A 52,439-nucleotide genomic window follows, 5' to 3' on the forward strand; every position below is an offset into this window, starting at 1 on the left:
CCGAGGACTCCGCGTCCTCTTCCAGCATCGCCCGATCTTGACGCCTTCGCCCGTGTCGCACCAATCAACACATTCGCGTTGCTGAGATCAGCTCACTGGACCAAACGGCCCATGCGATAACGGCGACGAAAACAGATAGGAACACCAAGCTCGCTATCTGCATCGCGCGCTCGACCACCGGATCCACCGGCCGAGCGTATCGGCGAGCCGCCCCACAAGTTCGAGGATCAGCGGTTGCGTCCGGCATTACGGGATGGGTCGGCCTTCCCGCCCACCATCGACCAGACCACCGCCGGGCCGCCAGCGTCCGTACGCGCCTTGCGGTAGTCGTGTCGTGGCGGTGCGCTCTCCGGAGGGTGGGTCGACGGTGAACGGGATGGCCGAAGGGCGGGCGGCGGCCCGGGATCTGCGTGCGCCAAGCACCAGCGAAAGCGGTGATCAACAGGGCCGACGCGCGGCGACCGATCTTGCCCGGACGGCAAACCGCCCACCGTGCGTTTCCGCAGGTGGGCGATGCTCGAAGTCCGGCGAGAGGCTTGACTGGCCAGCGGCGGGTCGAACCGCCGACCTTCCGGTTTTCAGTGCCACGGTGAGGCTCGGGTTTTCCGGCAACGGCCCGACGCTTCTTTGTGAGTTGGCTCCAGGACCTGCTGGGCGGCCAGACGATGCTCGGGAGCGGGCCGCGCTGCGGTGCTGGTTTGAGGCGCCGGGTGGTGCGTCGGAGTGGGCGAGAACGTCTTGCACGTCGCGCAGTGTGCACCGTCGTCAATGGCGGTGGCGACGCTGTGCCGCAGATTGTGCAGGCTGGCTGTTCGGCGGTCGGCAGCCGGGGCCAACCGGCGCAGACCATATCCGCCCACTACCGAGTCGATGGCCTGCGAGCGCTCGATCACGCGAGCCGGCCAGGATGTCACCGGGAGATCGATCGAGGCGGGCGTAGCGACTCAACACCATGCCAAATTCTGCCGACTTCTCCTTGCATGTCGTCCTGTCGGTGGAACGCGGGTAGCTTCACGGTGTCATTTGCCCCTGCGGCGTGCGGGCCTCGGGTTCGTGTGGCAGTATCGGGGGATAGTTCCCCACCGTCCTCCGGGACTGGTGGGGTTTTTTGGAGGCCTGGCGCTGTGGCCCTGCTTCAAACGGTCGTAGTGATCGACTACCAGAACGTGCATCTGACCGGCCACGAGCTGTTCTCCAAGCGTCACGGCCTCGCGAAGCACGAGGATCTGGTGCATCCCCTGCACTTCGTCAACCAACTTCTGCTGGCCCGCAACCAGAAGCAACATGCCCACCGGCCACATGCTGTGCTGAAGTCGGTGCTGGTTTACCGTGGCGAGCCGTCGCCCGAGCACAACCCAAACGGCTACCGCCGTAACCAGGCGCAGAAGGCTGAGTGGGAGCGCGACACGCGTGTACACGTGGATCTGCGGCCCCTGAAGTACCACTACGAGTACGACGCCAATGGTCGGGTAGCAACAAGGCCGGACGGGACCAGAATCCTGGCTCCGGGGGTACCACCTCAGGAGAAGGGCATCGACGTCCTATGTGCACTGGCAGTCGTCCGTGAGGCGCGGCGGACCGACGTTGATCTCGTAATCCTTGCGTCAAACGACACCGATCTGCGGCCGGCCCTCGATGAGGCGATCGAGATGAAGACCGCAGAAATAGAGACGTTCAGCTGGTTCGAGCCGACTCCGCGGGGCCGCGGACAGTTGCGTCCCACCATCGGCAGGATCTGGAACACCCGGCTTGGCAAGACCGAGTTCATAAATTGTCGGGATACCACTGACTACTCCTGATTGAAATTGTCAGGGTGCTAGACCCGATGTCTCGGCCAGGTGGTGAAGACGTTGAGAGATTCGAAGTCCTGTGGGCTGTCGGTGGCCCGTTGTTCGAGAAGCCAGCTGGCCACAGCACGGGCTGGACCGGCGAGCACGCAGGTGGTGACGGCGAGAGCAATTCGGGTGCGTGTTCGTTCGGCCCTTCCGCCAGGGTGTCGACGACTGCGGCGTAGCCGCCCGGTGGCCGGTCGCTAGGACCGGCCAGCCTTCCGAATTCTGGGGTGTGTGGCAATTCCGAACGCCTCGGGCACTCGTCGGCCGCCGCGACGCGTCGCGTCGCGTCGCGCACTACGCATAGCGGGGTACTTCCAGGCCGGACGAGCTGAGCAGCGCCTCGTGGCGCGTTGGCTCGGCTGTTGCTGTTGCCAGTGCCTGAGGCGTCGCGGTTGTTCATGGTCCGACCAAATGCGCGAGTCGGACGGCTGGGGACTTGCCTTCCGGAGCCCATGGGGAACGATCCGGCCGAGGGTGCGGCATGCGGTCTGGTGTGCTTGGAAGGGTATTGAGACCAACTGAGCCCACAGGATCATGCGTCCTGGCGAGTTGAGGCTGGAAAGCAAAACGCCCACCGGCGTTTCCGCTGGTGGGCGATGCTCAAAGCCCGGCGAGAGGCTTGAGTGGCCAGGGGCGGGGTCGAACCGCCGACCTTCCGATTTTCAGATCGTTGGCATGGGGAGCGCGCGGATGCTTTGGGATGCATCGCAGCAGGTGAGGCACGGTTTCCGCACCTCCGCGCACGAGTGTGCACTCGGATGCATCCCTCGGTAACGCAACCCTCGGCTGCAACCCTCACCGGGCGAGGATCCGGCCTCTTCCGGGTGGCGGAGGATGTTCAAAGTGGCGTGGCCGCCGGCCCGGACGGTCCAGGTCCTTGCCGGCGGCCACGCCTCCCGGGTCAACCCCGTGACTGGATCAAGGCGTAACCGTCCAGATCCAGACCGTTAGCGTGCCACGAGTAAGCGTTGCTTACTAGTGAAAACTCCTCGGGTTGCGAGCGCTCCCACGGGCGGATGGGGCGTTCCCTGAGCCGATCGCCACGCTCGAAATGGGCGCCGTCTGGGCGGCCGAAGACGTCGAGGCGTGGATCCGAGCGAACCGACCCGAACTGGCGCAGGAGCCCGAAGGGGAGCCGGACGCCGGCTGACTCAGCTGCCGGAGTCTGACTGTCTACGCCGGCCGTAGCGGCGGTTCAACGTCGCCCGGCTGAAGCCCGTTTCGTCGCACAACAGTTCGTCAGGAACGCCGGCCGCACGAGCAGTGATGATCCGCTCCCACGCCGTCTCGGTTGCTTTCCTGGACTCGGCGGCGGCCTTCACTGCCTCGTCGAGCAATCTGCGCTGCTCATCGGTCAGCTTGGTCACCGGCCTGGGCACGGCGGTCACGCTATCACCTCTGTCTCACTTGACACACGTTCCGTTACCGTCCTACGTTAGCGTCTCACCTGAGACGTTAATAGGTCGGGAGAGACATGGATCTGCCGCTGGAGTTACCCGCGCTGCTCGAACGCCGCGAGGCGCTGCTGGCCGGGCTGGCGATCACCACCCTGCTCCTGCTGTGGCTCGCCGGCCGCGTACGCCGGATCGCGAAGTCCGATCGCCCCGACGACACGGTCGCCAACATCGCGATGGTCATCGGCCTGGGCTGGTCCGCCGAAGCGGTATGGGAGATCACCGGCCCCGACAAGATGAACCTGCCGCTGCAGGTCCGCCTGCTGCTCTTCTTCGTCTTCGAGACGCTGCTAGCCCTCGCGATGATCCGCGCCAAGCGGGCCATGCGCACCATCGGCCACCCGGGCCGATCCGGCCGGACGGCCTGGATCGTCGCGGCGTGCATGGCGGCCGTCGGAGCGGCGGCCGGCACATCGTTCGGCGACAGCCTCGTGCGGTTCCTGATCCCCCTGCTCATCACGAACGCATGGTGGGACGGCCTGGTCGGCGACGGCACCCGACGCAAAGACTCCGCGACGAGCTGGCGGTGGACGCCGCGGCGGCTGCTGCTGTGGCTCGGCGCGATCGAGCCAGGCGAGCGCGACGTGGACAGCATCCACCGCGAGCGACTGACGCAGCAGATGACGCAGCTCGAGTTCCGCCGGCGGCATGGCAGCGACAAGCAGAAGGCCCGCGCGGCAACCAAGCTGGCACGGCTGAGCCTGACCGCGGACGACGACATCGTCGCGGTGGTGCGTCAGCGCGTCGACCGCGCGACCTGGTTCGAGCCGACGCAGCCGGCCACCGCTGAGGCGCCACTGAAGCGGTCGGTCAGCGCAGGTGCGGCTGCGTCGCTGCGGGCCCGCCGGGTGCGTCACCACCGCCTCGTCCGAACCCAGCGGGTGACGCACCCCGCGAAGGTGATCACCGCAGCTCGGGAGCCGGAGCCGGACCCGCGGACGACGCAGGAGATCGACGACGCGATCCGCGTCATGAAGGCCGGCGCGCCTGCGCTGGCGCAGCGGCGGATCGCGCATCTGCTGCGCGCCCCGGAGGCCCGGGTGCGACGCACCCTGCGGAGCGTCAACGGGCGGAAGCCGGACCTGGAGAGCGCTGCTCCTTGAAGGCGATTCGCCGTCTGGCCGCGCGCCCCGACGGGAGCCGGCCGGGGGCCCTCCGAACCCGTCCGCGCACCGCCCCCTCTACCAAGAGAGCACCAGCATGACTGATCTTGAGGAGCTGGCCCGCCTGCTCCACAAGCCGCGTCACTCCGTGCCGCGGATCGTGTACCGCTACCTGTCCGGTCGCCCGCTGAACGGCAAGCGCGGCTACCCCTACCTGAAACCCGGTCCGGGGCGGTGGCCCGGCTGGAAGCGGCAGGTTTACCGCGTCGGAGTGCCGACAGCCGCAACCGTGGCCGCTCTGAACCCCCGCGAGACGATCACCGTCGTAGGGGCTGGCGCGCTCGCGGTGGCCTGGCGCGGACATCAGCGGTTCGTGCGCCGCCGATTCACCGCCGAATACATCACCCCGACGCTGACCGCCATCCAAGGCCCGCTCGGCATGACGACCGGCATCCATCTGCACGTAGACCCCCAGCTGGGCAGCCTCACGCCGCGCCTGGCCCGGCCGCTGTCGCCAGCCGAGGAGGCCCTACGCCTGTGGTACGGGCAATGGGTCGAGCCGGTGCTGCGCTGGCTACCCGAGCGAGTGCTGCGAGCAGCCTGGGCCGCCCAGAGCGCCGTCCGGCCGGTGACCTCCCGGACGGAGGTGTTCCGCCGCCCGGGCGAGCAGCTGGGCCCACGGATCGAGCTGTCCATCGCCGCCCCGTACATCACCAAGGAGCAGCGGCAGCTCGTCTCCTCGATCATCGGCAGCAAGATCCCCGTCGCGGACCTGGTCGAGTCCTGGCATCAGGTCGGCCCGCGGGTCCGTGCCCGATGGACGATCCGGAAACGGCCGCCGGCCACCGTCGGCCTGGCCGAGGTCATGGCGCTCGTCGACCGGCTGAAGGAGTGGGAGTTCTACATCGGCCAGGGCGCCGGGGACCAGCCGGTGATCCTGTCGCTGAAGGACGACTCCCCGCACATCGCGGTCAGCGCCGGGACCGGCGCCGGAAAGTCCGTCCTCGCGCTCCTGATCGCGGTTCAGGTGCTCCGCCGCGGCGGCCGGGTGATCATCCTCGACCGGAAAGGCTCGCACCGGTGGGCCCTCGGCCTGCCCGGCGTGGACTACTGCACGAAGCCGGCCCAGATGCACGAGGCGCTGGTTCGCGCCGCAGCAGTCGCCAACGACCGCAACGACGCCGCCTTGTATGAGGAGGACAACTGGGACCCAGGCCCACGGGTGCTGGTGATCTGTGAGGAGCTGAACGCCACGATCGGGCAGCTCACGAACTATTGGGCGGAGACGCGGGAGAAAACCGACCCGAAGCGGTCGCCGGCCGTGTCGGCTCTGGGTGACCTGCTGTTCATGGGGCGCTCGGCGAAGTACAACGTGCTGGCCATCGCCCAGATGCTCACCGCGCGGGCGATCGGCGGGCCTGAGGCTCGGGAGAATTTCGGCGTGCGGTGCCTGGCGCGATACACGTCGAACGCCTGGAAGATGCTTGTGCCGGAGGCCTCGATGCCCCGGGCGTCACGCACGCTCGGCCGGTGGCAGGTAGTCATCGGCGGACAGGCCACCGAGGTTCAGGTGGCGTATCTGACGACCGCGCAAGCGCGTGCCCTGGCGAATGTCCCCGTGGGCCCTGATGAGGCCCTGAGTAGGAATGTCCCCGGGGACGGGGACATGCTGACGCTGCGGGACGCCGTCGACGAGGGGGTACTGCCGTGGAAGTACGAGGCGGCGAAGAAGCGGATGCAGCGGCGGGTCGGGGCCGTCCCGGCGCCCCGCGGTAGGCGGGGCGCCGCTGATCTGTACTCCCGTGCCGATCTGGTCCAGTGGGCGGTCTCCGGCCGGGTGCGTCAGGACGCGTGATGGCGGCGGGGGTGGCGCTGGCTTCGCTCGCGTGGATAGCGGGTCCAGGCGATGAAGCGGTCGTAGGCCTCCGCAACCGGCATCTCGGGGAGGTCACGAGCCGCTTCCTCCAGACTGGCACACAGGTACATCGCCAGCGACGCAATGTCCATACTCCGGATCAGGGCTTCCCGGGCGGGGTCGCACGGCCAAGGCCTCTCGCACACCAGGCAATCCCAGCTCGGCCGTCCGGCGATGTGGTCCACGGCTCAGCCGTCCCGCTTGGGCAGAAGCGCGTACGTCCGCTCCTCGCCCTCCACCGGGCGGACGAAGAACGACCGCCCCCCGTGGTGTTGCGGCCCCTCGGGCTCCACGCACACGCCGTGGATGGTCAGCCAGTCCACCCAGCCAGACATCGCGGAGGGCTCGGCGTAGGAGACCTCCAAAGCGAAGTTATACGGTCCTCCCGGCCAGAGGATGGTCACGCGCTCGCCGCGCAGCTTCTCCAGGTCTCTGGCCCGTCTCACCGCGCAGGCCGCGGTGAACGTGCGGCCTGGCCGCGGGTCAGCAGCGGCAGCTCCGGCCCCTGCAACGGCCGGTCCGGGCGCAGCACGGCGATCTGGCTGGTGGGTCCGCTCCAGGACGGTCGAGCGCGCCCGGCCGTCCCGGGACGGGCACGCTCGACCGTCGGGCGAGGCTGCATCCGGACCTGGTCGGCGAGCATCCGGACCGCGTAGCACGGCGAGGCGCCGAGGCCACACGTGCAGACCTTCTTCCAGGGCGCGAACCACCGCCGCCGCGGGCCGTGCTGGATGTGCCGTCGCATCGCTGCCTCCACCGTCGAGCGGGAGGCGGCGGCCAGGCTTGGGGGCTAAATGGGTGACCCGGCCGCCGCCGCTTGGACGGAGGTGACGGCCTGCACCGGTCCAGGGCACCGACCGCCACCTCCTGATCACGGAAGGTAGACGGCTTTAGGTGACCGGCTGATAGCAAAAAGCTATGTAGGGCTAATCCCCAGCCTGTGGGCCATCGCTGCCAGATCCTCAGCAACAGCACGGCGCTTTGCGCGTGTGATCATCGTGGAGACCGTGTCCCGGGTGATCGGGCTCAGGCGGAACGGCGCCGGCGCCGCCCGCTCGGCCTGCGACAGGGCGATCAACGCCTCCTTGTCGCGCTTGCCGCCGTGCGCCAGTGCGCGCCCTCGGTCCAGGTAGTAGCTCTGCCGCCGGTTGGCGATCGGGATGCTCTGCACGGGCACACCCTCGGCCAGCTCCAGCACCCGACCGTGCTCCCCGAGCTCGGCGAACAGGCTCATCTTCCACAGGTGCACGTTGAGCGGCCCGAAGAACGAGCCGAAGAAGCCGCGACCGTCCGGCGGCTCGCCCAGCGAAAGCGCCTCGGCCTCAGCGGCGGCCAAGTGCGCCCCAGCCTCGGAAGGCTTCCCCGCGGTGGCACCGGCCAGCGCGGCAGACAGGTGGATTTGGCCGAGCATCTGCCGGGCGTCCGGATCGCCAGCTGCTCGCTGCAGGCTGACGAGGGTGCGCTCGGAGACCCGCTTCGCTGCTGCGGTCGCTTCCACCGGCAGGGCCAAGATGTAGCCGAAGGACGCCATGCCGGACCACGCCGGATCGTTGAGTTCCTCTGCCGCATCGACGGCGAGCCGTGCTGCTGGTCGGGCCAGGTCTCGATAGCCGAGCGAGCGCAGGCAGGCCGAGGCGACATACGCGACCCGGACCAGCGCAGCCGGGTCGCTGGCCGCGTCACGCAGTAGGCCGGGCAGCATCGGGGCGAGCGTGAGATGGTCGCTCGCCTGCCGCAGGTCGAGCATCTGCTCGATCGCGGCCTCCAGCTCGGTGCCCGCGCGCCGCGGTGGGTCGACGTTGCCGACCTCCAGGTTGACCAGGGCGACGCGTACGGCGGCTACCGCTTCGGAGGCTCGTGCCCGGACCGGGTCTTCGGGGTCGCTGTTCTGGCCGAGCAGGTCAGCAACGGAGATGTCCAGCGCGGCGGCCAGCGCCACCTGCGTGCTGCGCCGCTCGACCGCCCGCACGCCGTTCTCGATCTGGCTGAGGTAACCCTGGCTGATGCCCACAAGCCCGGAAAGCGTGGCTTGAGACAGCTTGCGGCGACGGCGCCAGATACGGACGCGGCCACCGATGTGTTCGGTCATCGGGTGGCTCCCTGGTAGAGGTCAGGGCGGCGGCCGGCCTCTACTCCGGCCGCCACGTCGACCGTACCCGGAAACGACAAAAGCCGCCCCCACCCGAAAACGGGTGGGGGCGGCATCGTTCATCCGGACGGTAGTGCAACGGTAGAAGTGGACGGTACCGTCCGCGGGTCCTACGTCACGAGGAGTCGTCTTGACGCTACAGCCGCAGCCGTACCCGTACCCGGCCGGAAGCATCCTGGACCAGGAAGTCGCCCGACATGTGGCTGTGGGTTGGGCCGTTGAATCCCGCTCCGAAACCATGGCCGTCGTGGTCTCGGCGGCGAACGTCAACCACGTGCTGCACCTGCTGCTGACGCTGGTCTCGTGCGGATTGTGGGCGGTGGTCTGGCTGTTCATCGCTGCGACCAGCCGTACCCGGCGGGTCTCGCTGGTCCTGAACCCTGACGGGACCGTGACCCCGACGCAGTTCTAGCGCCGGCTGGTGAACGCCCGCTGCGCGGCGTCGGACACCCCGGCCGGCTTCCAGAGACCGAAGTGCACCGCGGCTGCGATCCCGAAGTTCACCGCCACGGTGATCGCCACCGGGACCAGCGCGAAGTCGACTCCGCTGTTCGCGGCCTGGAGCCACGCCTCGAGGAGGCTCTTGACCGCCGCGGCGAAAAGCAGCAGAAGCGCCTTTGCGCCGGCGCTGGTCGTCCTGGTCGTGACCAGGCCGACGACCAAGGGCAGCAGTACGGTGATGACGAGGCTGAGCAGGCCGGAGAGGCTGGACGGGTCGAAGCCGTAGACCGGCAGCGACGGGATGGTTTCGGGCATGGTGATCTCCTGTCGAGAGAACTGCTGGTGGGTGGAGGTGCCGAGGTGGTGGAGAGCAGCCCGTCACGGTTGGCCAAGGGGCAGCGTTTGGAGCTCGCCGCCGTCAGCGGCACCGGCCGCCGGTGGACGTTCGGGCCGCTGAAGGACCGCCCCCACGGGGACGCCGTCGCAGCGGTCCGAGCCGAGTCGACCGACCCGGTCGTGCTTGGACACGCCATGGGGACCGCGCTCGCCGCCAGCGAGCTGGATGAGGAACCGCGAGCGCAGGTTCTCGCCGGCCTGTACGAGTCGGCTGGCGCTGACCTCGATGTGGCGGCCGCGGTTTTGGCCTGGCAGCGCGAGCGCTATCGGATCCGAGGACACCGGTAGCGGCCCGGTCAGGTGATGAGGCCTTGCGGCCAGGCTGGGGGCGGCGGCGGATTCCCGTCGGCGATGTGTCGGCGGAGTTGGCCGATGTAGTCGCCCTGGATCCGCTGCGTTCGCTCCAGCTGGCCCACCCGGGTGCGCAGCACCCCGATGTCCTCCTGGTGCTGGTCGATCATCTTCTGCGCGTTGTCGGTCCGGTTGTTGCGCCGCAACGCCATGTACCCGAACCAGGCGCCGAGGCCTGCGCCGACCGCAGGGATGACCGTGACGATGATCGTGAGTTGGGTCGGCGTCATTTCCATGCCGGCCTGGTGTCAGGACCCGGTCGGGGCGTCGTCGCCCAAGTGCTTGCGCAGCGCGTCGATCTTCGCCTCGACGGTGGCGGTTGCTGCGGTGCCGGCTGCGGTGGCGGCCTGACGGACCTGGTCGGTCAGGGCGGCGACCTGGGCTGAGGTTAGGGCGCCGTTCGCGGTCGCGACGGCAGTTAGGGCCGTCTTCATGCCGGCCAGGGTCGCGGCGGTCTGCGCGTCTCGGGCGGTTTCGGCGGTGACGAACGCGCCGAGGTCGCGGACGGCCTCGTAGCTTTTCCGGGCGGCGTAGCCGATGGCGTCGCCCAGGCCCCACTGCTGGGTGGGCTTGCCGTTGGCGTCCTTCTGCAGGGTGACCTTCGCCGTGAGGATCTCCTGGACGGTGGGCATGTCGTCCCCTTCTGGTAGTAGTCCGATCCGCTGCAACCAGCGGGTCACGAGCTTCACCATGCGGGTTCCGGAGGCGTCCCGGAACTCGCTGATGTGGGTGTGGCTGAGGTGGCTGCGGTCGCCGGAGCTGCGCCGCTTCAGCCGGTCCCACCGGCGAACGACCTTGCCGTCCGGGGAGAAGATCACCTCGCGGATGTCGCGGGTGTCGGGGTCCCCGTCGGCGCACAGCTCGACTAGCCACATCGAGAAGTCTCGGAGCGTGTACCGGCCGCGCCGGGTGGTGACGTCGAACCATCCGACGTCCATCCCGGAGGCGTTGTTGTCGAGTCCGTTCCGGTCGCGGGAGGACTCGTCGACGGAGTACCGGTTGTCGCCGTTCCGGGCCCGGATCTGGTCCTTGCCGAGGTGGTAGCTATCGCCGCCGGCAGCGTGGGCGGTGTCGCCGACGATGCCGACCTCGGCCGGGTCCAGGTCGTTGTTGACGGTCTTCCCGGGGTGCATGTCGAGGTGCCGCAGCAGCAGGGTTCGTGCGGCGCGGTGCGGGGCCTTCGCGGTTGTCACGGCGCTCCTTTGCGTCGGGCTGGTGGCTGGCCGGCAGGGTCAGGAGGTCGGGTAGGCGCGCCATCCCACCGGGACGCTCGCCCAGGTCGCAGCCGCCGAGGCCGCATCCGTCACGAACAGGAACAGGGTGAAACCGGTCGCCGTGATGTTGATGGCGCGGCTGCCCCATCGGGCGGCGGAACCCGCCCCGGAGTTGATCTCGGTGAACACCTGCGGCAGCGTGCCGGTGAAGGTCTTACCGAACGCAACGGCGATGGTTGTGCTGGTCAGGCTCGTGAACGACACAATCTCGGTGCCGAACGCCTCGTCGTTGAGCCGGGCCGGGCTGAGCCGCATCCCGGTCTGCCAGTTCGTCATACCGGGCGCCTTTCTAGTGGGCTGCGACTGCCTGCTCGGCGACGTCTACGAAGGTGGCGGCCGGGTGGGTGGCGGTGTAGCCGTTCAGGCCGCGCGCGCTGACGGTGAACGTCTGCGTGCCAGAGCCGCTGATCTCGGAGACCATCACTACCTCGGCGCTGACGCGGACGGGGAGCGGGAAATCGGTCGGGTTGGTGCCGGTGTTGCCGGTCACCCAGTCGGAGGTGCCGCTGGCGGTGAAGCTGCCCGCGACGTCGGTGAACGTCGCGGTCAGAGCGGTTCCCTCGGCGATGACCCGCTGAGGGCCGTCGACCACCGCGATGTCCCACGGTCCCGCCGGGGCGCAGTTCAGGCTGATGGTCCGGATGCCTGGCCGGATCGTCTCGGTCGAGCCGATCATGAGCTGGTCGATCGGGTCCGGCGGGAGCCAGTCGGGCGGGTTCTCGATGGTCAGCCGGTCCAGGCCGTCCAGCGCGGCCCCCGCGGCGGCCAGGTCCGGCTTGCTGTTCCGGACCAGCTTCGGATAGTCGATTTCGATCCGCGGGTACCTGTACGCGTCCCAGGTGCCAAGGTGGAGGATCCAGCCGGCCGCGTCACGCAGCTGGGCATCGGTAGCGACCTCGCGGATCTCCGCGACGTCGTACCGGCCGACACCGTCCGGGTGGTCCTGTACCGAGAGGGGGCTGGTCTCGTCCACGGCCCGGGCCGAGCTACCCCCGGTCCTCGAGACCGTGACGTCGTTGACGACGTCGTCCGCGAGGTCTTCCGGCTCAAGGTGTGGGCTCTCCCCGCCCTGGCCGTAGGTCAGGGCGAGCCGAGCGGTCTGGTTGTAGGCGCTCACCCGGGTCCGGTACCGCAGGGCCAGGGAGGTGCGCATCTCGCCGAGCTGCCCACCATCGGCGTCGGCTGCGGTCACCAGGTTCTCCGCCAGTGTGGCGATCTGCTGAGGGCCCATCGCGACGGTGTCGCTCGCATTCCCGACGATCACGAGCGGGACGTCCTGCTCCGCGCACAGCCGCCGGATCCGGCGGCCGGCCAGCTCTCCGGCATGGCCGACCATGGCCGCGTTGAAGTTGTCCGCCAGGCTGACGCTGCTGCCGACCATGAAGTGACCGAAGACGCCGTCGGTCAGGTCGCCGTCGCCGCCGATGATCAGGGTGGTGGCGCGGCCGATAGACGTGCCGGCCCCGACGAACGTGCTGTCGAAGCCACCTTCGACCACGGTCAGGTCGGGGTTGATGGTGCGGCTGAAGATCGCCCAGTGCACATTCGCGCCGAGCTGCTCAACCTCGAAGCCCAGCATCTGCCGCTTGCCGCGGATGTCGAACCCGATCAGGCCGGAGGTCAGGACCACTGTGCCGTCGTTCGCCAGTCCCTGCAGCTGCAGCTGGCCGGAGACATTGGTGCGGAGCACCCAGCGGGTGATGCCGCCGGTCGAGACCTGGACGACCTCAGCGATCGGGGATCCGTTGAGGAACCCGGACGCGGGCACGTTGGCCAGGCAGCGGAAGCTGATGACCCCGGTCGAGGTGTAGCTCGGGATGCTGGCCTTGAGGGTCGCGCCGGCCTGTAGCTGGGGCAGCGCTACCGATCCGGGGAACGCCTGCTCGGCTGCGAACGACACCAGCCCGGCGGTGGCCGACATCGGCGGGCCGCCGATCCCGGAGCTGATCGACAGGGCCTCGGTCTCCTCCTCAGCAGGGTGGTAGCTGACGATCATCGGCAGGTTGGTGGCCTTGGTGGCCTCCCGGTACAGCGCGGACCGCAGCGGCGATTTAGGGCGGCTGAGGCGGCGCAGGATGCCCGATGCCTCCAAGGGCGCCCAGAGCTTCTTCCCGGATACGTTCCACCGGATCGGCCAGCGCGCCACCTCGCCGTGGAAACGGACGTCGAAGTCGCGGACCTCGGCGTCGCCGGCGGGCGTCCAGGTCCGGCCGGCGGAGTCAGCGAACGGAGCAGTGCCGACCGGCTGCGCGGTGAAGTCGGGGTTGGCGACGATCGTGCCGTCGAGCCCGGAGCGCATCTGGAAGGCGTGGACGCGGCCGATGAACGGGTCCAGCCCCAACGCGCCCGCACTGTCGTTCCCGACGCGGAGCTGAGCAGTGCCCGCGAAGAGGCTGGACGGCGTGCCGACCCAGCCGTTGCCGAGCAGCGTCCACGGCCCTGTGAGGGTGTCACCGACGTAGAAGTGCACGTGGTAGAAGCCGCCGAAGCTGGGTCGCAGCGTGACCCGCAGGCGTGTCCGGCCGTCGCCGGACACGGGCACCGGTGCCGAGCTCATGACGGTGATCGCGGAGGCGATGGTGCCGTCGGGCGACCACCGGAATATCGGCCGCCGCTGGTAGTTGATGTACCACGCCCAGGACCGCTGGTTCCCGGTCGTCAGGTACTTGTCGGCGATGCCGAAGCCGTTGGTGGTGTCCCAGACTTCCGGCTGGATGTCGGCGCGCAGGTCCAGGTCGCCGGTGATGTCCAGAGACGAGTGGTCAGGCGTCGCTGACCAGGCGCCCGCACCGGGCAGGTACAGGTGCGTGGTGTCCGGCACGGTGGCGCGCAGCTGGGTGTTCTTGCCGAGCTTGCCGTAGTAGGGCGACCTGGGGTTACGTGAGGTGTAGATGCCGGCCGGGTTCCTCAGAGTGAGCCGGCACGATCCAGCGTCTACCCGGCTGGCCTGGTTCTGCGCCAGCCGGGTGATCGTGAAGCCGTCCTCGGTCAGGATCGGCAGCGGCGTCCAGACACCTGCGATGAGTGCCTGCGCGGTGAGGTCAGCCACCATGGTTAGCCCTTCCCGAGGACGACCTGGACGTTGCCGCCGCGGCCCTGGATCGCGATCCGGAGAATCTCGATGAGGAGGTCTTCCAGGCGGCCACCGCCTGAGCGGAGTTCGAGCACGCTGCGCTGGTTGCCGAGCAGGGCGGCGAGCTTCGACAAGGGCATGACGGCCTCGTCTTCGCGGCCCTCGCCTACGACGGCCAGCCGGCCGCCTGGTGTGGCCGGCACGATGCCGCCTTTCGCCAGGTACGGGATGTCGGGTGTGCCGAAGGTGGTGCCGCCCCAGGACATGCCCAGGAAGGAGCCGCCTGGCAGGCTGAACTGCAGCCCGTTCCATTTCCCGATGATCCAGTTGATGGCGCCGCGGAAGGCGTTCTTCAGCCCGTCGAACAGGCCGCTCGTCTTTTTGCGGATCTTGCCTGGCATCGAACCGAACCAGTTGATCAGCGAGTTCGCCTTGTCGACCACCCAGTCCTTGGCCTTGCCGAACGCGCCCGACACTGCGGCCCACCACTTCGGGGCGTTCTTGCCGACCCACTTAATCGCCGTGGCTACCCCGCTGACGGCGGCGACCAGCAGACCGATCGTGAACGTGGAGTTCTCGACCACCGCGGAAATCGCGGTAAAGGCCGGGCCCACCAGCGGGCCCAGGCTCTGGATGAAGTCGAAGACCTGGCCGCCGTAGTCGATCAGCTTGCCGAAGAACTCCTCGACCTTGGCCGCGTTCGCCGGGTCCTGGAACCACTCCGCGACCTTGTGCAGCGTGTCGGCGAAGCCTTCCAGGGGGTCTTTCTTGTCCGCGCTGCCGAAGATCGCGCCCATGATCGACCCGATGATCGAGCCGACATCCTTACCGATCGCGAAGACCTGGTCGAGGAAATCGGCGGCGCGCTCGAAGAAGTTCTCCAACTCGCCGGACTCGTCGGCGGACTTGATCCAGGCGGAGAAGTCGTCGATCAGGCCGCCGATGTTCTCGCCTAGGCTGTCGATGAACGGCTCGGCCTTCTCGGCAAGCCGTGACCAGGCGTCCAGGAACGGCCCGGTGATCGAGGTACCGACCCGCTTGATCAGCCGGTCGACCGAGCCGAGACCTGTGGAGATCCGGCGGACGAAGTCCGGGTCCTTGGCCGTGTCCGCGGCGTTGTGGAACAGGCCGTTGAGGGTGTCGGCCAGGCCACCGAGGCGGGTGTGGAGAGTCGGCAGCCAGGCGCTGGCCAGCTCCTTGATCTTCCCGCCGACGCCGGCGAACAGCCGCTCCTGGACGTCCAGGCGCAGGTCGTCGAAGGCCGGCTTCAGGGACTTGATCGCGGCGACGGCCGCCATCGCAGACGGGGCCAGCTTGGTGATCTCGTCACCGGCGCCGCCACCGCCACCGCCGGCCGGCGGCTTCCGGGCTTCCTTCAGGGCGTGCTCAGCGTCCGCGACGCCCTCCAGGGCGTTCCGCTGCCGCTTGAGGGCCTCGTTGACGGCGTCGATGGCCTCCTGCTGGCGCTCCTCAGCGGCCTTGACCTCGTCGCTGCCCTTGATGCCCTTTTTCGCGGCCTCGTCGTGCTCTTTACCCAGGTCTTCGACCCGGTCGGTGCTGTCCTCGACGGCCTGCTGAGCCTGCCGCAGGGCCAGCTCGGCGCGCTGGATCTCCAGCGGGTCGTTGGAGCGCTTGCGGACGTCGGCCAGTTCGGCCTCAGCCTCCGCGACGGCCAGGGCCGCGGATTCCTGGTCCAGCTTCGCCCCGGCCAGCTCCCGGTTCAGATCTTGGAGGTTTTCCTTCGCGCGTTCCTCGGCCTTGGCCAAGTCGGCCGTAGCCTCAGCGGCCCGTTTCCGGGCCCGCGTCAGGTTCTCCTGGCTGGCCGTGACCTCTTCGTTGGCGTCGCGTACGCGCCGCTCGGCCTGGGCGATCTGCCAGGCCCGGTCGACCACCGCCCCGCCGGCGCTGCCGCCGGCGGTCTTCTTGAAGGCATCGCCGAGGCCCATGAAGCCGAGGCCCAGCACGCCGGTGACCGCGACGAGGCCACCGAGCAGCGCAGGAAGGCTGCCGAGCGCCCCGCCGAGCAGCCCGACCAGGGGTGCGGCACCGGCAGCTGCTGCGCCGATGCCGACCAGGGCGGGGATGAACGTCCAGATGTTCCCGGCGACATTGCCGATGCTGGACGCGAAGCCGGACACGGCCTGTCCGGCGGCGGCGAGGCCACCCCCGACCGCGGTGGACGCGGCCCGGCCAACAGCATCACCAGCGGCGACGAATCTGCCGCGGCTGTCGCGCAGCCGGCCGGACGCGTCCCGGACGAACTGCTCGCCGCCGGCCCGGCCGCCGCGGCCGAAAGCGGCGCCGATGCCCCGGCCGGAGCGCTCGGCGTCGCGTTCCATGTCCCGGCCGGCACGCCGGGTCTTGGCCTTGCCGTCGGCCAGGCCGCGGTCCAGGCCGCTGTTGTCGGTCTTCAGGTAGGCGACGAGCTCGCCGAGCTTGAGCGCCACCGCTCACCCTCCTATTCGGCCGGTTCAGGGTTGAGCGCGCGGTGCAGGCGGGACCGGGCGGAGAGCAGCCCGAGGATCCGCACCTCGAGCCACCGCCAGGACCGGGTCCGCATCAGGTCCCGGTCCTCGACGTCGATGCCGTACCGCTCGTGCAGATCGGCCTCGATCAGCGCCCAGTGCGTCAGGAGGTCTGCCCAGGTGCGCGTTTGCCCCGACCTCTGCGCTTTGACTTCGGGCGGGAACTCGTACCACTCGAAGAGCCCGGTGACGGGGTCACGTTCGCCGTGGCCGTACTGGTCTTCCGGGCTGCTGCCCTGCGGGAGGCCCGATTGTTCGGGCCGATCGCTTCCGGGCGGCCACCGGTCTCCCAGTAGAGGGCGGCGGCGTTCTCGCCGCCGATGATCCAGACGTAGCCGGTCTGCGCGCAGAACTGCACGTAAGGGTCCGGCACCTTGTCCTGGATCATCTGGTCGTAGACATGGCCGAGGATCCGCTGCTCGAACGTCAGGTCACCGGGCAGGACGGGCAGAGCGGCGATCCGAGAAGCCGCCTTCTCCGTGGCCTGGATCAGCTCCCGCTCGTCGCTGGCCCCGTCGACCTCGCCGGCGGACTGCGCGATGCGCCGCGCCCACAGGCCCAGTTCCGCTGACGGCAGCGGCAGGGTGTACTCCTTGCCCTTGACCGTCAGCGTGAGCCCAGGGTCGTAGTACGCGTCAAGATCACCGAAGGTCGGCATCGACGGCTACGCGTAGGTGTAGTTGTCGGCCGCGGTGTTCGCCGAAGCGCCGGCCGCGGTGGTCACGATCACGTCGTACGTGCCGGCCGCCTTCGCCGGCGCGAGGCAGGCGATCTGGCTGTCCGACTGCAGAGTGACCTGCGTGGCGGCCGTGCCGCCGAACGTGACGCCGGTGACGCCGGTGAACTTCCGGCCGATGATCGTGACGATGTTCCCGCCGGCGGTGCCGCCGCCGGTCGGGGTCAGCTTCGACACCACGGGCAGCGCCGACGCGTTCGGGTTGGTGATCGGGATCCGCTTGCCCTGCCCGGAGATGACCATGGTGACGACGTCACGGGCACCACCGTTGCCGCCGTCCGGCGACCACGTGACCAGGGCCCGTCCGTCGTAGGCCTCACCGACACCGGACCGGTCGTACCAGCGGACGTGGATCTCGCCGTTCAGCGCGTCCTCGGCCTGGGCCTTCCCGCGGAGGTACTCCTGCACCGCGTTGAAGGTGACACCGTCCGGGCCCGCTCGGTGGATGATCTTCAGTTCGAGCTTCCAGGAGGAGCCGGTGATGGTCTCCCGGGCGCCGCCCTCGTCGTCGTACGACTCGTCACCTTCACGGCGCTGGTCCCAGACGGTCTTCAGTTCCTCGATTCCGGGCAGGGACGACCAGACGGCCGAGGCCGGGGCGGCCATGTCGATGTCGACGGCGAACCGACGCGCGAGGCCGGTCACGGTTTCGGTGGGCTGCGTCATGAGGGTGCCTCCTGGGGCGCTAGACGGTGCGGTGCGCCGTGGGGCGCATGACGTGCAGGGCGTAGTTGTGGGAGATCTCCCACCGGCGGCTGCCGTCCTGACCCAGGACGGTGTCGGAACGGCGCTGCGAGTACACGACGTGGATCGGGCCGAGCTCCCAGTGCTCGCGGCTGTCGAGCAGCTCGAACACGGCGTCGCCCAGGTCGTCGACGACCCGGGGGTCCGGGGAGCCCCGGAAGCGGGCCTGGACCATCTGGACGAAGTCCTGCTCGCCGGGGTAGTCGTCGCCGATCCGGTACGTCGACAGGGTGATCAGCCGGTCCGGGGCCGGCGGGATGCCCCGGATCGCGATCGCGACCTCGTCGGCGGTGTACGGGCCGGTCGGTCGCCACACGCCGATGCCGGCGGTGTCGAGGGCTTCGGCCAGGCTGGTCAGCAGGGTGCTGGTGAAGCCGCTCACCGGAGCAGGTCCCGGGGCGGGCCGGCCACCAGCGCCAGCATGGTGGCAGCCTCGTCGGCCATTGGCGCTTCCAGGTACTTCGCCTGCTTACCGGCGTCGTGTTTCCAGGTCAGCTCTTCATGCTGCCGGACGGCGTACGGCCGGTCGAACGAGACGGCCACGGTGTCCAGGGACTCGTCCTTGGACACCTCACCGGAGCGTTCGAGGTCGCCTTCCTCGTGCGGGGCCAGCTCGGACGACACCTGGAGCAGGTGCTCAGCGGCGAGGACCGCACCGTCGAACGCGGCACCGGACAGGGCGACCTTGACCTGCTCGTCGTTCCATTCCAGCTCCACGACGGCTCCTATTCGAGGCTCAGTTCCCAGTGCTCGGGCAGCGGCTGGCCGTGGGCGTCCAGATAGGACACGGCCAGGACCAGCGCGGTCCGGCCGGTCGGCAGGGTTACCCGGGAGCCGGCCGGGACCACCGCGGTGGGTGGGGCGTAGACGGTGGTCGACGACAGCCGCTCGTCGCCTTCGGCATCGCCGGTCTGCACGGTCACCTTGCGGTTGGTGTCCTCGACCACGCACTGGCTGACCTGCACGGCGGCAGCGAAGAGGTCGCCGTACCCGCCGGCACCCTGGTACGCCTCGACGACGATCGTCCGGGGCTCGGGGATGCAGGCGTCGATGAACTCGGCCCAGTCCATCGATCACCAGTTCCAGGAGGCTTCGGTCGACGGGGATTGGCCGGTGAGGCCGGCGGCCTGCAGGATCGACCAGGCCTGGTCGACGAGCACCCCGGTCCGGGGGGCGGACGCCGGCGCGGCGGGCTTCTGCACCGACAGCTTCCCGAGGGTGAAGCCCTGCGGCGTGGTGGTGATCCCGAGGCCGGTCTTGTCGCCGCTGCCCAGGTTCCCGGCGACCTGCTCCACGGTGGCGTCCCGCAGCGCCGCGATCACCGCCGGGTCGGTCGGGTCGTAGACCGCGGTGAGGAGCGCCCGGTCGACGTCGCGGGACGCCCGGACGAGGAGCTGCTCGGCGTTGTCCGGGACCACCGGGATGACGCCGGCCAGGTCGGTCCGGGCGGCGTACGCGCCGGGCGGCGGCAGCGTCCCGTCGACGACCAGGAACGCCCCAAAGGCGACGTCGGTGACCGCCCCGGAGATGTCCCACCGGTACCGCCACACGCTCAGCTGGTTCGGCTGAAAGGTCGGCGCCCGGTAGATGCCGGTGGAGACGTGGGTGACCGCGGGGGTGTCCGTGGTGGCGTCCGGCCGGGTGATGGTCAGCACCGCGGTGGCGTCGGTCAGCTCCAGCGCGCTGTTGCGGACCTGGTGCTCGATGGTGACGCCGCGGCCGAGCTCGTAGGTGATCACAGCGCTCCCGTGGTCAAGACGTGCGGCCGGCTGGTGGTGAGTTCCACGCGGGCGCGGGTCACCGTGAGCAGTGCCGGGTTGGGTGAGGACGTGCCCGCGCTGGGGTCAACCTCGGCGAAGGAGGCCCGGCCCGGTCCCGGCAGGGTGCCCGCGGGTCGGGCCGTGAGGACGTCACCGCGGCGCAGGGCCACTGTGGAGCCGCTGGGCAGGGTCGAGGCGGAGGCGGCGGTCAGTCGGCCGCCAGCGGTGAACGTGGCGGCCGGGGCGGGTGCTGGCATGGCCGCGGCTGGCCCGGCTGTGAGGCGGCCACCGCCGGCGAACACCGCAGCCTCGCCGGCTGGCATGGTGCCGGCCGGGCCGACGTCGAGCAGCTCGTCGCTGCCGCCATCGACGGTGCCGATCAGCGGGGAGACGTAGTACAGCGCGTTGAACGCAGAGGCCGGGTAGATCAGCGACCCGCTGTTCCAACCGACTAGGCGGCCCTCGTCCAAGATGATGTTGCCTGACGGCGACGTCACCGGGAACAGTCCTGCGGCGTTCCGGAACACGTAGTGGCGGGTGTAGATCGACACGACGTAGTACGTGGCCGCGGCCAGCATGATCGGCTCGTCGAACAGGATGTCCTGGTAGCCGCCGGGGACGGGGGTGAAGGCCTTCGCCGCGAGGCGGGTCTCACCGATGGTCGTCCAGATCGCGACGACGTGCCCGTCGATCGCCGGCGGCTCGACGGTGTCCGGCACCCGCCACCGCACGCCGGGGCACGGACCGGCTTCGACCAGGCTGAACCGGCCGCCCATGTTGTACGTCTCGCCGGGGTCCTCGGCGTCCGTCAGGGCAGGCTCGTCGGGCCAGGCGAGCGCTTCGTACGCCACCGGGCTAGCCGACCGGGATGGTGAGGATGCCCTCGACGGGGGTGGCCAGGTCGTAGGCGCCGCCACCGCCGGTCTGGTCGGTGCCGAAGTCGAACACGCAGACCAGAGGCTGTGTGCTCGCGCTGCCCGGGGTCCGGTCGGAGACCACGAGGTAGCGCCATGGCCCGGCGGTGAATGGGGCAGCCCACAGGGTGGTGTCGCCCAGGTCGAGGACGACCACGGCGGTGCCGATGCACAGCCAGGTGACGCCGCCGTCGATCACCGTGGTCCCCACGACGGTAGGCCAGGTCGGCGCGGTGCCGCCGGTGGTGCCCGCGACGACCGCCCGGTACAGGTAGCCGTTGCCCGTGCTGGGGCGGCGGACCGCGCCGAGCGGAACCGCAGTCGCCGTGGCGTGGGTCGACGCCCACGAGTTCGCCACGGTCAGGGCGAAGCTGCCGGTGACCGTGGCGCCGCCGGCGGTGTACCCGCCGGCAGTGGATAGCTCATCGGTCAGGTCGGACACGTACTGGTGGGTGTTGATCCCGAGGGTGTGGGAGCTGCTGTGCAGCGTCACCTTCAGGGTGTCCGAGTTGAGGTCGGCTTCCTTGTTGAGCAGCGACAGCCACGCCTTGGCGTACAGCTGGGCCTGGACGTTCGGCATGGCAGCCCTCTCCGAGCCGTCGTTTCTGGGGTGTGCGGGGCCGGTGGCGGCCGGCCCGCGGTGCTACTGCTGCTCGGGGACCGCGGCGTACAGCGCGCGCAGCTCGTCGCGCGTCGCCGCCCGCACCTGCTCCGGATCGAGACCCGGCACGTTCGCGATGAACCAGGCCGCCCAGACCTCCTGCGAGGCGTTCCCGGGCGGCGGCTCCGGGAGCAGATCGTCGACGATCTCGTACCCGGCGGCCCGGCAGAACGCGATCTTGTCGACGTTGTCGGTGGTGGCGACACCGTTGCGGAACGTCAGTCCGCAGACGGTGCCCTGGTAGTGCGGATCAGGACAGATGATCTTCGCCATGCTGCTCCCCGGCCTGGGTCGTGCCGCGCGCCGTCAGGGGCCGAGGATGCCCCGGCCCCTGACGTACGGCGGTTCTTAGGTGATGGCGACGTACGGCACGAACTGCTTCGCCGTCGGCGTCGCGATCGTGGCCGGCGCCGTGGTCGTCAGGGTGGTGCCGGACGACTGCGACAGGTTCCGCTCGCCGGTCGCGATAGCCGGCGCGGCGATGGTGCCGAGCAGCGTCGGCGGGGTGGTGGCCGTGACCATGATCCCGACGTAGTAGATCCCGGTCCGCGGCACCGTGTACGCCGTGGCCAGCGGCAAGGTCTTGGTGGTGTTGGCCGCCCAGGCCGTGGACGTCTGGTCCGCGGTCTGACCGATCAGCGCGCCGGCCTCGTCGTACAGGGCAAACCAGTAGGCCGTGGGGGTGCCCGCGGCGGTGGCACCCGAGCGGACGGAGATGTTGGTGACGACGTCGCCCGCCCGGAGGTGGATCGGCACCGAGGTCATGACTCCGGTGGCGAGGGCGACCTGGCCGGTGTCGCCGGCCGAGTCGTACAGGCCGATCCGGGGCAGGTTGCGCCGCACGAAGGTGTCCGGGCTGGCCGGGTCCGACGCGTTGGCGTGCGCCAGGAGGTCGCGGACGTTGCGGCCGTAGCCGCCGAGCTGCTCGCTCATGCTCAGGACTCCTTCGGGCCGAGGAACTTCTCGGCCAGCTGGTCGCGGGTGAGGGCGTCGGCCGCGTCGGCGGTCATGCCGCCGGCCGGACTGGTCGCGTAGGCCAGCCAGTCGGCCTTGGACGCCGAGCGGGTCGGCATGTCGCCGGCCGGCGACGGCGCGAAGCCGAAGCTCAGCTCTCCGGCCGGCTCGATGGGGTTACCGGCGGCGTCGACCTCGGTCACGACGTAGCCGGGACGGCGCTGCGCGAACAGCACCGCCGACCGGCCCACCTGGACCTGGTGCTCGTCGGCCTTGGCTAGGCCATCGTCGTCGCGGGCGTCGTCGAAGGAGACGCGAGCGAGGCCGTCGGCGAACGACACGCTGCCGATGCGGCCGGTGAAGTCGGGCCGCGGCGAACGGATCTGGAAGAAACGGATCGTCATCGGGCTACCTCACTTGACCTTGATGTTGCGGAAGACGCCGCAGGAGCGGGTCGTCTTCAGCACCATGGTTGCCGGGCCCATCTCGACCTCGCCGGTCTTGACCGCCCCGGAGGTGGTGAAGTCGGGCTCCCAGGTCTGCATGAGCGGCTTGCCCGCGACGCTGGCCCCGTGGAGCGCGTCGAGGCCGAACCGGACCGCATACAGGTCGGTCAGGTTCGTGATGTTGCCGCCGCCGCCGACACCGTCGGGGTCGCGGGTTTCGACCGGGACGATGTACGAGGTCTGCCCGGTCATGTCGCTGTTGACGGTGCCGAGGTCAACCAGCGCGGCAGGACCGTAGTACTCGATCGTGCGGCCCATGTCGTCCTGGGTCCGGGTGTACATCCCGGCCAGCTTGCCGATCGCCTTGATCCGGTTCATGAGGAGCCGGTTGCCGAGCAACGCGCCGGGCTGACCGTTCAGCAGCGACAGGAACTCGTCGAGCAGGTCGGTCGCCAGGATGGCCAGCGTGGTGGTGTTGAGCGTGGCCGCGGACCAGTCCGCGTAGAAGGTCGACTGGTTCGGGAAGAACTCCGTCGCCGAGCCGGTGAGGGCGACGTCCAGGCCGTCGAAGCCGAGGACGTTGGAGGCGTGGTCGCCGTTGATCAACTGCTCGGCGAAGGTGTTCCGCACACCCTTGGTCAGTTCGCCGGTCTGGAAGGCCAGCTCGTCGGTCAGGCGCGCGCCCAGGTGCGCGAGCGCCCGGTCCAGGTTGAACGCCCCACCGAACGGATAGAGGGAGCTGGTGACCTGGGTGCGCTTCGCCTCAGCCGGCGTGTACTCGGTGTTGTAGGCACGGAACTGGCCGCCGCGGGTCTGGGTGAGCCGGCTGTACGTGTAGGACAGCGAGGCACCGCCGGTGCCCGGGGTGGCCACGTCGTCGAAGACGAACTGGTCGAGCAGCCAGCTGTTGCGGCGGGTCTCGTCGATCACGGCGTAATCGACGTCGGACGCTGCGTTCTTCTGTGCGTCCGCGAGTGTGATGGTCACGGATGTCTCCCGGTCGTGGATGTGCGCAAGGCGCACAGGTGTCGGGGTCAGGTGGTTCTGCGGGCGAACGCCTCGCGCAGGCTGGAGGGCCGGCCGGTGCCGCCGGTGCCGCCGCCGGAGTGGTCGGCGCCCTGCTTGCCAGCGCCGGCACCCTTGGTGTCGGCGGCCAGGCGCGGGTTGGCCTTCAGCGCCTTCTTCATCGCGGCGACGACCTGGTCGTCGTAGTCGGCCGCGTCAACGTCGAGGTCAGCGACCGTCTGCCGGAAGCTGGACGAGTCGATGACTGCCGCGGGGTCGACGCCGGCCTTGTCGGCGTTCTCCCGGACGGACAGCCGCAGGCTCTTGTCGCGCAGCCTTTCGGCGGCCTGGTCGGCCTTGGCGGCGGCGGCCTTGAGCTGTTCGGCCGGGTCTTCCTTGCCGTCGGGGGTGAGCCCGGCGGCCTTGAGGACCGCGGCGACCCGGTCGTCGGCCACCCTCTTCTCGGCCTTGGCCTTGGCCTCGGCCTGGCGCGCGGCCGCGATGGTGTTTTGGGCCCGTTCGGCGTCGAAGTCGCCTTCGATCTTCGGAGCCTTGCCGCCGGTGCTGGTGGTGTCGTCGTCCCCGGCCTTGCCGGAGTCGGTACCACCGCCGTTGTTGTGGCCCGGAGCGCCGCCGTCCCCGCCGATGCTGGGGTCCTCGCGCCGCCATCCCTTGCGGGGCACACGGACGGTTTGGATGCCGGAGAGCGGGCAAAGGGCGATGCTGCGGGCGGTGCGATGCAATGTGGACTCCTGGTTGTCGCGGCCCTTGGCCGTGGACGGGAGGGATGCGCCGCCCGGGCCTTGCCGGACGGCCGCCAGCGCAAAGCACCCCACGGCCCTGCTGGGCGTGGGGTGCTGGCTGGAGCGTGTGGTGGTCCGCTACGCGGCCGGGCTACGGCCCATGATCTCGTCGGCGCGGCGGTAGAACTCCTCGCGCGCCTCTGCCGGCGCGTCCAGGAGGACGTGATGCAGGTTGTAGTCCGAGCCTGGCTTCGGGTGCTCCTCCGGGTGGAAGCCGGCCCGGTCGGCCCACTTCGCTGTCCACTCGGCGTGCCAGGCGGTCAGCTCGTTCTGCCGGCGTACCTGCTCGGCGGAGGGGCGGATCGGCTTCGACCGGGGGCGGGGCATGGGCTGGTCTGGGAACGTCACAGCCACTTCACCCCCTGCCAGTCCGAGCCGAGCATGGCCTCCTTGCCGACCCAGGTCCCGCCGTCGATGGCCGAGGATCGTCCGCACTGGCTGATCTCGTACGCGGTGGGGTAGCGGTCGGAGCCGAACGGTTCGGTCTCGGCGCGCTCCAGGATAGCCGCGGCGAGCTCCAGCTGGGTCTCCAGCTTGTCGGCCCCGGCGTTCAGCCGGTCGGCGCGGTCGCCGGTCGCAGCGCGAGCCTGCGCGCGGATCAAGTCCATGCGTTCCCCGACGAGGTCGCGGACGAACCGCAGCCGGGCCAGGACGTCATCGGCGGACTCGTGGTCGGCGAAGCCGTAGCCCTGGGTTGCCCAGGTGTAGCCGCCGACGTCGATGTTCGCGTGGACCTCGATCCGGACGATGCCCTGCTGCCGATACCAGCGCTCCAGGTGGCCGTTGAAAGCCGTCGCGAAGCCCTTCCCGCGGGCCTTGGCGGTGAGCGCCAGGTACGCGTGGACGGCGACCAGGGCGCCGTCCTCGTCGCGGTAGAAGCCCCGCATGACCCTGCCGATCGGGTCGGCCCCCGGTTCGCCTTCGGGGTAGATCACGCCGTTGACTATCGGCCCGGAGATGTCCTCGTTGTGGCCGTAGTACGGGTGCGCCTCGGCGCTTTCGACCTCGACCCTGAGACCGGCGTAGTCCCCGCCGATCACCTTGCTGAAAGCCTCGCGGGCCACTTCGCGGTTCGCTGCGAGGCTCAGGTCCAGAGCGAGAATCCCGGGCAGATCGTCGACTGGTGCCGGGGGCGCGGTGGCACGGCGCCGCTGAGGCAGAGGCGGGCTCGCCGGCGGTGGAGCCGGAGCGGGTGCCGGCGCGGACGGAGCAGCTGGTGCTGGGCGGGCGGACGCCGGGATGTTCCCGGCGCCGATCTGCTCCCGGTAGGTCAGCCGCTTCAGCGCCGGGTTGGCGGCAAGGTGGTCCCGCATCTGGCTCTGCCAGAGCCGAACCTTCGCCTTCGCTGCTGCCTTGCCCTCGGGGGTGAGCGCGGCCAGCTCGCGTTCCTTGTACCGGCGGATGGTCCGCTCGATGGCGCGCTGCCGCTGCCGGGCCTCGTCACCCTGCTTGTCGGCGGTCGTTCCGCGGGGCGGCAGCTTCGTCACGCCGGGCAGGTATGTCCGCACGGAGTGGCGGCAGTTCGGGTGCTGGAAGCCGCGGCTGCGTGCGTCGTCGAGGGTGGTCAGGACGTGAACCGGCACCTGGGCGCCAGTGGCAGCGTGCGGCAGCAGCAGCACGCCAGCAGGGCCATCCGCGTCGATGCGCAGGACCCTGCCCTCGTACGGCCGGCACAAGAAGCACTCCTGGACCTCGTTGGAGACGATCACGAACGGCAGCCCGAGCCGGGTCTGACGGTCCACCTGGCCCTGCACGGCGGCGCGCTGGGTGACCGTCCGGACGCCCATCTCCACGTAGCTGGAGAGCCGCCACCGACGGCCCCGGACGTCGGTGAAGATTGTCAGGCCCTGGTCAACCAGCTTCTGGTACGCGTGCTGCGACGCCTGCCTGCGGGTCATGCCGCCGGCCACCGACACGGCGGTGGCCTCGGCGATGACCTTCCGGTAAGCGTCGACCACGTTGCGGACGACGTTGGAGTGCCGGGCGCCGACGTCCTGGACCAGGGCGACGGCGAGGTTCTCGATCACGCCTGCGCGGGGCAGCTGCTCCGCGATGATCCCGGCCGCCCGGACGGCGTCCGAGTCGCGGGGCAGGAACTGCGCCGGTACGTCTGCGGTGGCCGCGGCCTGGCCGCCGCGGTACGCCCGGGCCAGCGCGGCGCGGATGCCGTCGGCGAACGTCGCGAGGACTAGCTGCAGCACCTGGTCGACGGTGCGGCGCAGCGTCGACACGGCGCCGAGCCGGGTGACGGCCCAGTCGGGTGCGTCCTGGCCTTCGTCGAGCCGGCGGGTCACCTCGCGCAGGATCGCGCCTTCGGCGGCTCGGTACAGGTCGACGGTGGCGCGGCTGATCTCGGCGATCTGGTCGGGGGTGACCGACATCGGCTACTCCCGGGTCGTCCGATGGCATACCCGCAGGCGCAGCCTTTTAGGTGTTTAGGCGCATCGCGCAGCTGCCGTTCCCCGGCTATAGCTTACGGAGAGTTAACTCGTGGCGGGTTAATGCGCAGCTAGGCGGCTTGACGCGCCTTGAATAAGACGGCAACCAGTTCAGATGCGAACTTGCTGGTCAAAGGTGCCCGGCATCAACCGGCATCCACGTCCGGTACCGTTGTCCACGTCAGAGCATCAGTTACTCTACGTGACAATTGAGGAGGTGAAAGCTGGTGTCACGAGCCTTGATCAAAGAGATTGGTCGGACGGTCCGGCACGTCGTTAGCAGCAATGGCCGAACCGTCCGCCTCGCCTTGCTGATCGCCGTGGTCGGGATCTGCTGGCAGATGGTTCTCTAGCAAACCTACCTCCACCCGCGGCCCTCACGTCGAAACGATGTGGGGGCCGCACCCATCTCCCCTACCGAAGGTCTACGCGACCCGGCCGCTGTCTCCGCGCCGGTCTTCTGGCGGGTCGTTGCCGGCCATGCCACCGATCGTGATCGCCGGGTCAGCAGTTGCGCCGGCGGAGAGGTCGGCCTTGATCCGGGAGACCTCCTCCTTGACCTGGATGTCGTCCCAGTCGGGGTGGGCCATCCGGACCCTGGTGTCGACGGATGCGGCTTCGGCCGCGTGGAGCAGCTGGATCGTGCGGGCGACGACCTCGGGCGCTTCGGAGACGCTGTCGCCGAACTCCACGTTGATCTTCACCGGCTCCGGCCGGGCGGAGAACTTGACGGCTTCCACGGCCAGGAGCAGCTCGACGGCGTCAACGATCCCGGGCTTCCACGCCCCCTCGATGCGGTTCCCGCGGGTCGTGAAGCTTTGCCGCTCGCGGGCCTGGACCTCGGTGGCGGTCATCGCGACCTCGCCGTCGCTACCGAGGGTCTGCGCGGACAGGCCGGCGTGCCGCAGGGCGGTCTCCACGATGGCGTCCGCGGTGGCCTTGTGCTCCTCGTACCGGATCTGGAACTGCTGCGCCGTGATGACGCCGGCGCCTTCCTTCTGCATCGAGTTGACGCCGACGAACACCTCACGGTCCGCGTCGAAGGTGGCACCGGCACCGGGCCCGTTCGACTGGAGCATGTAGTCCGGGACGATGATCCGGGACCGGGCCAGGCGGATGTCCCGCATCCAGCCCGTCCACACGTCATCCAGGGCGTCGAACTGCTGCTCGTTGCCGTCGAAGTCTGACCTGCCCAGGTACTTCAGGGAGGCCTCGGTGCGCCACTGCCGCTGCGGGCCGGCGTTCGGGATCCGGACGACGTCGAGCCGGTCAAGGCCGGTCGCCTGGGCGCCTTCCGCGTCGACCAGATCGGCGAGGTGCGCCGCGGCGGCGTGCTCGCTGAGCGGCACCGTACGGCCGAGGGCGTGAGCGGTGCCCTCGTGCACGGCGTACTGGATCCGGCTGGCCGCCTCGGGGCCGCGGCCGACGACGTCGTGGTGCTCGAGCAGCCGGACGTGGACGTCGCCGTCGACGAGCAGCGTCGACCAGAACGTCACCTCGATCAACTTCCCCCACCGGATGACCGGCACGGCGCCGTCGGCGTGGACGGCGGCGAGGAACGCCCGGTCGGGGTACACGTCCTCGTCGAGGACCGGGCGGAGGTAGACGTCACCGAACGCGCTGTTGGCTTCAGCGGCGTGGAGCAGCATCTTGGCCAGGCCGTCCTCGACCAGCTGCTCCAACCGTGCCATGACGGCCTTGTCCTCGTGGTCGAGCTTGGGCGGCTCGGAGAACAGCAGGTTCGCCGACGTGGCGGCGAGGTCGGACGGCAGGGGGATGTGGAGGCGGCCGTCGCGGGTGCCAGCGGTCGGTGGTGCGCCCCAGAGCCAGCGGGAGAACGTGCCGAGGATGCCGCCGGCGTACTGGCCGGCGCGGACCCGCTGCGATGGGGGGAGGCTGCGGCCTGTGGCGTCGCGGTTGGAGTAGACGCGGCGGAGCTTCGCCGGTGAGCCGTCGTACCAGGCGTCCCAGTCGCGGTAGGCCTGGTAGGCGGGGGCGACTGCCGGGGGTGGCCAGGCGCCGTCGGTGGGGATCGGCACCAGACTCCTCCGTTCGTGTCGTGACTAACCATCCGCGTGGACGGTGGCATCTACCGTTTGTTTGTGACGTCTACTTGGCACATCGCCGGTCTTGTGCTGGAAGCGGACTGGGTCGAAGCGTGGGCGACAGCGGCAGGAGCCGTCGGCGCGGTCGGAGCCTTTACCTGGCAAGCACGCGCGCTAGCCCATGAACGCAAGACGCGGCGCGAGGAGGTACGGCGCCTCGCACAGGATCAAAAGGACATGCTTAGCGCTCAGGCCCGACTTGTCGTTCTAGACGACCCCCACGTAAGCGCCGGCGAAATTCGAGTGCCAGTTACGAACAACGTCATCGAGTACGGGACTTACCAGGTGGTCATTCGCAACTTCGGTGAGTTACCTGTATACAACCTCCATTCCTCCATTGTTTACATTCCCGAGGATGAGTCGGTAATGCATAAGGGGAAGGGCGCAGTGTGGTTGAAAATTCTTCCAGGCAAGGGCGAGTCGATTATTTCTTTCGACATCAAGGAAAATTTTCCGGATGTGAAGCTACCCGAGGGAACGTCGTGGAAAGATCTCGGGCGAAGGTTCTTAATCGATGTCACATTTGTTGATGTCCACGGCATGAATTGGCGCATTACTGAGGACAACAGCGTGCGTCCCGCCACCGAGTAGGCTTTCCGGGTTCAGGCGGCAAGGTCCAGGGCACCACGCACGAGCGGGCGCCAGAGGACCTCCGGGGTCTTGATCGCATACCGGCCGGCGTCCATCGAGTGGTCACCAGCCTTGACCGGCTTATCCTCGCCGAGGAGTGCGGCCTTCTCGTCCCAGACGTAGCCGCCGATCTCCTCGATCCAGCCGGCGCACGACTCGTGCACGTACAGCAGGCCCTCGGCCAGCAGCGACGCCACCAAGCGGATACCGTCCAGGACGCTGTTGTCGGCAGGGGTAGGCAGCAGGCCGTCCTGGAACAGCTGCGTGGTGAACGACGCCGCGGACGGGTCGACGCACACCCACTCCGGGCGCACGCCAAGGTGGTCCAGCCAAGCGCGGAGCCGGGCCGAATATGCGGCGTCGGTCAGGGACTGCTGCCGATTCTTCGAGTCCCACCGCCACTCCCGGGTGAGGTACATCTTCCCGTCGGCGCCGACGCCCAGGAGCAGCCCGACGAACGGGTTCACGGTGCCGTAGTCCACCCCGAGGGAGATCCAGCGGACGATGCCCGGCAGGGTCTTGACCACATGCCTGGTGGGGTCCCAGGACTCGTAAACCATGCCCTCGGCCATCACCCACAGGCCGAGGATGTTCCGCTTGTAGTAGAGCCCGGTGTACTGGCGCCGGTAGCGGTCCTTGACGGCCTTCGAGAGCACCGGGTTGTCGTCGAGCAGGAACTTCAGGACGTACCAGTCGCCGGCCAACTCGCCGCCCGGACGGGCCCGTTCGATGCCGTCGACCATGAGCCAGTGCCGCGGGTTGTCCGGGTTGGTGTTCCCGAAGATCTGCGACCCGTCCACAGAGCAGCGGCCCAGGAGCTGCTCATGGAACGGCTTCTGCATCAGCGACCACTCGTCCACGTAAGCGCCGCGGCACGTCATGCCGCGCAGGCGCTCCTCGGCCCGGGCGTCGTTGAAGGTGATGACCTCCACCTGCTGACCCAAGATCATCGCGGTCGATGCGCCCCGGGTGTACGAGGTGGCCTTGGCCAGCGGCCCGAACAGCGCCGGGTCGCGGAGCGGGTTGAAGATGTTCCGGACCGCGGTGTCGTACGTCTTCGCCGTGACCAGCAGGTCGCCGCTCTTCGGGGTCTTCGGGTCGGCGATGAACATCAGCCAGCGGAGCAGCCCGGATGCGGTCTTGCCCGATCGGATCGCGCCCTCGGCGAGGTTCACGAACAGGTTCGACTCGCAGACGTACTCGATCTGCTTCTCCGACAGGGGGAACTTCCGCAGGTCGATCACTTCGTTCGCATTCATATTGCACGCAGGTTGGACAATGGGAGCTGTGACCGAACGCGCTACTGCCCTGCTCGCAAACGTCTCTGTAAACGTCGTGGCAAACCTTCTGGCAGTTGCCTTCATCTACCTGTCGGGCGCCGCTATCGGGCTGTTTCCACGTGACCTTGAGGCGATCGTGTACACCTTGCTCCTTGTGGCCTTGATCGCTGGCTACGCCGTCACGTTTGCAGGCCTGTCCCAGCGGGTCCGTATACGTGGCTGGCTGTTGTGCGCGGTGTTCATCATCTTCAGCGCCTACTTCGCGCTCGTAGGACTCACCGGCATTTCTGCGAACGGCACTTGGCAGAGGTGGGTCTCTGGCACAGTTGCCATCATTTGCCTCACGTTCAGTGCCTTGATGGTTCGGCTTGAGCTACGCGAGCACGCTCGGCAGAAGCAGGCCAGTCGGATCAAGGGCCTCCACTGGATCGAGCTGCCATGAGCGCCGCGCGCAGGTCGGTGAGCATGGACTTCTCGTCCTCGTTGCCGGTGGCCTTGTCGTACTCGGCCAGCTTCAGCGCGGTGTCGGCGAGGGCTTTGATCGCGGTGGCGATGTCGCGCTTGTCGCGGAACGGCGGCTCTTCCACCGAGCGCTCGTTGTAGTCGTTCTCCTTGCCGCCGAAGTTGTAGACGACCGTAGGGGCGAACATCTGGCCCATCAGCCGGCCAGCGCTGTCCAGGGCGTCCAGCTGGAGCTGGGCGCGGCGCGCGGCGCCGTCGGCGACCTTGGCGGCGGTGGCGGCCGCGGTGCGGGTCCGCTCGAACGTCAGCGGCGGCTCGTGCTCGGCGGCGATGCGGGAGATGGTGCGCCCGGATCGGCCGAGCTGGGTGGCGATGGCGTTGCGGCTGAGGCCCTGGGCGTGGAGTTCGGCGACGCGGCGGCGGTCTTCGGCGGTGACCGGTGGGTGTCCTTTCGCCATCGTGCACCGCCAGCTGGGTCGCGCGGCGCCGGCCTTGCCGGTCCGCTGCCGGCGCCGCCTTGCGACCCGGAATTGTTAAGAAACTTTCTTGTTGCGTCTTGCTTCGCGGACGGCCTCGCGCTCCTCGTCGCTCATGCTCTTCAGGCGGACGCTCTCTCGGGACAGGCCGGTCCAGCTGATGACGTCCTTCTGCGGTACGCCGGCCGCGGCTGCGGCCTGGATCTCGGGGGTGAGCCGGGCGTCCAACTCGGCGAGCTGAGCTTCGAGGCGCTGGCGGCGCTTGCCGAGGTCCTGGAGCTTGCTGGTGTCGTGTGCGCTCATGCACTCAGTCTAGGCCTAACGTTAGGCCATGCGCAAGGCTTACATGCTAGGAACATTGCTGCTCGTTAGGCCTTGCGTTAGGCCTAACGTTAGGCGTATGCTTGGTCTATCAGCAGGGAGAACAAGCCAGGGGAGAACGAGATGCGCAGCACCGAGGCAGTCATCACGGAGATCGTCGAGGCCTACAACTGCCGGTGGGGCCAGTGGGTCCGGGTGGCCGAGATCGCCGCCAAGGTCGGCCTGACCCGCGAGGAGCTCGCGGCGGCGCTGGAGACGCTGATGGACGAGGACGAGACGTTCCGGGCGGAGCCGGAGCCGTTCGGCCACCGGGTCACCGCCGAGGACCGGGCGGTGGCGCCGGTGATCGGCGGGGAGGCTCGGCACCTGATCTGCTGGTACAGCTGAGGAGGGGCCCCGCGAGGGGCCCTCTCTCGCACCTGTCGTGAGAGCGCTCTCTCGCCCTCTCCTGGTGGCGCCGACAGGATTTGAACCTGCGACCTCTGGGTTATGAGCCCAGCGAGCTACCGAGCTGCTCCACGGCGCGCTGTGATGGTGCTGCCGGTCCGGGCGGGCCGCAGGTCCCGTGTCTACGGCCCCGCCCGGTACGGCCCCGCGCTCCGCTTCCCCACGGAGACGGCGACAGCCCGGGAGCTGGTGGGAGCTCAACCGGGCTGTGGGCAGAATCTGCCAGGGCCGAGTGTGAACAAAGATCTTGTCGGCGTCAAGCCATCTCTTCGCCTGGGCGCTTCAACCGTTCACGTTCAACCGTTCACGTTCAACCACCTGACCTTAAGCTCCCTCCCGGCGACCTTCGGGTGCTCCCCTAGCCAAGTCGACCATTCGTCCGAGTTCTCGAACCTGAGCGTCACCGTGTCGCCGGACGCGACGCCCTCCAAGATGGATTCCGAAGCGAAGTACGTAACCTCGAGCACATCCCACTCAAACGGCACGCGAAGGCTGCGCCGCCTCAATCGCCCAATCCGATATCTCGATGCCTTCAGCGTTGCACCGCCCAGGAATCCAGCTGCGCGGACCATCTTGGACAACTTGCCCGGACAGTCGGCGATGATCGCCGCCCATTCCTCCCCGTAGGCCTCCGCAACCATGGGGTCCCCGACGGACCACAGGCGCGCAGCGCGACGGACCATGCGCAGCGCGAGCCATGGGGAGATGTCGCAGATCTCGTTGACCAGGAGCCCGGTGACGACGGACAGGGCCACTGCGAGCCATACCCCGGTCACAGGAGCCCGCCACCGAGGGCTGGCCGGAGCGCTTGAGAGGTCGCCGGGCGGCGTTCAGCGAGAAGGGCCTGGGCACGGGTCGCGCCTTCGCCGGTCAGCCTGTAGTAGCGGCGTCGCGGCTTGATAGGCGCCGACGGGTCTGGTTCGGCCGGCAGGTCTTCCCACCGCGCGGTGATCCATCCCATGCTGGTCAGACGCTCAAGGATCTTGTAGACCGTGGGTCCGCCGCGCTTGCTGGTTTTGATGATGGCCCAGCCGTGGAGTTCGTCGCCCCCGGCGGCTATGAACGTCGCGAGGACGTCCAGAAGCGGCGCCGTGATGCGCCCTGGCTGTTCGGTCATGGCCTGAGTGTACTAGGTGAAACAAATCTAGGTGAAATAGCGCTCGTAGCTCATGCCGCCCTGGGCCGACCACGTCCCGCGTGCCGCTTCGCAGCGTCGATCCGCGCCGCCTCGGGCAGCGGGTACCGCACCTGGGGCCGCCCTGCCCCGTCCCGGGTACGGACCGCCAGCAGGCCGTCCCGGGCGGCCCAGGACCGTACCGCGGCCGCGGTGACGCCGTGGCCGAGCTGCACGGCGATCTCGGCGGCGGTGCCCCAGCGCACACCGTCCACGACGATCAACGAGCCTCCAACGGGACGTGCGGACGGTCGCCGCCGCAAGTGGTCCAGCCGTGACGGTCGGCCCACTTCCCCCAGGTATCGCGGTGCAGGTCCTTGGAGCATCGTTCGCACGTCATGCGGTCATTCTCCCCTCGCGAGCCGGGCACGGAGGTCGGTGAGCTGCCAGATGTGTGCGACCCCGACCGCCCGGTCTGGCATCCCGCAGCCGCAGGCCTCGCCCGCGCACGGGCAGGACTCCGTGCACACCACCACCCGGTCCTCGGCCGGCCCGGACATCTGCAGGGCTAGCACCACGTTGTCGCAGCCGGGGCAGGCGACGCCGGGCCAGAGCTGGAGGTCGTCGCCGATGCCGGCGGCCTGGCGGACCAGGCGGTCCTGCTCGACCAGCCAGCGCGTCATCGTCTCGCAGGTGCTGGTTTGCAGGGCGGGCACCACGGCGCGGAGCTGCGCCAGCGGATCCGCGCGGGTGCGGTAGTCGTCGCCGAGAACAGCGCCGGCGATCCAGGCGAGGGTGTCGGCGGTGCGGCGGGCTCGCTCGAGCAACGGGTTCGCGACCCGGTCGACTTGCAGGACGATCGCGTCGAGGAGCGGGTTGGCCGGCAGGGCGCGGGGTGCCTGGCGTTCGGTCGCGGGGCGCCAGGCTTGGACGGTGCCGAGGTCGTCAGCGCCGCTGAGGGCGGCTTGGCGGGCGTGGCGGGCGTACTGGGTGAGGGTGGCTTGGGCGGCTTCGAGGGAGGCGAGCGCGGCCAGGGCGTGAAGGCGTGCGGGGTGCATCAGGGTTGGCCTCGCTTCTTGGACGGATCTTGGAGGCCTGGGACGAGGCTTCCGGCGATCAGCCAGCGGTTCGGTGGTGGGCAGGCGATGGGGTCGGCGTGGATGGTTTGGGTGCGGTGGGTGGTCCGGCAGTGCGGGCATGGGCGCGCTGCCGGACCGTGGTCGGTGTACCGAGGCGACGGCACTGGGTCAGCCGGCGGCGATCAAAACGGGGCGTCGTCGTCGAAGAAGTGGCTGGCGGCGATCTGGCGCTCGTGCTGCCGATGCCACTGCCGGATCTCCCAGGCGGACCGCAGCGGCCGTCGCCGTCGCTGCCGAGGTGTGGGCCGGCAGTCCGGGCAGTTGACCTGCCGAACGGCACCTTGGATTACGCCGTCGTCCTGGCACGTCCAGCAGCCGAAGTCGGGCTCTTCCGGGGCAGGTGTGGGGTCGTCGTCGTACCAGTCGTCGTCCGTCCAGTCGTGTTCTGCGCAGCAGTACGTCACCGGGCACCGGCCAGGTCGAACAGGCCGAGCTGCACGGGTTTGGGCGGCGGCGGGCAGACGTGTTGCCACAGGTCCGCGGCCACGTCCTGGCAGCGCCGCTCGACGTCGGCGTGCCACCTGAACTGGGCGTCGCGTTCGTCTCGGCTGGGCGGGTCCTGGCCGAGCAGGTAGCGCTGGTTGTGGGCCATCTGCGCGGTGGTGACCTGGAGCCGTTCCGCCAGCACCTCGTCAGCTGCGGCGATCAGGCCGGCCGGGAACGCTGCCCGGTCGGCGACGAGTCGCTCGACGGCGCGGGTGGGGATGACGAGTCGCTCGTGTCGGCCGCCGGTGTCGGTGTAGTCGATGACGATGATGCGGCTGCGGCGTACGTGGTATTGGCCGCGGTCGAGGCTGCCGCTGCGGCCGTCGTTGAGCGGGTGCTCGCCGGTCCAGATGGCGGCGATGGTGTAGGCGTGCTGGGCGAGGTATGGCCCGCATGCCCACACGACCTCCGGGGTGACGGTGCGGGCGGTGTTGAGGATGCCGCTGGCGTGGGCCCATTGCGGGCCGGAGCGCCGGCGCATCCATCCGGGCGTCGTTGTGGTCATCGGCGGCGGCCTCGCTGCTCGCGCCAGGTGGCCCAGCCGTGCCGGACCAGGGCGTACGGCAGCAGCAGCAACGCCATCGGCAGCGCGTTGGCGCACGGCTTGCTGGTGTCGTGGTAGTCCCGGTCCTCGGCCATCACCGGCAGCGGCGAGCTGGCGGCGGCCAGGGTCGGCTCATCGCGGTACGCGGCGTCCTGGTCCTCGTCCAGCTCGAGGTGGGCGGTCGACTCGATCGGATACAGGCGCTCAGGCATGGTCGGCCGCCTCGGTCTCGTCGGCGTACGTGCAGCCCGGCAGGTGGTGGCCGTTGTCGCAGCCGATCGGCTGGCACGGGTTCGGCATACCCGGCGTCATCAGGTCCTCGCCCGCGGCCTCGGCGAGGCGGCGGTCGATGGCCTCGGCCCACGCCACCGCCCACGCAGCCACCTGCACCAGCCGGCCACGCAGTACCTCCGGGTCTTCCTCGGCCATCGCCGCCCAGAACTGCTCGGCGAGGACGTCGAGCCACGTGAGCCGGTTCTGGCTGGCGGTGTGCTGGGCGTCGCGGCGCGCGTCGTCGGCCATGCCGGCCAGCAGGCGGCTGGTGCCATCGCGGTAGTTCAGCTCGCCGAGCCGGGCGTCCTGGGCCTCGCGTTCGTCGGCGATGTCGCAGAGGACGTCGTCGGTGGGGTGGATGACCTCGCCCTCGCGACGCACGGACAGCCGCACCGTGGCGGCCGGAACGAAGCCGCAGTGCGTGCATACCCCACCAGCGTTCTGGTACCCGCACTGCGTGCACGCCCAGTGGCCGCTCTCGCGCGCGACGTGAGGAACCGAGGAAGCCGCCAGCTCGCTGCCGTCGGGTGCGATGCCGAGTTGGGTTCCGATGTGGGGGCAGCCTTGGAGGTGGTAGCCGATGCCGCAGCCGGGCTGGCAGGGCTTTGCTGTGGGCTGTGACGCGACGGCGTGACCTGCTGGCGTGAGGTCGACGCGGGTGTCGGGGGTGATGTCGTCGTAGGGCTCGGCGAGGTAGCTCTCCATGTCGCGGCTGAGGGTGTCGCGGACGGTGTCGAGGTTGTCCAGGAGGCTCGCGGCTTTGGGCTGGTCGAGGTTGTAGGCGTGCACCGAGATGGCGTTGACGAGGGTGCGGGTGACGGCGGCGAGGTGGTCGTAGGCGAGGCAGTAGGCGCCGGCTCGGGCTTCGGCTCGTGCTGTGGTGAGGTGGGCCTTGTCGAGGTGTCCGCGGAGGCGCTGGCTTTCGTGGACGAGGCGGGTCTTCCAGAGGGTGGCGCCAGCTTCGGCTCGGTCGAGGGCGTGGGCGTGGTCGGCGGCCTTGATGCGGAGCTGGTCCGTGGTGGTGCGGAGGCCGTCGACCAGGGCGGGCAGCTCGGCGAAGTCGAGGGGGTTGGCGCCGAGGGTGCGGGCGATGCGCTCCAGCAGGCCGCCGAGGTAGCGGGCGTTGCGGAGGTGGCGGTCGGCGTCGGCCTGGGCGAGGTCGCGCTGGGTCTCGGCGGTGGCGAGCTGGTCCTGGGTGTCGAGGGCCTGGACGCTGGTGGGCCGGGTGTCGGGGTGCAGGCGGGGATCGCGCTGGCGGACCGGCTCCGGCGGGGTCCAGGTGTACTGGCGGGCCTCGGCGGCAAGGTCGAGGTAGCGGATGGGGAAGCTTTCCTCATCGCTGGTCATGGCGGGTCTCCTGGATCTCTCTGCGGATCTCTGCGGCTCTGCGGTGGGTGACGTACGGGAAGAGCTCGCCGAGGCGGACGTCGTCGTCCTGGGCGGGCTGGGGTCGGGTGTGGGCGAGGGCCCGGGCGACGGCCGTGGCGGCCGAGGCCCGGGCCCGGCGCTCGCCGGGGGTGAGGTGCCGGGTCATCCGGTGGTCTCCCGGCCTTGGAAGGCGCGGCGGGCGGCCTCACGGCGGGCGGTGGCGGCGGCGATGGCTTCCTCGGCTCGGCTGAGCCGGCGGCCGGGCACCGGGATGGGGAAGATGCCGCGCGGTGGGCCGCCGGCGGCCGGCTGATCGTTGGTGGCGACCAGGCGCAGCGGCGTGGCTGTCTCATCCGCGTGCGCGTGCGGTAGTGGGTCGCCCTGGTGGTCTTGGGCTGGCGTGGGTGGTTCGGACAGCGGCTTCTGCGGTGAGGTCCCCGGAGCCGGAGGCGACGGGGGTCGCAGGGGGTCTGGGGGCAGCGTGCCCCCAGAGGGAGGTTCCGGGGTGGTTCCTCGGGTGGTTCCTGGGTGGTTCATGGGTGGTTCGGGGGGCGCTGCGTCCACACGTGTGGAGTCAAGATGCGCACGTGTGGACGCAGAATCTTCACGTGTGTTTTCTGCGTCCACACGTGTGGACGCAGAGTGCGCACGCTCGGCGCGGTGACGGTCGCGGCGGGCCCGTTCCCGGTCCCGATTTGCGGTCTTTCTGCCCTCCACCGCGGCGGCGATCTCGGCGCGCTCGGCCTCGTCTCGGCACAGGGCGAGGTTGAGGTTCCACCGCGGTGTGCCGTGCCGGGTCGTGCCGTCCGGTACGAGGAGCCCGGCCTGTTCCAGGCGCCGCTCGGCGCGCTGGATGGTCCGCTCGTCGTACCCGGTGCGCCAGATGATCTCTTCGACGCCAGCGTGGGTGTCGATGCCGTTCTCGTCGGCCCGTTCGGCCCTGGCGACGAGAACGCCTCGGGCGGTGGTGTCCGGCTTCCCCGAGGGCATCCGCAGCATGGGCGCGATGTCGAACGCCCATTGCACGGCCTGGTAGCTCACCCTGTCTCCTGATCTGTGAGGTTCGGTGGGAGCTGGCCGGCCCCGGGGGAAGACGGGGCCGGCCAGCGGGTCATGCGGCTTGCTGACGGGCTCGGTACCGGGCCTTGCGGCGGCGGTTGTAGACGCGTTCGGCCTCACCGCAGTGCTGGCAGACCGGCTCGCCGTGGAGCCGGTGGTTCCGGGCGCCGGCGTCGCTGCTGCCGCGATATCCGCACGCCGGTGGCGTCTCGCGTGGCGGGCCGAGCGGAGCGACCGTCCACTCCGTGAGTTCTCGCCACGTTCGGTCGTCGGGCACGGCCGCGGCGAGCACGAAGGTGAGTCGCCACCAGTCGGCCGGGTCGGGCAGCTGTTCGGCCAGCCAGCGGGCGTTCGCGTCCGGGTCGGTGCTGCGTACGCGGCCGACCAGCTGGGCCGCGATCGTGGCCAGGCGCGCGGCCTGGTCGTCGTCGACGAGGTGCATCGGTCAGTCCTCCCGCTCGCCCAGGCGCCGCCGCTCTTCCGCCTGGGCCTCGTGCGCGGCTGCGGCGACGGCCGCGACCGCCACCGGGTCGTGGACGGCGTTCTTCTCGATCAGCGGGCAGCTCAGGCACACCCCGGGCGTCGCCGGGTCGGCACGGAACCGGTGCGCCACCAGCGGCCTGGACCGGCGGACGCGCGGGTCGCTGTAGGTCTCGGTCATGCCGACGCCCCCACCAGAACGGCCAGCTCAAACGTGGTGCAGCCGCAGCCGGACGCCGAGCACTTCGTACGGACACCCTTGGCGTTGATCTTGTGGACCCGTTCGACGTGGTCACACGTGCAGGCCTTGCGCGCCACCGGCGCCGGACCGGCCGGCCCTGGCCGAGGCTGCTCCGGAGCGACCGGCTCGGCGGCCAGCTCGTCGGGGGCATCCGGGAGGACCGCCTCCGGGTGCTCCCGGACCGCCCGTGCCAGCGGCGACAACGGCGCGGCCGGTTCCGCGTACTCGTCGTCGACGACCAGGCCCAGGCGCTCCGCTTGCTCCCGCTCGACGGCGCTGATCGGCCAGGCAGGTTGGGGCCGGGTGTAGTAGTCGACCCAGTGCAGGCTCCCCCGGTCCAGGACGGTCCGGGCCCGTGTCACCGCGACGTACGCCAGCATCAGCTCGTCCGCGTCGAGCAGCGCCCCGCCGGTCGCCCGGTCGGTCCGGGGCTCCCGGAAGTCGGAGGCGATCTTCACCGCATCCCATTCACGGCCCTTGGCCTTGTGCGCCGTCGAGATGACGACGTCGGCGCGGGACTCGTCGACCAGGCCCTCAGCGACCCCGACGATGACGTCCGGGCCGTGGTCGTCGATCAGCTTGACCAGGGTCTTGAGGTTTCCGGAGGCGTCGTCCTGGGTGGCGTGCTCGCGGACCTGGTCCCAGGTCTTGAAGGCGAGCAGCTCCGGGTGGGAGGTGCCGGAGCCGTCCATCAGTTCCTGGGCGGCCTCGGCGAGGCGGCGGATCTCGTCACTGCCGCCGACCAGCGCGGCTTTCCGGCCGGCGGCGGTGGTGTGGAGGATCTGCGCGATCGCGCCGGCGTTGGACCGGCACAGGATCGCGTCCGGCGCTGGCTCTGGGCAGATCATGGAGTGGAGCGGGTCGAAGCCACGCAGGCGCAGCGGCGCGTTCAGCAGGCCCAGCCACTTGTTGGCCTCGGCGGCGATCGCCGGTCCGAACCGGAAGCTCTGGCTGAGCGTGAGCCGCTGGTCGGCCTGGAACTTCGCCATGGCGTCGATCGCGCCGCGGAAGCCGTAGATGGCCTGGGCGGAGTCGCCGACCATGATCCGCTGGGCGTGGTCCTGGATGTGGAAGATGCTGGCCATGACCGGGCTGAGGTCCTGTGCCTCGTCGAGGAGGACGAAGTCGACCGGGATCCGGGGCCGGGACAGCTGGTAGAGCTTGAGGTAGACGTCGTGGGTGAACTTCAGCCGGCCGGACTTGCCCTGCAGGTCGTCCCAGGCCTTGCGCATGAACGGCACGAGGTAGCGGGCCAGCTCACGGTTGTCCGTGCGGCTGTACCCGTCGACCGGCACGGCGTGGTGGGCGTCCGGCTCCAGGTCGGCGGAGTTGAGGAAGCGGTTGACGCCTTCGAGGACGAGCCGTGCGAGCTTCGCGGGGGCGAGCGGGGCGAGCTTCGGGGCGATCTCGACGGGGCTGTTGAAGCCGAGGATCCCCGCGGCCTGGATGGCCGGCACCCGGGGGCCGTCGAGGCGGTTCTTGTACTGGCTGCCGACCGGCCCGAACGCCAGGCTGTGGGCGGTGCGGCAGGCGACGCTGACGGGGAAGCTCCGCTTGGCTTCCTGGGCCAGGGCGCGGTTGTAGGCGACGTAGAGGCCGCGGCGGCCGGGCTGGGCCTGGGCGGCCATCTTCAGGGTGGACGACTTGCCGCACCCGGCGCCTGCCTGGACCACGAGGGTCGGGCGGGCGGCCGAGGTGAAGGCGTCGATGACGAGTTGCTGCTCGTCGGTGGGCCGGTGCTTCATGCCGGGGCTCCGGTGGGCTCCAGCTGCTTGAGCCAGGAGTCGAGGCGCTCGCACACGGCCTGGACCTCGTCGTCGGTCAGCTCGTTGGTGCTGCCGACTTCGTGGCCCACGATGTTGCTGACGTACGCGAGCCGGGCGTCCCGGTCGTCGCCCATCTCGGCCTGGCCGAAGAGCGCCATCATGCGGCGCCGTGCCGGATCGTTGCCCGGATTCTTCGGCGGTGCCACCTGGGCCTGCTCGATCCGCCCCAGCAGTCGCTGCCGCTCGGCGTCGTGCTCGAAGCTCAGTCGGCGAGCGTCCAGCAGCCGGCGAAGCGTGCGCCGGTCGTCGTCGGTGATCTTCTGCTCGCCGTGCACCGCGACAACCGTCTGCCACGCCGTCTTGAGCTGCTCAATGTCCTCGGCGGACTGGATGCCCAGCTCCAGCGGCAGCGCGGCATCGGTCAGCGGGGCGTCGCTGCCAGCCTGCAGCGGGACCAGGGCGTTGTGCATGACGTTGGCCGGGTCGTACTGCAGGCGCTCGAAGATCAGCGCTTCGAGGGAGAAGTCGGTCAGGATCTCCCCGTGGCCCCGGAGCTTCTGTACGGAGTCGCCGGCCTTGGGCGGCACCACCGAGTCGTGCACGGTCCGCAGCTTGATCAGCTTGGCCTTGCCGTAGCCAAGCTCCTGGGTCATCCGGAGCCACACCCGGACGTCGGAGACGAGCCCTTTCTGGCCCTCGACGCGGTAGTCCCCGCGGCCGGTGACCGGACGCCCGTTCTCCAGGTAGATCGTTTCCTTGCCCCGGGACAGCAGGATGACGATGCCCGGGAAGGTCATCAGCTGGGTCATCATGCGCCGCCACCGCCCGGTGGCCTCGTTCCAGTAGTTCGAGCTGATGTCGATCTCGGCGTTGGGGTCCGCGGCCAAGGCCTCCCGGTTCTTCTTGCTGCCCTTGGCCCGGTTGTAGGCCCACTCGGAGAGCAGGTCCCACACGGCGCCGACCGTGTCCAGCACGAACACGTCTGGGCGGGGGTCGGTGCGCCGGTCGAGGTGTGCCTCTGCCTTGGCGTCCACCACCGACTGGTAGATCTGGGCCCAGGTGCCGTCGTGCTCGACGATCTCGTAGCGGACCGGCTGACCAGCGCTGGTCTTGATCAGGCCGTACTCGTCGGCGGTGACCTCGCCCAGCTGGAGCCAGAAGGTCCGGTTGATTTTGGGGCTGGCGGACAGTTCCGCTGCTTTCCAGGAGCGGCCAGCGCCTGTCTCGCCTTCGAGCAGGATCACCGGGTTGGTCATCTGACCGGTGGGCTTGCGGGTGCGGAGGGTCATCGGGGGTACTCGATTCGCTGGGTTTCGGTCTCGCGGGCGATCAGCCGGCGGCCGATGTGCGGGGTGTAGTCGGTGGGGACGTGCTCGATGGCGCCCAGGCGGTGGTGGCCGACCGGCTCGTCCTCGATGGGCAGGACGATCACGGTGGTGCTGTCGAGGGAGGCCCCCTCGTGCGTGTCCGTGACCAGGCCACGGAGCAGGCACCAGGCGATCCACAGGGCGGCCAGCAGGACGGCGAGGCCCCACGCGCCGTAGACGAGGGCGGCGAAGAGGCGGGCGTTATCCATGGCTGACCTGGTGGAGGACGAGCCGGCCGCCGACGCTGATGAAGATCTGCGGCGTCGGGTAGCTGCTGCTCGGCTCCGGGTCGGCGGCGACGGTGCCGGGCGGGCAGTCGCAGACGTCGCCCAGCAGGACTAGGCAGCAGGGCTTGACCGGCACGGTGACGACGCTGCGGTCGCCTCCGACGATCACTGGGCCACCTCGACGAGGACGGTGACCTTGGCTGGCCAGTGGCCGCGCGGGTCCTTGTTGAGGGCGTCCTTGCGGATGTAGATCGAGGACACCGGGACGGCCTCGTCCTGCGGGGAGGTGTAGACGACCTTGTTCTGGGTGACTTTCGTCTGGGTCAGCTCGACGGTGATCACTGCTGGCCCCTCTCGTGGTCGGGGGTGAAGGGCGGGAGGAGGTAGAGCTGCTCCAGGGGGTCGCTGCGCTGCGGCAGCTGGTCGGCGAGGTGCATCGGGTCGGAAGTGACCAGGTGCTGCACGGCGGTGTTGGCGTCCCGCAGCTCGTTGTTCCAGTTGCGCGAGGCGGCCAGCTCTTCGCGGAGCAGCTGGCTGTCGCTGTGCGCAGCGGCCGCAGCCCTGAGCACGGCCTTGGACCGGCGCCGGTAGACGACGGCCAGGCCGAGGAATAGGCCGCACAGCGCGTACGCGACCAGGGCGACGAGGACCAGGTTGATGACGGTCATGCCTGGCTCCGGCGCGCCTCGGCCAGCTCGTTGTTGAGCCGGTCCAGCTCGGCCTGCATGTCCGCGGTGCTGCGGCGCTTCAGCGGCGGCGGCTCGACGCTCGTGCGGACAACCACCCGCAGAGGGCCCTCCCTGTGCTCGGCCTTGTGATCGGCGGTCCGGTTCGTGCCACGCCCCTCGACCTTGGTCGCGGCGGTGACGCCCAGGGCAGCGGCGATCGCGTCGACGGCCGGGGTCATCTGCGGCCCGTGGGAGGGCAGGTAGCCGAAGCTGAGGTAGAGGTTGAGGGAGTTCGGCTTGGCGATGTCGCGGTCGTCGAAGCTGGCGATCCGGTCCGCGACCTCGCGGAGAGCGTCCGCCAGCTCGGCGTACGTTGGCTGAGGCACTAGGCTTCCTTTCGTCTGGCGGTCCCGGCGCTGGCGAGCGATGACGGGGCCGCTGGTCGTTTTCTGGAGCAGTTGGTGCGGGGCCGGTCGGCGGACAGAACGCAGCACCGACCGGCCCCGGGCTATGAGGCGATCCGGTCGGCGACGGCCGGCAGCGCGGCGATGTAGGCCTCGATCGCGGACTTGCGGACGTACACGAACGCGCCCTGCTTCACCGCCGGCAGCGCACCGGTCTTGGTGAGCTCGCGGAACGTCCGCTCCGAGATGTGGCCGAGGAGCTCCCGCGCTTCACGCGAGTTGAAGAGCCGCTCGGACCCGATCTCGTCTTTCATGTGCGCTGGGGTGTTCCCGCGTGTTTTCACGTGCATAGGAAGACGGTAGCGGATTCCTGCGCACGTGAACGCTCATACTTTCGGCTGATATTGGATCGGCCACGGAGGGGACCAAAATGGGGCTATGCACCCCCAGACACTCGTAAAGATCCACGAGCGCCCGGAGGCACCCCCGAACATGCATCCGCCCAGTGCGCGTGAACTCCCCATCGCGCTGGGATGGATTCCTGCGCAGCGGACATACCGTGCATCCGTGGCTACCGACCCCGCCGTGCGACTCGCCTCGTTCACCGCCTTCGTCAGGCGGGCGCTCGACCATGCCAAGACACAGCGGCAGTGGAGCGTCGAGGACGTCGCCGAAGCCGCCGGGATCAGCGCAAACACGATCTACACGTGGCGCTCCGGCAAGTCGAAGCAGTTCCCCCAGGGCGTAAACGTCGAGGCCTTCTGTGACGCCCTGGGAATCAAGCCCGGCGTGGCGTTCGACCTGCTGTGGCCAGGACGCGATGACCGGCCCACCGAGGCGATCCCGCTCGGCCCCGACGACGATCTGCTGATCCTCGCGCGCCGGCTCGCGGACCCGAACGTCCCTCCACAAGAGAAGTTCCTCATTAGAGAGACGATTCGCGGTTTGGCCGCTCGGGCAGCAGAAACGGCCGATGCGCCTACTGACGCCCCGAAGCGTCGCGACGCATCCTAGAGATCGCTTACGCACGTTGCGAAAAGATCAAACGTGTGTACGATCTGACGCCTAGTTATCGGCCGTTCACGGATAGCTAGGAGTTTCGGCCGGGGTCCAGACGGCCGAAGCACATACGACCTCCTTCAATCCCGCGCTGAGGAGATTCCGTACCGATGCTTCATACCCTGGAACAGCAGCACACTGGACCCGAGCACATGTCCCGCCGTAACACCGTGGCGTCGCTACTCGGTGGCCTGGCCGCCATCGTCTGGATCGCGCCCCTGACCCTGCACGACAACCTGTCCGAGAGCCTGTTCCGCGTCATTGTCGCCCTAACCGCATCGCTATCTGTATGCGCGGTACTCGCCGGCGTGGAGCTTCGCGTCAGGTCCCACCTCGCTTGGTTCCGCGCTGAGTTCGACGCCCGGGACCGCCGCCAGCACGAGGAACTCCGCCAGCTGGTCGTCAACGGCCACGCCGCCATCAGACATCAGCTCAACGAGACAGTGATACAGCTCGGCCAGCGCATGGACCAGGTCGGTGTCCGCACCACCCAGGAGTACTTCAACTCCTACGCCGACGCAGTAACCGACGTTGCTGGCGGGCCGTCCGTGGTCGACGGTACGAGCACCAGCCGGATCCTGCGCGGCCAGCCCGCCGACAAGGTGATCCCGTTGCCGCGGCACCGGCCGGCCCGATCCCACATCCGCTGATGGGCCGCCGTGCACCGAACGGGTCGTCGTCGATCTACCAGGGCGCCGACGGCCTCTGGCACACCTGGGTCCATGCCGGCACCAAGGCGAACGGGTCGCCGGACCGAAAGCACATCAAGCGGTCCACCGCTGGCGAGGTCAAGGTAGCTGCGGAAAGTCTCCGGGACCGGATCGCCCGCGGCCAGGTCGTCGCCGGCAAGCCCGAGACGGTCGAGCAATGGCTCCTGCACTGGCTTGAGCACATCATCGAGCCGAACCGTGCCTACAAGACCCACGCCGGCTACCGCAGCCTCATCACCGTGCACGTCATCCCCGCCATCGGGCAGTGGCGGCTGGACGGCACCCGCAACCGGCTGGAGCCCGAGTACGTCGAGGCCATGTACACCAAGATGAAGGCCTCGGTGTCCGAGGCCTACGTCGCCCAGTGTCACCGGGTCCTGAAGCGCGCGTTCAAGGCGGCCGTCCGGCGTGGCCGGGCATCGCGGAACGTCTGCGAAATGATCGACCCGCCGCAGTGGCGCAGGAAACGGATCGCCGCTCATGAACTGGACGCCGCGCAGGCGATCCTCAACGCCGCGATGACCGACCAGCGGCCGGCCCGGTGGCTGCTCGGCATTCTCCTCGGCCTGCGCCAGGGCGAGGCGCTCGGTCTGCGCTGGCATCGACTGCACCTGGCTGCCGACCCGCCCTACCTTGCCGTGGAGAAGCAGATCCAGCGGCACACCTGGAAGCACGGCTGCGCCGACCCGGCGGCGTGCGTCGAGGAGCTGCGCGACACCCACGACAAACCGCTGTGCCGGCGGACGCCCTGCCCGCCCCGGTACGAGCACGGCTGCGCCGGCGGTGCCTGCGGCAAGACGATGGGGTGGCGCTGCCCCGACCGCCGGCAGGTGGCCGGCTGCTCCCGGCACCAGCGGGCCTGCCCGGCACCGCACCGGGCGGGCTGCACCGACCATGCCCGCTGGTGTCCGCAGCGCGCAGGTGGCGGCCTGGTCGAGCAGGACGTGAAGTCGGAGTCGGGGGAGCGGGAGATCCCGTTGCCGGCGCCGCTGCCGGAGGTGCTGCTGCGGGCCAGGGAGCAGCAGATCCAGTGGCTCGGCAGCCGCGGCCTCGATTGGGATCCGCAGGGTCTGGTGTTCATGACCGACACCCTGCGGCCGATCGACCCGAAGCGCGACCACGAGGCGTGGGAGAGGCTGCTCGATCGGGCGGGGGTCAAGGACTCGCGGCTGCACGCGGCCCGGCACGACGCGGCGACGTACATGATCGCGGCGGGGGTGGACATCAGCGTGGTGCAGGCGATCTTGGGGCACGCGAACATCTCGACGACGCGGGGGTACGTCGATGTCGCCCGAGAGGTGAAGCGTCAGGCTGTCGAGAAGATCGCGGCGTCGCTACTCGACGGACAGCTGACGGCGCTCCTCGGGGGGCCAAAAGAGCCGTCACGGAAGGTGCTTTCATAGTCACTCTGACGCCTACCGCAACCCTGTAGTGCAACCACAAAGGCCCCCGGTCACCCGGGGGCCTTTGCTATTTCCGCTGGACAGCAAAACGCCCACCGTGCGTTTCCGCAGGTGGGCGATGCTCAAAGCCCGGCGAGAGGCTTGAGTGGCCAGGGGCGGGGTCGAACCGCCGACCTTCCGATTTTCAGTCCGCGAGTGTTGCTATCGGTTGGAGCCGACCGGTGCAGAGTGCACACAAACGCCGAGCTCAGCATGGACTCGGGTCTTCATTGCCTGTCGTCTGATGGCGTTGAGCATCGTCGCCTGTGTGAGCAACTCGTGAGCTGCCGGCCGAGGTAGACCAGAGTGATCGGCGGTACCGAGGCCCTGGCCTCGCCATGTCATCTCCGCCGGGAGAGTGGCGGCTGAGCTGTGATGCTGCCACGGTCGGCGTAGCCTCCAGACCAGCGTAGCGAAAAGTGTCGTACCTATGTTCGATGATGGTTGTTGCCAGACATCACCCGGTGTCCGGAAACGCCCCTTTTCGTTAGCTAGATGACGGCGACTCCACGTGATATTGAAGTAGCTTCACGTAATTTCGCTGTCGATCAACTTGGAGCTACACCGATGATGTTCCAGCTTCCGCCATTTGCGCGGGATAGTCGGGCCAACACCTTGAAGGTGTACGAGTTCGGGGGGGAGGTGGGCGATGTGCCGACTTGGATCGACTTGTGTGGTCCAGAGGAAGCTGTTAGGCAGATCGTGATGTCCTTCCCTCGCTCGGTTCGTCAGGTGGAGCTGCCGTCCAGTCGACGGCAGGACTGGACCCATCGCCTCCAGTTCATTTCGCCCATGCCTCCGGGATTCATGGGTCTGATTCGATTTCTGCAATCTTGGCTGACGCTAACCCAGACACCATATGTCGATTTCGCCATTGCTGGGGAGTGGTACAAGATTCCCGAGGACGGCGTTGATCCGTATCAATGGCGGAATACGGCGGCCGGCAATATGGTGAACCGCGGCAAGTATCGCGGTGATCCAAGCGCGGCAACCGAGCTCGGCGGGGCGCTTGCCGAGTTAATTAGTCGCCACCCGCTGTATGCTGCTGGCAGTTGCGTCGTTTCGGTTCCGGGCCACAAGGGTGACGGCAACAGCTTTGGCGAACAGGTTGCCGCCGTAGTGGCGGGATTTCGACAAATTCCGCTCATCCGGACGGGAAGTACGCTTGGTGCTAGAACATCTGCCAAGCAGTCGGGTTCGTCGTATCTCATGGGTACGATGGTGATGCCGTCAAGGATTAAAGGCACAGCCATCATCGTAGATGATGTTTATCAAAGCGGCGGGTCTATTCGCGCAACTGCATATGCGGCCCGCCATGCGGGCGCACAAATGGTTCTCGCTTTTGTCGGCGCACGAGCGATGAGGAATTGAGATGAACAGTCCGCGGTCACTTCCAGACGAATCGCTGACTCTAGCAGTTTCTGCGTTTGTTGATCCGCGGACGCCAGCACGTATCTTGGCCGTTCTTCGAGGTGAAGGCCGGGACGGGCTGAAAAAAAGGTTCTTGGCTCTTCAGAAATCGGACCGTGACGCCGTTATTGCCAAGGCCGAGGAACTATCGGGTAAGGGCATCTATGCCGTTATGTACGGGGACGAACGATACCCGAAACAACTAGGTTCCCTAGCCTCTTCAAGTCCTATCTTTTTCTGCTGGGGAAACGCTGACCTCTTCGCCGCTCCCAGCATTGGCATGTGCGGTTCGCGGAATGCTACCGAGGTAGGGCTCAAGGCTGCCGGCTTGTGCGGTGAAGAGGCGGCGGCCTTAGGGGTCGCCGTTGTGTCTGGGTACGCAAAGGGAGTGGATACGGAGACTCATTTGGCCGCGCTAAATAGCGGGGGCAAGACCGTCATTGTACTTCCTGAAGGTATAGACGGATTCAGGATTAAACGTGACTTCCCTAGGAACCTATTCCGCAAAGAGGATGTTCTAGTAGTGTCGCAGTTCGCACCGCGGCAGCCTTGGACGGCAGGAGCCGCCATGACGAGGAACAAGGTTATTTACGGCCTTGGATCTGCGTTAGTCGTGATCGAGGCGGGAGAGCGTGGCGGCACACTTGCGGCGGGGCAAGGTGCTCTCGCTAATGGGCGCTCGGTCTTGGTTCTAGATTTTGACGGATCAACGCCTGCGGGTAATCGAATCCTGCTCGACAAGGGCGGAATCCCAGTACCGAATCGTCGCAAATTGCGGGACGTTATTCGCGACCTTCCCCCGCCTCGCAACAGACCTTCAGCTAGCGAGCAGCTCGACTTGCTGGGTAAGTCATAGCTTGTCTGGCGTGACAACGGTGGTCGTACGCTTTCGAGGTCTGTGATCATCAGTCAGCGCAAGGCCGGCATCATGCTTGAGCTGGGCAAGAGGACTCCGCCGGTCGCTCGCGATCGTGCGCGAACGAGACCAGAAACTGAAACCACGCCCTCTTCGTCCCGAAAGAGGATCTTGAATCAGTACTGACCTGCTACTTCGGTCAACAGTGCAGGTCAAGCCGTCGGTGCACGTCGGTACACCGGGGCGGCTTGTGGCCTCGGTTGGCCCGCGTGCCCCAAGCCGTGCCCCAAGCCCCTCTGTGGGGTTTGCTGAGCATCGCCCGACGGGCCGGGCACCTCACGCCGGAAACGGGACCAATCGGCCATGGCCGAACGTACGCGAACGAAGCACAAACTGAGACGAAGCAACAAGATCACAACTCCCCCTGCGTAGTGGGGTCCCGCGAGCGGGGATGCAACAGCCGATCCACCGAAACTGTCGTACGGATGTTCTAGTGTGAACCCCATGCCGTCGCCGATCGCTGATCGCGGAGGAGTCGCAGACGTGACACTCTTTCGCGTGATGTTCATGCGCGGCGGCATGACGATGCTGGCCTATCCTGTATGGATGGTTGCTCGGAAGATCGTTTTCTATCGGTGGATGTCGGTAAACGGTCGCGCGCCGTTTGTGCCACACGAATCTGCCCAAAAAGTTGCTGACATGATCGCTTTGGACGACTACTCTGGTGTGCTTGAGGGCGACGACACCACAACGGCTCTTGAGGTCGTGAAGGTCGGCAGCGGGACAAACGCCAGCCACATCCGCCTTATGGCACTGCGCAACCCGGGCAATCGTCCTGCGCAGTGGGAGCTCGGGAATGGCTTGTCTTCACTCCAATTGCTCGACGATCAATATCCTGCCGACGTGACCAACGTAGCGATTTGGCCGAACGGTATCGCCGCGCAAGACCTGGCGAGAGATTCGCCGAGACTTGGTCGCCTCTCTCACTTCTTGCGGCACCGCGTCGCCGGGGCAGTGTCCTTCGAGCCACTCTTCAGGCCGGACATGTACGAGCGAATGATGAGGATGCGCGGCCGGCTGCGTTCCGTACACATCGCTATGACTAAGCCGGAATATCTCGACAAAGACCGAGGCGTCTTCGGTACCCTAGTGCCGGCCATTTGGGGTCCGAAGGCCCCCTCTATTAACATTCAATTGGGCGTCGGCAAGTATGGCCCAAAGGATCGTTACCTCGATGAGGAGACTGAGGAGACGATCTTCAATATTGCTGAACACGCAAGTGACTATGTTGACCGACTGATTGTTCGCGGACGAGATACTCAGACGAACAAGATCGAGAGAATTAGTCTCCTTAACGAGCGACTTCAAAAAGCAGTCGACATTCCCGAGGACGCTAAAGCGGCCGAGCTTCCGGCCGTTATGGAAGCATTCAAAGAAATAGAAATGGCATTCCGCGAGTTTGAAGTGCAGGGAGCGTTCGCTTCGGCGATTCAGGCACAAATGATGCACGGGTGACGGTTAGGAGGATGGCTTGCGAGTCGTGCAGTGGGTAGACCGGAACCTATGGGTGGTGCCGCCCGCGACCTTCTTGCTGGTGGAGGTCGTCCTTCTTATCTGGCTCAAGGTAGCGTCCAAGCCGTTCCTGCTCTCCTCGCTGACTCCCAGCCTCCGACAACCTGTATATGCATCGCTGACCGGAACCACTAGTGCCTTGCTCGGCTTCGTTATCGCGGCAGTAACAATCTTGGCGGCGTTCGGCCCCCGCGCCTTGAAGTCGGCAACGGCTCAGTCAGTAGAAAGGCGTGTCGCCGAAGCGCGTGGCCGGCTTGTGACCTCGCTGCTTGTTACTGCCATATTTCTGTTATTGATCCTTGTGGTGGCAACGCTTGGGATTGCAACGGATACAAGGAAGATCGGCAACCCGTTGGTCAATCTTCTTATTGTGGGCGGAGCTGCTGCGAGCCTACTGGGGTTTATCGTAAGTGGAGCTGGGCTAGCGTTGGCCGTACTAGAACGCAACCGAGGAACCGTCTGAAGAGTGCCGTATTTCCGAGTTGTCGCTGGTGCGCAACGACGAAGCCGATGCCCGCGAGATGCTGCAACGCATGCTCGATGCGGTACCACCGGAGCTGTCCAGCTGGGCGAGAATGTCCTCCACGCGTCCGCGCGAACGCCCAGGATAGTTGCGCCTTCTGCGGGTCCACCTTGGTTGCCGTTGGCGAGCCAGGGCGCGCCGTTACTGCTGGATCCGGCTACGTCGCCTCTAGCGCCAAGATCTCGGCGAGGTCCCCCATCGAGGTGACCACAGCGTCAGCGGTAGAGAAGGCGTCAACCTTCCATGATCGATTGGCGTAGCCGACAACGCGCACACCGGCCGCCCGGGCGGCCTCGATGTCCGTCAGCGAGTCGCCAACCAAGGTGCAGTTCGCATGCGGGGCGTCGAGGGACCGTACGGCGTCCAAGACTGGTCCGGGGTGCGGCTTCATCCTCGCCGGGTCCGCGTACGCCCTACCCACGATCGGCGCAACCAGACGCATGAGGCCGTGAGCGGCGAGGTAGGCCTCGATGGCCGGGGCTGAGTTGTTGCTGACGACTGCAACTGGCAGGCCACGCGCGTGCGCGTTGACAATCAACTCGTGTCCGAACGGGGTGGGCGCAGCGACCGCTACGGCGCGTAGCTCCGCCTCGCAGAGCGCATCCTCAACAGCGGCGACCACTTTTGGCGAGCACTGTTCGCCTGACCATCGCAGGACCTGCATCGGATCTGGCTCGTCCAGGACTTCCGTGGGTACCTCGATGTTGAGCCCTGCAAGGAGCATGACGAGTTGTGCCGCAACGCGGGGCGCCGGGTACCCGGCGAAGACGGAGCAGACGGGACCGTCAAAATCCATCAGGAGCGGGCCGGCGCTAATGAGCCGTGCGAGATCTGCCCTGTTCACGGGCGGTACTCGCGGGCAACGCTGTTCCAAACGGCATCGAACCAGACCTTGGAGGACTCGACGAACTGTGTGCCGTGTGATCCTTCGTCGTCATCCGCTGCGTAGTGGAACAAGGTCACGTCCTTGCCCATTGGGTCGAAGATCTCGACGGGTTTGCCGCTGACGGCTACCTCGCGCTTGACCACTGAG

At 68.5% G+C, this 52,439-nt stretch carries 65 protein-coding genes and 1 tRNA gene (1 of these 66 running past the window's edge); 15 read left to right on the top strand and 51 right to left on the bottom strand.

The features are described from left to right. Positions 1 to 1,148 precede the first annotated feature (1,148 nt). Positions 1,149 to 1,799 (top strand): hypothetical protein, encoded by a 651-nt coding sequence (locus ACIBQZ_RS38605; protein WP_396093889.1) that lies wholly within the window; start codon positions 1,149 to 1,151, stop codon positions 1,797 to 1,799. Positions 1,800 to 2,986: 1,187 nt separating this feature from the next. Here the strand turns inward: ACIBQZ_RS38605 and ACIBQZ_RS38610 are convergent. Then, positions 2,987 to 3,223 (bottom strand): hypothetical protein, encoded by a 237-nt coding sequence (locus tag ACIBQZ_RS38610; protein WP_396093890.1) that lies wholly within the window; start codon positions 3,221 to 3,223, stop codon positions 2,987 to 2,989. 86 nt (positions 3,224 to 3,309) lie between these two features. Between ACIBQZ_RS38610 and ACIBQZ_RS38615 the strand changes: the two genes are divergently transcribed. After that, a complete protein-coding gene (locus ACIBQZ_RS38615; RefSeq protein WP_396093892.1) occupies positions 3,310 to 4,392 on the top strand; it encodes a hypothetical protein in 1,083 nt (360 codons plus the stop codon). Between the two features lie 97 nt (positions 4,393 to 4,489). Further along, entirely contained in the window at positions 4,490 to 6,247 is a 1,758-nt protein-coding gene (locus ACIBQZ_RS38620; RefSeq protein ID WP_396093893.1) for a helicase HerA domain-containing protein, read from the top strand. A gap of 248 nt (positions 6,248 to 6,495) precedes the next feature. Here the strand turns inward: ACIBQZ_RS38620 and ACIBQZ_RS38625 are convergent, their stop codons facing one another. The 3 genes from ACIBQZ_RS38625 to ACIBQZ_RS38635 form a co-directional block, all read right to left on the bottom strand. Continuing rightward, positions 6,496 to 6,753 carry a hypothetical protein gene (locus tag ACIBQZ_RS38625; protein ID WP_396093894.1) on the bottom strand — a complete coding sequence of 86 codons (258 nt, stop codon included), beginning with the start codon at positions 6,751 to 6,753 and terminating at the stop codon, positions 6,496 to 6,498. Then, positions 6,750 to 7,052, bottom strand: coding sequence for a hypothetical protein (locus ACIBQZ_RS38630; protein ID WP_396093895.1), 303 nt, complete (start codon positions 7,050 to 7,052; stop codon positions 6,750 to 6,752). The genes ACIBQZ_RS38625 and ACIBQZ_RS38630 overlap by 4 nt, the downstream gene beginning before the upstream one ends. 171 nt (positions 7,053 to 7,223) lie before the next feature. Next, positions 7,224 to 8,396: a helix-turn-helix domain-containing protein gene (locus ACIBQZ_RS38635; RefSeq protein WP_396093896.1), complete on the bottom strand. Its 1,173-nt coding sequence runs from the start codon at positions 8,394 to 8,396 to the stop codon at positions 7,224 to 7,226. Between the two features lie 298 nt (positions 8,397 to 8,694). Here ACIBQZ_RS38635 and ACIBQZ_RS38640 point away from each other — a divergent pair, with 298 nt between their 5' ends. After that, positions 8,695 to 8,868 (top strand): hypothetical protein, encoded by a 174-nt coding sequence (locus ACIBQZ_RS38640; RefSeq protein ID WP_396093897.1) that lies wholly within the window; start codon positions 8,695 to 8,697, stop codon positions 8,866 to 8,868. Here the strand turns inward: ACIBQZ_RS38640 and ACIBQZ_RS38645 are convergent. After that, complete coding sequence (locus ACIBQZ_RS38645) at positions 8,865 to 9,212, bottom strand: hypothetical protein (RefSeq protein WP_396093898.1); 348 nt, start codon at positions 9,210 to 9,212, stop codon at positions 8,865 to 8,867. The two genes, ACIBQZ_RS38640 and ACIBQZ_RS38645, sit on opposite strands and share 4 nt — an antisense overlap. Before the next feature lie 45 nt (positions 9,213 to 9,257). Here ACIBQZ_RS38645 and ACIBQZ_RS38650 point away from each other — a divergent pair, with 45 nt between their 5' ends. Continuing rightward, positions 9,258 to 9,581 carry a hypothetical protein gene (locus tag ACIBQZ_RS38650; RefSeq protein WP_396093899.1) on the top strand — a complete coding sequence of 108 codons (324 nt, stop codon included), beginning with the start codon at positions 9,258 to 9,260 and terminating at the stop codon, positions 9,579 to 9,581. Positions 9,582 to 9,589: 8 nt separating this feature from the next. On the opposite strand, the gene ACIBQZ_RS38655 is transcribed toward ACIBQZ_RS38650, so the two are convergent. The 21 genes from ACIBQZ_RS38655 to ACIBQZ_RS38755 form a co-directional block, all read right to left on the bottom strand. Continuing rightward, positions 9,590 to 9,880, bottom strand: coding sequence for a hypothetical protein (locus ACIBQZ_RS38655; protein WP_396093900.1), 291 nt, complete (start codon positions 9,878 to 9,880; stop codon positions 9,590 to 9,592). A gap of 12 nt (positions 9,881 to 9,892) precedes the next feature. Beyond that, positions 9,893 to 10,837 (bottom strand): hypothetical protein, encoded by a 945-nt coding sequence (locus ACIBQZ_RS38660; protein ID WP_396093901.1) that lies wholly within the window; start codon positions 10,835 to 10,837, stop codon positions 9,893 to 9,895. A gap of 39 nt (positions 10,838 to 10,876) precedes the next feature. Then, entirely contained in the window at positions 10,877 to 11,194 is a 318-nt protein-coding gene (locus ACIBQZ_RS38665; protein ID WP_396093902.1) for a hypothetical protein, read from the bottom strand. Between the two features lie 13 nt (positions 11,195 to 11,207). After that, positions 11,208 to 13,970 (bottom strand): hypothetical protein, encoded by a 2,763-nt coding sequence (locus tag ACIBQZ_RS38670; protein WP_396093903.1) that lies wholly within the window; start codon positions 13,968 to 13,970, stop codon positions 11,208 to 11,210. A 2-nt stretch (positions 13,971 to 13,972) separates the two neighbouring features. Continuing rightward, positions 13,973 to 16,438 (bottom strand): hypothetical protein, encoded by a 2,466-nt coding sequence (locus tag ACIBQZ_RS38675; protein ID WP_396093904.1) that lies wholly within the window; start codon positions 16,436 to 16,438, stop codon positions 13,973 to 13,975. Positions 16,439 to 16,619: 181 nt separating this feature from the next. Then, positions 16,620 to 17,174, bottom strand: coding sequence for a hypothetical protein (locus tag ACIBQZ_RS38680; RefSeq protein WP_396093905.1), 555 nt, complete (start codon positions 17,172 to 17,174; stop codon positions 16,620 to 16,622). Between the two features lie 6 nt (positions 17,175 to 17,180). After that, a complete protein-coding gene (locus tag ACIBQZ_RS38685; RefSeq protein WP_396093906.1) occupies positions 17,181 to 17,918 on the bottom strand; it encodes a phage tail tube protein in 738 nt (245 codons plus the stop codon). Positions 17,919 to 17,937: 19 nt separating this feature from the next. After that, a complete protein-coding gene (locus ACIBQZ_RS38690; RefSeq protein ID WP_396093907.1) occupies positions 17,938 to 18,378 on the bottom strand; it encodes a minor capsid protein in 441 nt (146 codons plus the stop codon). After that, a complete protein-coding gene (locus ACIBQZ_RS38695) occupies positions 18,375 to 18,725 on the bottom strand; it encodes a hypothetical protein (protein ID WP_396093983.1) in 351 nt (116 codons plus the stop codon). The genes ACIBQZ_RS38690 and ACIBQZ_RS38695 overlap by 4 nt, the downstream gene beginning before the upstream one ends. Beyond that, positions 18,722 to 19,066 carry a hypothetical protein gene (locus ACIBQZ_RS38700; RefSeq protein WP_396093908.1) on the bottom strand — a complete coding sequence of 115 codons (345 nt, stop codon included), beginning with the start codon at positions 19,064 to 19,066 and terminating at the stop codon, positions 18,722 to 18,724. The genes ACIBQZ_RS38695 and ACIBQZ_RS38700 overlap by 4 nt, the downstream gene beginning before the upstream one ends. Before the next feature lie 3 nt (positions 19,067 to 19,069). Next, positions 19,070 to 19,735, bottom strand: coding sequence for a hypothetical protein (locus tag ACIBQZ_RS38705; protein WP_396093909.1), 666 nt, complete (start codon positions 19,733 to 19,735; stop codon positions 19,070 to 19,072). Further along, the gene (locus tag ACIBQZ_RS38710) at positions 19,732 to 20,607 is read right to left on the bottom strand and encodes a DUF4082 domain-containing protein (RefSeq protein WP_396093911.1); all 876 of its coding nucleotides are present in this window, start codon (positions 20,605 to 20,607) and stop codon (positions 19,732 to 19,734) included. The genes ACIBQZ_RS38705 and ACIBQZ_RS38710 overlap by 4 nt, the downstream gene beginning before the upstream one ends. Before the next feature lie 4 nt (positions 20,608 to 20,611). Beyond that, a complete protein-coding gene (locus ACIBQZ_RS38715; RefSeq protein ID WP_396093913.1) occupies positions 20,612 to 21,250 on the bottom strand; it encodes a hypothetical protein in 639 nt (212 codons plus the stop codon). Positions 21,251 to 21,313: 63 nt separating this feature from the next. Further along, a complete protein-coding gene (locus tag ACIBQZ_RS38720) occupies positions 21,314 to 21,604 on the bottom strand; it encodes a hypothetical protein (protein ID WP_396093914.1) in 291 nt (96 codons plus the stop codon). 75 nt (positions 21,605 to 21,679) lie between these two features. After that, on the bottom strand, positions 21,680 to 22,264 hold the full coding sequence (locus tag ACIBQZ_RS38725; RefSeq protein WP_396093915.1) for a hypothetical protein: 585 nt from the start codon (positions 22,262 to 22,264) through the stop codon (positions 21,680 to 21,682). 2 nt (positions 22,265 to 22,266) lie between these two features. Continuing rightward, positions 22,267 to 22,689: a hypothetical protein gene (locus tag ACIBQZ_RS38730; protein ID WP_396093916.1), complete on the bottom strand. Its 423-nt coding sequence runs from the start codon at positions 22,687 to 22,689 to the stop codon at positions 22,267 to 22,269. 9 nt (positions 22,690 to 22,698) lie between these two features. After that, positions 22,699 to 23,718, bottom strand: a complete 1,020-nt coding sequence (locus ACIBQZ_RS38735; protein WP_396093917.1) for a major capsid protein — start codon at positions 23,716 to 23,718, stop codon at positions 22,699 to 22,701. Positions 23,719 to 23,765: 47 nt separating this feature from the next. Further along, positions 23,766 to 24,419, bottom strand: a complete 654-nt coding sequence (locus ACIBQZ_RS38740; RefSeq protein WP_396093918.1) for a hypothetical protein — start codon at positions 24,417 to 24,419, stop codon at positions 23,766 to 23,768. A gap of 198 nt (positions 24,420 to 24,617) precedes the next feature. Then, positions 24,618 to 24,887, bottom strand: a complete 270-nt coding sequence (locus ACIBQZ_RS38745; RefSeq protein ID WP_396093919.1) for a hypothetical protein — start codon at positions 24,885 to 24,887, stop codon at positions 24,618 to 24,620. Beyond that, on the bottom strand, positions 24,884 to 26,920 hold the full coding sequence (locus ACIBQZ_RS38750; RefSeq protein ID WP_396093920.1) for a phage minor capsid protein: 2,037 nt from the start codon (positions 26,918 to 26,920) through the stop codon (positions 24,884 to 24,886). The genes ACIBQZ_RS38745 and ACIBQZ_RS38750 overlap by 4 nt, the downstream gene beginning before the upstream one ends. A 482-nt stretch (positions 26,921 to 27,402) precedes the next feature. Further along, positions 27,403 to 29,016, bottom strand: coding sequence for a phage portal protein (locus ACIBQZ_RS38755; RefSeq protein WP_396093921.1), 1,614 nt, complete (start codon positions 29,014 to 29,016; stop codon positions 27,403 to 27,405). Positions 29,017 to 29,052: 36 nt separating this feature from the next. On the opposite strand from ACIBQZ_RS38755, the gene ACIBQZ_RS38760 reads away from it, so the two are divergent. Beyond that, a complete protein-coding gene (locus ACIBQZ_RS38760; RefSeq protein WP_396093922.1) occupies positions 29,053 to 29,673 on the top strand; it encodes a hypothetical protein in 621 nt (206 codons plus the stop codon). Positions 29,674 to 29,684: 11 nt separating this feature from the next. Here ACIBQZ_RS38760 and ACIBQZ_RS38765 read toward each other — a convergent pair whose 3' ends face one another. Continuing rightward, positions 29,685 to 30,971: a PBSX family phage terminase large subunit gene (locus tag ACIBQZ_RS38765; RefSeq protein ID WP_396093923.1), complete on the bottom strand. Its 1,287-nt coding sequence runs from the start codon at positions 30,969 to 30,971 to the stop codon at positions 29,685 to 29,687. A gap of 28 nt (positions 30,972 to 30,999) precedes the next feature. Here ACIBQZ_RS38765 and ACIBQZ_RS38770 point away from each other — a divergent pair, with 28 nt between their 5' ends. Then, positions 31,000 to 31,434, top strand: coding sequence for a hypothetical protein (locus ACIBQZ_RS38770; RefSeq protein ID WP_396093924.1), 435 nt, complete (start codon positions 31,000 to 31,002; stop codon positions 31,432 to 31,434). Here ACIBQZ_RS38770 and ACIBQZ_RS38775 read toward each other — a convergent pair. Together ACIBQZ_RS38775 and ACIBQZ_RS38780 are read right to left on the bottom strand one after the other, a co-directional pair. Continuing rightward, the gene (locus tag ACIBQZ_RS38775; RefSeq protein ID WP_396093925.1) at positions 31,403 to 31,912 is read right to left on the bottom strand and encodes a helix-turn-helix domain-containing protein; all 510 of its coding nucleotides are present in this window, start codon (positions 31,910 to 31,912) and stop codon (positions 31,403 to 31,405) included. The two genes, ACIBQZ_RS38770 and ACIBQZ_RS38775, sit on opposite strands and share 32 nt — an antisense overlap. Positions 31,913 to 31,987: 75 nt before the next feature. Beyond that, on the bottom strand, positions 31,988 to 32,233 hold the full coding sequence (locus ACIBQZ_RS38780) for a hypothetical protein (protein WP_396093926.1): 246 nt from the start codon (positions 32,231 to 32,233) through the stop codon (positions 31,988 to 31,990). A gap of 141 nt (positions 32,234 to 32,374) precedes the next feature. Here ACIBQZ_RS38780 and ACIBQZ_RS38785 point away from each other — a divergent pair, with 141 nt between their 5' ends. Beyond that, the gene (locus ACIBQZ_RS38785) at positions 32,375 to 32,638 is read left to right on the top strand and encodes a hypothetical protein (RefSeq protein ID WP_396093927.1); all 264 of its coding nucleotides are present in this window, start codon (positions 32,375 to 32,377) and stop codon (positions 32,636 to 32,638) included. A 62-nt stretch (positions 32,639 to 32,700) separates the two neighbouring features. On the opposite strand, the gene ACIBQZ_RS38790 is transcribed toward ACIBQZ_RS38785, so the two are convergent. From ACIBQZ_RS38790 to ACIBQZ_RS38885, 20 genes are all read right to left on the bottom strand, one after another. Next, positions 32,701 to 32,777 (bottom strand) — tRNA-Met (locus ACIBQZ_RS38790). 217 nt (positions 32,778 to 32,994) lie between these two features. Further along, positions 32,995 to 33,474 (bottom strand): hypothetical protein, encoded by a 480-nt coding sequence (locus ACIBQZ_RS38795; RefSeq protein ID WP_396093928.1) that lies wholly within the window; start codon positions 33,472 to 33,474, stop codon positions 32,995 to 32,997. Beyond that, on the bottom strand, positions 33,471 to 33,815 hold the full coding sequence (locus ACIBQZ_RS38800; protein WP_396093929.1) for a PadR family transcriptional regulator: 345 nt from the start codon (positions 33,813 to 33,815) through the stop codon (positions 33,471 to 33,473). Before ACIBQZ_RS38800 ends, ACIBQZ_RS38795 begins: the two co-directional genes overlap by 4 nt. 50 nt (positions 33,816 to 33,865) lie before the next feature. Continuing rightward, positions 33,866 to 34,096 carry a hypothetical protein gene (locus ACIBQZ_RS38805; protein WP_396093930.1) on the bottom strand — a complete coding sequence of 77 codons (231 nt, stop codon included), beginning with the start codon at positions 34,094 to 34,096 and terminating at the stop codon, positions 33,866 to 33,868. A 120-nt stretch (positions 34,097 to 34,216) separates the two neighbouring features. After that, positions 34,217 to 34,870 (bottom strand): hypothetical protein, encoded by a 654-nt coding sequence (locus ACIBQZ_RS38810; RefSeq protein ID WP_396093931.1) that lies wholly within the window; start codon positions 34,868 to 34,870, stop codon positions 34,217 to 34,219. 481 nt (positions 34,871 to 35,351) lie between these two features. After that, positions 35,352 to 35,942, bottom strand: a complete 591-nt coding sequence (locus ACIBQZ_RS38815) for a hypothetical protein (RefSeq protein ID WP_396093932.1) — start codon at positions 35,940 to 35,942, stop codon at positions 35,352 to 35,354. Then, positions 35,939 to 36,193, bottom strand: coding sequence for a hypothetical protein (locus tag ACIBQZ_RS38820; protein ID WP_396093933.1), 255 nt, complete (start codon positions 36,191 to 36,193; stop codon positions 35,939 to 35,941). The genes ACIBQZ_RS38815 and ACIBQZ_RS38820 overlap by 4 nt, the downstream gene beginning before the upstream one ends. Beyond that, positions 36,186 to 37,601: a hypothetical protein gene (locus tag ACIBQZ_RS38825; protein ID WP_396093934.1), complete on the bottom strand. Its 1,416-nt coding sequence runs from the start codon at positions 37,599 to 37,601 to the stop codon at positions 36,186 to 36,188. Before ACIBQZ_RS38825 ends, ACIBQZ_RS38820 begins: the two co-directional genes overlap by 8 nt. Continuing rightward, positions 37,588 to 37,788, bottom strand: a complete 201-nt coding sequence (locus ACIBQZ_RS38830; RefSeq protein WP_396093935.1) for a hypothetical protein — start codon at positions 37,786 to 37,788, stop codon at positions 37,588 to 37,590. The genes ACIBQZ_RS38825 and ACIBQZ_RS38830 overlap by 14 nt, the downstream gene beginning before the upstream one ends. After that, positions 37,785 to 38,663 carry a hypothetical protein gene (locus ACIBQZ_RS38835; RefSeq protein WP_396093936.1) on the bottom strand — a complete coding sequence of 293 codons (879 nt, stop codon included), beginning with the start codon at positions 38,661 to 38,663 and terminating at the stop codon, positions 37,785 to 37,787. The genes ACIBQZ_RS38830 and ACIBQZ_RS38835 overlap by 4 nt, the downstream gene beginning before the upstream one ends. 70 nt (positions 38,664 to 38,733) lie before the next feature. After that, positions 38,734 to 39,123 carry a hypothetical protein gene (locus tag ACIBQZ_RS38840; RefSeq protein WP_396093937.1) on the bottom strand — a complete coding sequence of 130 codons (390 nt, stop codon included), beginning with the start codon at positions 39,121 to 39,123 and terminating at the stop codon, positions 38,734 to 38,736. Between the two features lie 3 nt (positions 39,124 to 39,126). Then, positions 39,127 to 39,342, bottom strand: coding sequence for a hypothetical protein (locus ACIBQZ_RS38845; protein ID WP_396093938.1), 216 nt, complete (start codon positions 39,340 to 39,342; stop codon positions 39,127 to 39,129). After that, positions 39,339 to 41,147: a UvrD-helicase domain-containing protein gene (locus ACIBQZ_RS38850; RefSeq protein WP_396093939.1), complete on the bottom strand. Its 1,809-nt coding sequence runs from the start codon at positions 41,145 to 41,147 to the stop codon at positions 39,339 to 39,341. The genes ACIBQZ_RS38845 and ACIBQZ_RS38850 overlap by 4 nt, the downstream gene beginning before the upstream one ends. Continuing rightward, positions 41,144 to 42,457, bottom strand: a complete 1,314-nt coding sequence (locus ACIBQZ_RS38855; RefSeq protein ID WP_396093940.1) for a hypothetical protein — start codon at positions 42,455 to 42,457, stop codon at positions 41,144 to 41,146. Before ACIBQZ_RS38855 ends, ACIBQZ_RS38850 begins: the two co-directional genes overlap by 4 nt. After that, positions 42,454 to 42,744, bottom strand: a complete 291-nt coding sequence (locus ACIBQZ_RS38860; RefSeq protein ID WP_396093941.1) for a hypothetical protein — start codon at positions 42,742 to 42,744, stop codon at positions 42,454 to 42,456. The genes ACIBQZ_RS38855 and ACIBQZ_RS38860 overlap by 4 nt, the downstream gene beginning before the upstream one ends. Next, a complete protein-coding gene (locus ACIBQZ_RS38865) occupies positions 42,737 to 42,931 on the bottom strand; it encodes a hypothetical protein (protein WP_396093942.1) in 195 nt (64 codons plus the stop codon). The genes ACIBQZ_RS38860 and ACIBQZ_RS38865 overlap by 8 nt, the downstream gene beginning before the upstream one ends. Then, positions 42,928 to 43,104, bottom strand: a complete 177-nt coding sequence (locus ACIBQZ_RS38870) for a hypothetical protein (RefSeq protein ID WP_396093943.1) — start codon at positions 43,102 to 43,104, stop codon at positions 42,928 to 42,930. The genes ACIBQZ_RS38865 and ACIBQZ_RS38870 overlap by 4 nt, the downstream gene beginning before the upstream one ends. Next, a complete protein-coding gene (locus tag ACIBQZ_RS38875) occupies positions 43,101 to 43,430 on the bottom strand; it encodes a hypothetical protein (RefSeq protein ID WP_396093944.1) in 330 nt (109 codons plus the stop codon). The genes ACIBQZ_RS38870 and ACIBQZ_RS38875 overlap by 4 nt, the downstream gene beginning before the upstream one ends. Then, positions 43,427 to 43,816: a hypothetical protein gene (locus ACIBQZ_RS38880; RefSeq protein WP_396093945.1), complete on the bottom strand. Its 390-nt coding sequence runs from the start codon at positions 43,814 to 43,816 to the stop codon at positions 43,427 to 43,429. The genes ACIBQZ_RS38875 and ACIBQZ_RS38880 overlap by 4 nt, the downstream gene beginning before the upstream one ends. A gap of 122 nt (positions 43,817 to 43,938) precedes the next feature. Continuing rightward, complete coding sequence (locus tag ACIBQZ_RS38885; RefSeq protein ID WP_396093946.1) at positions 43,939 to 44,148, bottom strand: helix-turn-helix domain-containing protein; 210 nt, start codon at positions 44,146 to 44,148, stop codon at positions 43,939 to 43,941. Between the two features lie 253 nt (positions 44,149 to 44,401). Here ACIBQZ_RS38885 and ACIBQZ_RS38890 point away from each other — a divergent pair, with 253 nt between their 5' ends. The 7 genes from ACIBQZ_RS38890 (at position 44,402) to ACIBQZ_RS38920 (ending at position 51,346) form a co-directional block, all read left to right on the top strand. Beyond that, the gene (locus ACIBQZ_RS38890; RefSeq protein WP_396093948.1) at positions 44,402 to 44,848 is read left to right on the top strand and encodes a helix-turn-helix domain-containing protein; all 447 of its coding nucleotides are present in this window, start codon (positions 44,402 to 44,404) and stop codon (positions 44,846 to 44,848) included. Between the two features lie 155 nt (positions 44,849 to 45,003). Then, complete coding sequence (locus tag ACIBQZ_RS38895; protein ID WP_396093949.1) at positions 45,004 to 45,543, top strand: hypothetical protein; 540 nt, start codon at positions 45,004 to 45,006, stop codon at positions 45,541 to 45,543. After that, the gene (locus ACIBQZ_RS38900) at positions 45,543 to 47,006 is read left to right on the top strand and encodes a tyrosine-type recombinase/integrase (RefSeq protein ID WP_396093950.1); all 1,464 of its coding nucleotides are present in this window, start codon (positions 45,543 to 45,545) and stop codon (positions 47,004 to 47,006) included. Before ACIBQZ_RS38895 ends, ACIBQZ_RS38900 begins: the two co-directional genes overlap by 1 nt. Before the next feature lie 534 nt (positions 47,007 to 47,540). Next, the gene (locus tag ACIBQZ_RS38905; RefSeq protein ID WP_396093951.1) at positions 47,541 to 48,416 is read left to right on the top strand and encodes a hypothetical protein; all 876 of its coding nucleotides are present in this window, start codon (positions 47,541 to 47,543) and stop codon (positions 48,414 to 48,416) included. Between the two features lies 1 nt (position 48,417). Next, positions 48,418 to 49,311 carry a DNA-processing protein DprA gene (locus ACIBQZ_RS38910; RefSeq protein WP_396093952.1) on the top strand — a complete coding sequence of 298 codons (894 nt, stop codon included), beginning with the start codon at positions 48,418 to 48,420 and terminating at the stop codon, positions 49,309 to 49,311. Between the two features lie 543 nt (positions 49,312 to 49,854). Then, complete coding sequence (locus ACIBQZ_RS38915) at positions 49,855 to 50,826, top strand: hypothetical protein (protein ID WP_396093953.1); 972 nt, start codon at positions 49,855 to 49,857, stop codon at positions 50,824 to 50,826. A 16-nt stretch (positions 50,827 to 50,842) separates the two neighbouring features. Next, positions 50,843 to 51,346 carry a hypothetical protein gene (locus ACIBQZ_RS38920; protein ID WP_396093954.1) on the top strand — a complete coding sequence of 168 codons (504 nt, stop codon included), beginning with the start codon at positions 50,843 to 50,845 and terminating at the stop codon, positions 51,344 to 51,346. A gap of 217 nt (positions 51,347 to 51,563) precedes the next feature. Here ACIBQZ_RS38920 and ACIBQZ_RS38925 read toward each other — a convergent pair whose 3' ends face one another. Continuing rightward, positions 51,564 to 52,202 carry an HAD family hydrolase gene (locus ACIBQZ_RS38925; protein WP_396093984.1) on the bottom strand — a complete coding sequence of 213 codons (639 nt, stop codon included), beginning with the start codon at positions 52,200 to 52,202 and terminating at the stop codon, positions 51,564 to 51,566. 44 nt (positions 52,203 to 52,246) lie between these two features. Beyond that, on the bottom strand, positions 52,247 to 52,439 hold the final stretch of the coding sequence (locus ACIBQZ_RS38930; RefSeq protein ID WP_396093956.1) for a winged helix-turn-helix domain-containing protein. Its footprint extends 686 nt past the window's final position; the window shows 193 of its 879 coding nt (coding positions 687-879); its start codon lies off the right edge, out of view; the stop codon is at positions 52,247 to 52,249.

It is taken from the genome of Actinoplanes sp. NPDC049599, from assembly GCF_044465625.1.
Lineage (GTDB): Bacteria > Actinomycetota > Actinomycetes > Mycobacteriales > Micromonosporaceae > Actinoplanes.

What these genes read in the sequence shown, in the direction of transcription:
- ACIBQZ_RS38615 (WP_396093892.1), top strand. Translation starts at nt 3,310, where the DNA reads ATGGATCTGCCGCTGGAGTTACCCGCGCTGCTCGAACGCCGCGAGGCG.
- ACIBQZ_RS38620 (WP_396093893.1), top strand. Translation starts at nt 4,490, where the DNA reads ATGACTGATCTTGAGGAGCTGGCCCGCCTGCTCCACAAGCCGCGTCAC.
- ACIBQZ_RS38630 (WP_396093895.1), bottom strand. Translation starts at nt 7,052, where the DNA reads ATGCGACGGCACATCCAGCACGGCCCGCGGCGGCGGTGGTTCGCGCCC.
- ACIBQZ_RS38635 (WP_396093896.1), bottom strand. Translation starts at nt 8,396, where the DNA reads ATGACCGAACACATCGGTGGCCGCGTCCGTATCTGGCGCCGTCGCCGC.
- ACIBQZ_RS38640 (WP_396093897.1), top strand. Translation starts at nt 8,695, where the DNA reads ATGGCCGTCGTGGTCTCGGCGGCGAACGTCAACCACGTGCTGCACCTG.
- ACIBQZ_RS38645 (WP_396093898.1), bottom strand. Translation starts at nt 9,212, where the DNA reads ATGCCCGAAACCATCCCGTCGCTGCCGGTCTACGGCTTCGACCCGTCC.
- ACIBQZ_RS38655 (WP_396093900.1), bottom strand. Translation starts at nt 9,880, where the DNA reads ATGGAAATGACGCCGACCCAACTCACGATCATCGTCACGGTCATCCCT.
- ACIBQZ_RS38665 (WP_396093902.1), bottom strand. Translation starts at nt 11,194, where the DNA reads ATGACGAACTGGCAGACCGGGATGCGGCTCAGCCCGGCCCGGCTCAAC.
- ACIBQZ_RS38670 (WP_396093903.1), bottom strand. Translation starts at nt 13,970, where the DNA reads ATGGTGGCTGACCTCACCGCGCAGGCACTCATCGCAGGTGTCTGGACG.
- ACIBQZ_RS38680 (WP_396093905.1), bottom strand. Translation starts at nt 17,174, where the DNA reads ATGCCGACCTTCGGTGATCTTGACGCGTACTACGACCCTGGGCTCACG.
- ACIBQZ_RS38685 (WP_396093906.1), bottom strand. Translation starts at nt 17,918, where the DNA reads ATGACGCAGCCCACCGAAACCGTGACCGGCCTCGCGCGTCGGTTCGCC.
- ACIBQZ_RS38700 (WP_396093908.1), bottom strand. Translation starts at nt 19,066, where the DNA reads ATGGACTGGGCCGAGTTCATCGACGCCTGCATCCCCGAGCCCCGGACG.
- ACIBQZ_RS38715 (WP_396093913.1), bottom strand. Translation starts at nt 21,250, where the DNA reads ATGCCGAACGTCCAGGCCCAGCTGTACGCCAAGGCGTGGCTGTCGCTG.
- ACIBQZ_RS38720 (WP_396093914.1), bottom strand. Translation starts at nt 21,604, where the DNA reads ATGGCGAAGATCATCTGTCCTGATCCGCACTACCAGGGCACCGTCTGC.
- ACIBQZ_RS38725 (WP_396093915.1), bottom strand. Translation starts at nt 22,264, where the DNA reads ATGAGCGAGCAGCTCGGCGGCTACGGCCGCAACGTCCGCGACCTCCTG.
- ACIBQZ_RS38730 (WP_396093916.1), bottom strand. Translation starts at nt 22,689, where the DNA reads ATGACGATCCGTTTCTTCCAGATCCGTTCGCCGCGGCCCGACTTCACC.
- ACIBQZ_RS38750 (WP_396093920.1), bottom strand. Translation starts at nt 26,920, where the DNA reads ATGTCGGTCACCCCCGACCAGATCGCCGAGATCAGCCGCGCCACCGTC.
- ACIBQZ_RS38765 (WP_396093923.1), bottom strand. Translation starts at nt 30,971, where the DNA reads ATGAATGCGAACGAAGTGATCGACCTGCGGAAGTTCCCCCTGTCGGAG.
- ACIBQZ_RS38775 (WP_396093925.1), bottom strand. Translation starts at nt 31,912, where the DNA reads ATGGCGAAAGGACACCCACCGGTCACCGCCGAAGACCGCCGCCGCGTC.
- ACIBQZ_RS38780 (WP_396093926.1), bottom strand. Translation starts at nt 32,233, where the DNA reads ATGAGCGCACACGACACCAGCAAGCTCCAGGACCTCGGCAAGCGCCGC.
- ACIBQZ_RS38785 (WP_396093927.1), top strand. Translation starts at nt 32,375, where the DNA reads ATGCGCAGCACCGAGGCAGTCATCACGGAGATCGTCGAGGCCTACAAC.
- ACIBQZ_RS38800 (WP_396093929.1), bottom strand. Translation starts at nt 33,815, where the DNA reads ATGACCGAACAGCCAGGGCGCATCACGGCGCCGCTTCTGGACGTCCTC.
- ACIBQZ_RS38810 (WP_396093931.1), bottom strand. Translation starts at nt 34,870, where the DNA reads ATGCACCCCGCACGCCTTCACGCCCTGGCCGCGCTCGCCTCCCTCGAA.
- ACIBQZ_RS38815 (WP_396093932.1), bottom strand. Translation starts at nt 35,942, where the DNA reads ATGACCACAACGACGCCCGGATGGATGCGCCGGCGCTCCGGCCCGCAA.
- ACIBQZ_RS38820 (WP_396093933.1), bottom strand. Translation starts at nt 36,193, where the DNA reads ATGCCTGAGCGCCTGTATCCGATCGAGTCGACCGCCCACCTCGAGCTG.
- ACIBQZ_RS38825 (WP_396093934.1), bottom strand. Translation starts at nt 37,601, where the DNA reads ATGACCAGCGATGAGGAAAGCTTCCCCATCCGCTACCTCGACCTTGCC.
- ACIBQZ_RS38830 (WP_396093935.1), bottom strand. Translation starts at nt 37,788, where the DNA reads ATGACCCGGCACCTCACCCCCGGCGAGCGCCGGGCCCGGGCCTCGGCC.
- ACIBQZ_RS38840 (WP_396093937.1), bottom strand. Translation starts at nt 39,123, where the DNA reads ATGCACCTCGTCGACGACGACCAGGCCGCGCGCCTGGCCACGATCGCG.
- ACIBQZ_RS38845 (WP_396093938.1), bottom strand. Translation starts at nt 39,342, where the DNA reads ATGACCGAGACCTACAGCGACCCGCGCGTCCGCCGGTCCAGGCCGCTG.
- ACIBQZ_RS38850 (WP_396093939.1), bottom strand. Translation starts at nt 41,147, where the DNA reads ATGAAGCACCGGCCCACCGACGAGCAGCAACTCGTCATCGACGCCTTC.
- ACIBQZ_RS38855 (WP_396093940.1), bottom strand. Translation starts at nt 42,457, where the DNA reads ATGACCCTCCGCACCCGCAAGCCCACCGGTCAGATGACCAACCCGGTG.
- ACIBQZ_RS38860 (WP_396093941.1), bottom strand. Translation starts at nt 42,744, where the DNA reads ATGGATAACGCCCGCCTCTTCGCCGCCCTCGTCTACGGCGCGTGGGGC.
- ACIBQZ_RS38875 (WP_396093944.1), bottom strand. Translation starts at nt 43,430, where the DNA reads ATGACCGTCATCAACCTGGTCCTCGTCGCCCTGGTCGCGTACGCGCTG.
- ACIBQZ_RS38885 (WP_396093946.1), bottom strand. Translation starts at nt 44,148, where the DNA reads ATGAAAGACGAGATCGGGTCCGAGCGGCTCTTCAACTCGCGTGAAGCG.
- ACIBQZ_RS38895 (WP_396093949.1), top strand. Translation starts at nt 45,004, where the DNA reads ATGCTTCATACCCTGGAACAGCAGCACACTGGACCCGAGCACATGTCC.
- ACIBQZ_RS38900 (WP_396093950.1), top strand. Translation starts at nt 45,543, where the DNA reads ATGGGCCGCCGTGCACCGAACGGGTCGTCGTCGATCTACCAGGGCGCC.
- ACIBQZ_RS38905 (WP_396093951.1), top strand. Translation starts at nt 47,541, where the DNA reads ATGACGGCGACTCCACGTGATATTGAAGTAGCTTCACGTAATTTCGCT.
- ACIBQZ_RS38910 (WP_396093952.1), top strand. Translation starts at nt 48,418, where the DNA reads ATGAACAGTCCGCGGTCACTTCCAGACGAATCGCTGACTCTAGCAGTT.
- ACIBQZ_RS38925 (WP_396093984.1), bottom strand. Translation starts at nt 52,202, where the DNA reads ATGGATTTTGACGGTCCCGTCTGCTCCGTCTTCGCCGGGTACCCGGCG.